General features: G+C 46.2%; 56 protein-coding genes and 1 pseudogene (2 of these 57 only partly in view). 29 read left to right on the top strand and 28 right to left on the bottom strand.

The annotated features are described in order from the left end of the window. The 3 genes from murC to NC996_RS01540 all read left to right on the top strand — a co-directional run. Nucleotides 1-804, top strand: partial view of a UDP-N-acetylmuramate--L-alanine ligase gene (murC, locus tag NC996_RS01530; protein ID WP_190410561.1) — the 3' portion only. Its footprint begins 738 nt before the window's first position; the window shows 804 of its 1,542 coding nt (coding positions 739-1,542); the start codon falls outside the window, past its left edge; the stop codon is at nt 802-804. Nucleotides 805-943: 139 nt separating this feature from the next. After that, nucleotides 944-1,924 (top strand): UDP-N-acetylmuramate dehydrogenase, encoded by a 981-nt coding sequence (gene murB, locus NC996_RS01535; RefSeq protein WP_190429132.1) that lies wholly within the window; start codon nt 944-946, stop codon nt 1,922-1,924. A 73-nt stretch (nt 1,925-1,997) separates the two neighbouring features. After that, nucleotides 1,998-2,336, top strand: a complete 339-nt coding sequence (locus NC996_RS01540; protein ID WP_190530227.1) for a YbaB/EbfC family nucleoid-associated protein — start codon at nt 1,998-2,000, stop codon at nt 2,334-2,336. A gap of 217 nt (nt 2,337-2,553) precedes the next feature. On the opposite strand, the gene NC996_RS01545 is transcribed toward NC996_RS01540, so the two are convergent. Further along, nucleotides 2,554-3,924 carry an SGNH/GDSL hydrolase family protein gene (locus NC996_RS01545; RefSeq protein WP_190685556.1) on the bottom strand — a complete coding sequence of 457 codons (1,371 nt, stop codon included), beginning with the start codon at nt 3,922-3,924 and terminating at the stop codon, nt 2,554-2,556. Nucleotides 3,925-4,255: 331 nt separating this feature from the next. Here NC996_RS01545 and NC996_RS01550 point away from each other — a divergent pair, with 331 nt between their 5' ends. After that, on the top strand, nt 4,256-4,732 hold the full coding sequence (locus NC996_RS01550; protein WP_190685559.1) for a low molecular weight protein-tyrosine-phosphatase: 477 nt from the start codon (nt 4,256-4,258) through the stop codon (nt 4,730-4,732). A gap of 39 nt (nt 4,733-4,771) precedes the next feature. Here the strand turns inward: NC996_RS01550 and NC996_RS01555 are convergent, their stop codons facing one another. Continuing rightward, nucleotides 4,772-5,437 (bottom strand): response regulator transcription factor, encoded by a 666-nt coding sequence (locus tag NC996_RS01555; RefSeq protein ID WP_190410902.1) that lies wholly within the window; start codon nt 5,435-5,437, stop codon nt 4,772-4,774. A 95-nt stretch (nt 5,438-5,532) separates the two neighbouring features. Here NC996_RS01555 and NC996_RS01560 point away from each other — a divergent pair, with 95 nt between their 5' ends. Continuing rightward, on the top strand, nt 5,533-6,294 hold the full coding sequence (locus tag NC996_RS01560) for an aldolase/citrate lyase family protein (protein ID WP_190685564.1): 762 nt from the start codon (nt 5,533-5,535) through the stop codon (nt 6,292-6,294). A gap of 220 nt (nt 6,295-6,514) precedes the next feature. Then, nucleotides 6,515-7,186: a 2OG-Fe dioxygenase family protein gene (locus NC996_RS01565; RefSeq protein ID WP_190410567.1), complete on the top strand. Its 672-nt coding sequence runs from the start codon at nt 6,515-6,517 to the stop codon at nt 7,184-7,186. 304 nt (nt 7,187-7,490) lie between these two features. Here the strand turns inward: NC996_RS01565 and NC996_RS01570 are convergent, their stop codons facing one another. From NC996_RS01570 to NC996_RS01580, 3 genes are all read right to left on the bottom strand, one after another. Continuing rightward, on the bottom strand, nt 7,491-9,077 hold the full coding sequence (locus NC996_RS01570; RefSeq protein WP_190685567.1) for a glucose-6-phosphate isomerase: 1,587 nt from the start codon (nt 9,075-9,077) through the stop codon (nt 7,491-7,493). Nucleotides 9,078-9,309: 232 nt separating this feature from the next. Next, nucleotides 9,310-9,567, bottom strand: coding sequence for a cytotoxic translational repressor of toxin-antitoxin stability system (locus NC996_RS01575; protein ID WP_190410569.1), 258 nt, complete (start codon nt 9,565-9,567; stop codon nt 9,310-9,312). A 107-nt stretch (nt 9,568-9,674) separates the two neighbouring features. Next, entirely contained in the window at nt 9,675-9,893 is a 219-nt protein-coding gene (locus tag NC996_RS01580; RefSeq protein ID WP_190410570.1) for a hypothetical protein, read from the bottom strand. Between the two features lie 116 nt (nt 9,894-10,009). Between NC996_RS01580 and NC996_RS01585 the strand changes: the two genes are divergently transcribed. The 6 genes from NC996_RS01585 to NC996_RS01610 all read left to right on the top strand — a co-directional run bounded on the left by NC996_RS01585 (nt 10,010) and on the right by NC996_RS01610 (nt 15,174). Beyond that, nucleotides 10,010-10,903, top strand: coding sequence for a branched-chain amino acid ABC transporter permease (locus NC996_RS01585; protein WP_190410571.1), 894 nt, complete (start codon nt 10,010-10,012; stop codon nt 10,901-10,903). Nucleotides 10,904-11,015: 112 nt separating this feature from the next. Next, entirely contained in the window at nt 11,016-11,771 is a 756-nt protein-coding gene (locus NC996_RS01590; protein ID WP_347276536.1) for an ABC transporter ATP-binding protein, read from the top strand. 10 nt (nt 11,772-11,781) lie between these two features. Further along, nucleotides 11,782-12,975 (top strand): alpha/beta hydrolase, encoded by a 1,194-nt coding sequence (locus tag NC996_RS01595; protein ID WP_339380313.1) that lies wholly within the window; start codon nt 11,782-11,784, stop codon nt 12,973-12,975. Between the two features lie 13 nt (nt 12,976-12,988). Beyond that, nucleotides 12,989-13,861: an alpha/beta hydrolase gene (locus NC996_RS01600; protein WP_190685569.1), complete on the top strand. Its 873-nt coding sequence runs from the start codon at nt 12,989-12,991 to the stop codon at nt 13,859-13,861. Nucleotides 13,862-13,997: 136 nt separating this feature from the next. Next, a complete protein-coding gene (locus tag NC996_RS01605) occupies nt 13,998-14,540 on the top strand; it encodes a CAP domain-containing protein (RefSeq protein WP_190685572.1) in 543 nt (180 codons plus the stop codon). 10 nt (nt 14,541-14,550) lie between these two features. Further along, complete coding sequence (locus tag NC996_RS01610; RefSeq protein WP_190685574.1) at nt 14,551-15,174, top strand: ribonuclease D; 624 nt, start codon at nt 14,551-14,553, stop codon at nt 15,172-15,174. Nucleotides 15,175-15,300: 126 nt separating this feature from the next. Here NC996_RS01610 and NC996_RS01615 read toward each other — a convergent pair whose 3' ends face one another. The 13 genes from NC996_RS01615 to NC996_RS01675 all read right to left on the bottom strand — a co-directional run bounded on the left by NC996_RS01615 (nt 15,301) and on the right by NC996_RS01675 (nt 30,172). Further along, nucleotides 15,301-15,678, bottom strand: coding sequence for a rhodanese-like domain-containing protein (locus NC996_RS01615; protein ID WP_190439339.1), 378 nt, complete (start codon nt 15,676-15,678; stop codon nt 15,301-15,303). Nucleotides 15,679-16,649: 971 nt separating this feature from the next. After that, on the bottom strand, nt 16,650-17,006 hold the full coding sequence (locus NC996_RS01620) for a DUF760 domain-containing protein (protein WP_190410577.1): 357 nt from the start codon (nt 17,004-17,006) through the stop codon (nt 16,650-16,652). A gap of 141 nt (nt 17,007-17,147) precedes the next feature. Further along, nucleotides 17,148-17,636 carry an SMC-Scp complex subunit ScpB gene (gene scpB, locus NC996_RS01625; RefSeq protein ID WP_190672548.1) on the bottom strand — a complete coding sequence of 163 codons (489 nt, stop codon included), beginning with the start codon at nt 17,634-17,636 and terminating at the stop codon, nt 17,148-17,150. Between the two features lie 93 nt (nt 17,637-17,729). Next, nucleotides 17,730-18,578, bottom strand: a complete 849-nt coding sequence (locus NC996_RS01630; RefSeq protein ID WP_190685578.1) for an ABC transporter ATP-binding protein — start codon at nt 18,576-18,578, stop codon at nt 17,730-17,732. 8 nt (nt 18,579-18,586) lie between these two features. Then, nucleotides 18,587-18,871: a TIGR02450 family Trp-rich protein gene (locus tag NC996_RS01635; RefSeq protein ID WP_190410579.1), complete on the bottom strand. Its 285-nt coding sequence runs from the start codon at nt 18,869-18,871 to the stop codon at nt 18,587-18,589. A 229-nt stretch (nt 18,872-19,100) separates the two neighbouring features. Next, on the bottom strand, nt 19,101-19,295 hold the full coding sequence (locus tag NC996_RS01640) for a hypothetical protein (RefSeq protein WP_190430895.1): 195 nt from the start codon (nt 19,293-19,295) through the stop codon (nt 19,101-19,103). 29 nt (nt 19,296-19,324) lie between these two features. After that, nucleotides 19,325-20,293, bottom strand: coding sequence for a transposase (locus NC996_RS01645; RefSeq protein WP_190685581.1), 969 nt, complete (start codon nt 20,291-20,293; stop codon nt 19,325-19,327). After that, a complete protein-coding gene (locus tag NC996_RS01650; protein WP_190685584.1) occupies nt 20,290-22,260 on the bottom strand; it encodes a S9 family peptidase in 1,971 nt (656 codons plus the stop codon). The genes NC996_RS01645 and NC996_RS01650 overlap by 4 nt, the downstream gene beginning before the upstream one ends. A gap of 370 nt (nt 22,261-22,630) precedes the next feature. Then, a complete protein-coding gene (locus NC996_RS01655) occupies nt 22,631-23,413 on the bottom strand; it encodes a hypothetical protein (protein ID WP_348259967.1) in 783 nt (260 codons plus the stop codon). 149 nt (nt 23,414-23,562) lie between these two features. Further along, a complete protein-coding gene (gene truB / locus NC996_RS01660; protein ID WP_190685590.1) occupies nt 23,563-24,474 on the bottom strand; it encodes a tRNA pseudouridine(55) synthase TruB in 912 nt (303 codons plus the stop codon). 20 nt (nt 24,475-24,494) lie between these two features. After that, nucleotides 24,495-25,196 carry a DUF1963 domain-containing protein gene (locus NC996_RS01665; RefSeq protein WP_348259968.1) on the bottom strand — a complete coding sequence of 234 codons (702 nt, stop codon included), beginning with the start codon at nt 25,194-25,196 and terminating at the stop codon, nt 24,495-24,497. 22 nt (nt 25,197-25,218) lie between these two features. Continuing rightward, on the bottom strand, nt 25,219-27,003 hold the full coding sequence (locus NC996_RS01670; RefSeq protein ID WP_190685596.1) for an alpha/beta hydrolase: 1,785 nt from the start codon (nt 27,001-27,003) through the stop codon (nt 25,219-25,221). A gap of 115 nt (nt 27,004-27,118) precedes the next feature. Further along, entirely contained in the window at nt 27,119-30,172 is a 3,054-nt protein-coding gene (locus NC996_RS01675; RefSeq protein ID WP_190439319.1) for a response regulator, read from the bottom strand. A gap of 637 nt (nt 30,173-30,809) precedes the next feature. Here NC996_RS01675 and argF point away from each other — a divergent pair. The 5 genes from argF (at nt 30,810) to NC996_RS01700 (ending at nt 34,850) form a co-directional block, all read left to right on the top strand. Then, nucleotides 30,810-31,730 (top strand): ornithine carbamoyltransferase, encoded by a 921-nt coding sequence (argF, locus tag NC996_RS01680; RefSeq protein WP_190429520.1) that lies wholly within the window; start codon nt 30,810-30,812, stop codon nt 31,728-31,730. Nucleotides 31,731-31,866: 136 nt separating this feature from the next. Further along, the gene (gene lexA / locus NC996_RS01685; protein WP_190685599.1) at nt 31,867-32,505 is read left to right on the top strand and encodes a transcriptional repressor LexA; all 639 of its coding nucleotides are present in this window, start codon (nt 31,867-31,869) and stop codon (nt 32,503-32,505) included. 262 nt (nt 32,506-32,767) lie between these two features. Continuing rightward, nucleotides 32,768-34,027: an AmpG family muropeptide MFS transporter gene (locus NC996_RS01690; RefSeq protein ID WP_190410905.1), complete on the top strand. Its 1,260-nt coding sequence runs from the start codon at nt 32,768-32,770 to the stop codon at nt 34,025-34,027. 57 nt (nt 34,028-34,084) lie between these two features. Further along, complete coding sequence (locus tag NC996_RS01695; protein ID WP_190410932.1) at nt 34,085-34,309, top strand: hypothetical protein; 225 nt, start codon at nt 34,085-34,087, stop codon at nt 34,307-34,309. Nucleotide 34,310: 1 nt separating this feature from the next. After that, on the top strand, nt 34,311-34,850 hold the full coding sequence (locus NC996_RS01700) for a GNAT family N-acetyltransferase (RefSeq protein ID WP_190685603.1): 540 nt from the start codon (nt 34,311-34,313) through the stop codon (nt 34,848-34,850). Between the two features lie 180 nt (nt 34,851-35,030). Here the strand turns inward: NC996_RS01700 and NC996_RS01705 are convergent. Then, nucleotides 35,031-35,129 (bottom strand): annotated as a pseudogene (locus NC996_RS01705) (IS1 family transposase); the annotation flags it as partial. Between the two features lie 1,332 nt (nt 35,130-36,461). On the opposite strand from NC996_RS01705, the gene NC996_RS01710 reads away from it, so the two are divergent. After that, on the top strand, nt 36,462-37,226 hold the full coding sequence (locus NC996_RS01710; protein ID WP_190410906.1) for a HEAT repeat domain-containing protein: 765 nt from the start codon (nt 36,462-36,464) through the stop codon (nt 37,224-37,226). Between the two features lie 10 nt (nt 37,227-37,236). Here NC996_RS01710 and NC996_RS01715 read toward each other — a convergent pair whose 3' ends face one another. Continuing rightward, on the bottom strand, nt 37,237-37,944 hold the full coding sequence (locus NC996_RS01715) for a uracil-DNA glycosylase (RefSeq protein WP_190410592.1): 708 nt from the start codon (nt 37,942-37,944) through the stop codon (nt 37,237-37,239). Nucleotides 37,945-38,206: 262 nt separating this feature from the next. Between NC996_RS01715 and NC996_RS01720 the strand changes: the two genes are divergently transcribed. Both NC996_RS01720 and NC996_RS01725 read left to right on the top strand, forming a co-directional pair. Next, nucleotides 38,207-38,923 carry a phosphoribosyltransferase family protein gene (locus NC996_RS01720; RefSeq protein ID WP_190685610.1) on the top strand — a complete coding sequence of 239 codons (717 nt, stop codon included), beginning with the start codon at nt 38,207-38,209 and terminating at the stop codon, nt 38,921-38,923. Nucleotides 38,924-39,035: 112 nt separating this feature from the next. Then, on the top strand, nt 39,036-39,335 hold the full coding sequence (locus NC996_RS01725; RefSeq protein WP_190410594.1) for a hypothetical protein: 300 nt from the start codon (nt 39,036-39,038) through the stop codon (nt 39,333-39,335). Between the two features lie 114 nt (nt 39,336-39,449). Here the strand turns inward: NC996_RS01725 and NC996_RS01730 are convergent, their stop codons facing one another. Beyond that, entirely contained in the window at nt 39,450-39,827 is a 378-nt protein-coding gene (locus NC996_RS01730) for a VOC family protein (protein WP_190685615.1), read from the bottom strand. Nucleotides 39,828-39,973: 146 nt separating this feature from the next. Here NC996_RS01730 and NC996_RS01735 point away from each other — a divergent pair, with 146 nt between their 5' ends. From NC996_RS01735 to NC996_RS01750, 4 genes are all read left to right on the top strand, one after another. Beyond that, the gene (locus NC996_RS01735) at nt 39,974-41,092 is read left to right on the top strand and encodes an aldo/keto reductase (protein WP_190534885.1); all 1,119 of its coding nucleotides are present in this window, start codon (nt 39,974-39,976) and stop codon (nt 41,090-41,092) included. Nucleotides 41,093-41,297: 205 nt separating this feature from the next. Beyond that, the gene (locus tag NC996_RS01740; RefSeq protein ID WP_190685618.1) at nt 41,298-42,380 is read left to right on the top strand and encodes a class I fructose-bisphosphate aldolase; all 1,083 of its coding nucleotides are present in this window, start codon (nt 41,298-41,300) and stop codon (nt 42,378-42,380) included. 317 nt (nt 42,381-42,697) lie between these two features. Further along, nucleotides 42,698-43,864, top strand: coding sequence for a pyridoxal phosphate-dependent aminotransferase (locus NC996_RS01745; protein ID WP_190672469.1), 1,167 nt, complete (start codon nt 42,698-42,700; stop codon nt 43,862-43,864). Between the two features lie 362 nt (nt 43,865-44,226). Further along, a complete protein-coding gene (locus NC996_RS01750) occupies nt 44,227-44,484 on the top strand; it encodes a hypothetical protein (RefSeq protein WP_190534874.1) in 258 nt (85 codons plus the stop codon). Between the two features lie 95 nt (nt 44,485-44,579). On the opposite strand, the gene NC996_RS01755 is transcribed toward NC996_RS01750, so the two are convergent. Next, a complete protein-coding gene (locus NC996_RS01755) occupies nt 44,580-45,626 on the bottom strand; it encodes a 3-deoxy-7-phosphoheptulonate synthase (RefSeq protein WP_190534871.1) in 1,047 nt (348 codons plus the stop codon). Between the two features lie 599 nt (nt 45,627-46,225). Between NC996_RS01755 and ggt the strand changes: the two genes are divergently transcribed. Continuing rightward, on the top strand, nt 46,226-47,782 hold the full coding sequence (gene ggt / locus NC996_RS01760) for a gamma-glutamyltransferase (protein ID WP_190685623.1): 1,557 nt from the start codon (nt 46,226-46,228) through the stop codon (nt 47,780-47,782). An 8-nt stretch (nt 47,783-47,790) separates the two neighbouring features. Here the strand turns inward: ggt and NC996_RS01765 are convergent, their stop codons facing one another. Both NC996_RS01765 and NC996_RS01770 read right to left on the bottom strand, forming a co-directional pair. Then, nucleotides 47,791-48,087 carry an acylphosphatase gene (locus tag NC996_RS01765; RefSeq protein WP_190685626.1) on the bottom strand — a complete coding sequence of 99 codons (297 nt, stop codon included), beginning with the start codon at nt 48,085-48,087 and terminating at the stop codon, nt 47,791-47,793. A 141-nt stretch (nt 48,088-48,228) separates the two neighbouring features. Further along, nucleotides 48,229-48,573 (bottom strand): hypothetical protein, encoded by a 345-nt coding sequence (locus NC996_RS01770; RefSeq protein WP_190685628.1) that lies wholly within the window; start codon nt 48,571-48,573, stop codon nt 48,229-48,231. A gap of 408 nt (nt 48,574-48,981) precedes the next feature. On the opposite strand from NC996_RS01770, the gene NC996_RS01775 reads away from it, so the two are divergent. After that, nucleotides 48,982-49,587 carry a CPBP family glutamic-type intramembrane protease gene (locus NC996_RS01775; protein ID WP_242037536.1) on the top strand — a complete coding sequence of 202 codons (606 nt, stop codon included), beginning with the start codon at nt 48,982-48,984 and terminating at the stop codon, nt 49,585-49,587. Between the two features lie 513 nt (nt 49,588-50,100). Continuing rightward, nucleotides 50,101-51,606 carry an adenylate/guanylate cyclase domain-containing protein gene (locus NC996_RS01780; RefSeq protein WP_190439279.1) on the top strand — a complete coding sequence of 502 codons (1,506 nt, stop codon included), beginning with the start codon at nt 50,101-50,103 and terminating at the stop codon, nt 51,604-51,606. Here the strand turns inward: NC996_RS01780 and NC996_RS01785 are convergent. Then, nucleotides 51,603-51,893, bottom strand: coding sequence for a DUF3593 domain-containing protein (locus NC996_RS01785; protein ID WP_190685632.1), 291 nt, complete (start codon nt 51,891-51,893; stop codon nt 51,603-51,605). The genes NC996_RS01780 and NC996_RS01785 overlap by 4 nt on opposite strands. Next, on the bottom strand, nt 51,893-52,234 hold the full coding sequence (locus NC996_RS01790) for a DUF2499 domain-containing protein (RefSeq protein WP_190530260.1): 342 nt from the start codon (nt 52,232-52,234) through the stop codon (nt 51,893-51,895). The genes NC996_RS01785 and NC996_RS01790 overlap by 1 nt, the downstream gene beginning before the upstream one ends. A 144-nt stretch (nt 52,235-52,378) precedes the next feature. Here NC996_RS01790 and csaB point away from each other — a divergent pair, with 144 nt between their 5' ends. Continuing rightward, a complete protein-coding gene (gene csaB, locus NC996_RS01795) occupies nt 52,379-53,428 on the top strand; it encodes a polysaccharide pyruvyl transferase CsaB (protein WP_190685636.1) in 1,050 nt (349 codons plus the stop codon). Nucleotides 53,429-53,471: 43 nt separating this feature from the next. Here the strand turns inward: csaB and NC996_RS01800 are convergent, their stop codons facing one another. Then, nucleotides 53,472-54,026, bottom strand: a complete 555-nt coding sequence (locus tag NC996_RS01800; protein ID WP_190685872.1) for a GNAT family N-acetyltransferase — start codon at nt 54,024-54,026, stop codon at nt 53,472-53,474. A 137-nt stretch (nt 54,027-54,163) separates the two neighbouring features. On the opposite strand from NC996_RS01800, the gene NC996_RS01805 reads away from it, so the two are divergent. Then, on the top strand, nt 54,164-55,708 hold the full coding sequence (locus NC996_RS01805) for a hypothetical protein (protein ID WP_190685639.1): 1,545 nt from the start codon (nt 54,164-54,166) through the stop codon (nt 55,706-55,708). 169 nt (nt 55,709-55,877) lie between these two features. On the opposite strand, the gene NC996_RS01810 is transcribed toward NC996_RS01805, so the two are convergent. Beyond that, on the bottom strand, nt 55,878-57,226 hold the 3' portion of the coding sequence (locus NC996_RS01810; protein ID WP_190685643.1) for a flavin-dependent dehydrogenase. It continues 895 nt past the right edge of the window; only the last 1,349 of its 2,244 coding nucleotides appear in the window; its start codon lies beyond the right edge, outside the window; it ends in the stop codon at nt 55,878-55,880.

Consider the following 57,226-nt stretch of genomic DNA (forward strand, 5'->3'; position numbering starts at 1 on the left):
GAAGAGGTGATTAGCACCTTCCAGATATTCGCTAAACGCTGTAAAACCTTGGTGGGGTGCATTGATTGTGCTGTAGTTAGAGATTCTCTGCAACCCGCAATCAGCTATAGCTTGCAGCGAGATTCTGGGGCTGATTATACGGTCGATCGGGTGGATTATCGGGCGGATGGCACAGAGGCACAAGTTTGGGAACGGGGAGAAATTCTGGGGAAGCTCTCCTTAAAGTTGCTAGGCAAGCACAATCTCAGCAATGCCCTAGCAGCCGTGGCTGTGGGTCGTCAGCTGGGGATGGATTTTGAGGTAATTGCAGAGGCGATCGCGACCTTCGAGGGTGCCCGCCGCCGATTTGAGCTGCGGGGCGAGCGTAATGGCATCTACTTTGTGGATGATTATGCCCACCATCCCAGCGAACTTCTGGCAACCCTGTCAGCAGCTCGCTTGCAAGTGTTGCCGCCGCGAAGGCTTGTCGCTATTTTCCAACCACACCGCTACAGCCGGACGCTCGCTTTTTTACCGGAATTTGCTCAATCTTTTAAAGATGCCGATATTGTGATTCTCAGCGATATTTATAGCGCCGGAGAACCTAATTTGGGGCAGATTAGCGGTGAACAAGTCGCGGAATTAGTGGCGGGTAATCATCCGAACGTGCATTACCAACCGTCTCTCCCATCCATCTGTAAGTTACTTACAGATACCCTTCGACCGGGCGATTTGGCTCTGTTTTTGGGGGCGGGGAATCTAAATCAGATTATTCCTGAGGTCATGGCGTTCTATCAAAAAACTGACGAAGCCAGTCTCAAGTAATCGGTGATGACTGAATCCGTTAGCTGCATTGAAGTCGTACTTATGAGTAAAGAAGTTCCCAGCTAACAGATTCACTCAAAATTACTCAAAACTCATGTTGTGGCCTCAGCTGTCTCGGCATTCAAATTTGTGAATTGATATGACTCTCTCTTATGATCCAGCCAGCGTTGTAAACGCTTCTTCCCCCCAGAAAAAATCCACCAAGTCTTCTTCCCCGCTTTACCTACCAGGAACCGATTGTATTGTGCGATCGCAAGCTCCCCTCTCCAGCCTGACCTCTTTTCGAGTGGGAGGACCAGCCGAATGGTATGTAGCTCCTCGCCGTACCGAAGAACTGCAAGCTAGTTTTGAGTGGGCGCGGTATCAAGAATTGTCGATCACCCTCTTGGGAGCCGGTTCAAACTTACTGGTGAGCGATAAAGGTCTTCCCGGTTTAGCCATCTGTACTCGCCATCTCCGCCACACCAGCTTCGACCCCGAAACGGGTCAGGTGAGTGCAGGTGCCGGAGAACCCATCGCCCGCCTCGCATGGCAGGCAGCAGAACGCGGTTGGCAAGGGTTGGAATGGGCTGTTGGCATCCCCGGTACAGTCGGCGGCGCAGTGGTGATGAATGCAGGCGCTCACACCAGCTGTACCGCTGATATTTTAGTCAACGTCCAAGCCCTCTCACCCAGCGGAAAAGCTGAGATTTTGACACCACAACAACTGGGATTTGCCTACCGCACCTCAATTCTGCAAGGAGGCGATCGCTTGGTGACACAGGCAACCTTCCAACTCCAACCGGGAGCCGACCCAGCTCAAGTTATGGCAACAACTGCCAAACATCTAGAGCAACGGCGAACCACTCAACCCTACCATTTGCCAAGTTGCGGCAGCGTTTTCCGCAATCCCGATTCTCACAAAGCTGCCTGGTTGATCGAACAAACCGGACTCAAAGGCTACCAGATTGGCGGTGCCCAAGTCGCCCAACGCCATGCCAACTTTATCCTCAACTGTGGCGGTGCTAAAGCTAGCGATATTTTCCATTTGATTCGCTATGTTCAGCAGCAAGTGGAACAGCATTGGTCTCTGTGCCTAGAACCAGAAGTGAAAATCTTAGGTGAGTTTCAGCCTGCTTAAAGGTGTCGCCAGACGCCAGGGATACTAAGATTGAAATTGGCTTGCAAGTCTATCGCATACGGCATTAATAGTTATGACACAGAAAGGATTTGGCTTTGGCTTAGGCAAAATGAAAGAACTAGCCGAAGCTTTTAAAAAAGCCCAGCAGGTTCAAGAAGGTGCCAAAAGGCTCCAAGAAGAATTGGAGCAAATGGAGATTGGGGGAGAGAGCAGCGGTGGAAGCGTTAAGGTTTTCCTCAGCGGCAATCAAGAACCTCTGCGGGTAGAAATTTCAGCAGACGCCTACAATCAGGGAGCAGATGCTCTAGCTGAACTTGTAACAGCGGCAATGAAAGATGCCTACGAAAAATCCACCGCAACAATGCGACAGCGGATGGAAGACCTCACCAGTGGACTCGACCTGCCACTGTAACCCTTAAGGGATTTCCCAGGCATCAATATCTGCCGCTCTTCTTAGGCAGGCTTCTCGCCTGCCACCTACTTATCGTAGAGAGACGGCTAGCAGGCAAAACTGCGGGAATATTTCCTAGGTTTAGCAATCTTTATAAGATACGCATAATAACTTCAGGGATAGAGGAGAATTTGGCTCTACACTACTTTTTCTCTCCTCTGCTCCCTGGCTCTTCTGCCTATTGCGGCTGCTTTGCTGGCTGTATCTGTAGCCTTGGTAACTCCAAAAATGTTTTGTAGAGCCGATCTGCCAGCACTGTATTGGCTTCATCCGTCAAGTGAATGGCGTCTGAAAAAGCCTGACCTGGGAAATTCCGGTAAAGCTTGTAAAAATTCAGCACTTTCACATTTTCCGGAAAACTTCTCTGTAACTGCCCAGTCTTTGTGTCTATTTGTCCATAACCGGCTTGTACTCGCTGGGTGTAGGTTGAACCGAGTTCGCTTAAAAGCTCCCGTTCTCTGAGAGAAAGATTATTCGCTGAACGCCCGGTGATTTCTGGCTGAACTACCAAAACCAATGGAATCTGCGCCGCTGCTGTCAGACGAACCATCTGTGTCTGGTGATTTTGATAACGCTTAACCCGACGCTCCAACTCAGTGGTGTTAGCTGGCAGACGTTGTGCTAAAGGGACGCTTTCCTCACTCACTGCCATCGTCAGCTGGTCCACAGATGGTTGTGGTTTTAACACCCAATACTGTGTTGCTTTCACTAAATAGGTCTGATTGAGCCAGCGATTCATGTCCTGAGTCAGCTCAAACCACAGATGCCCTGCTGCATTGTTCAGAAAGTTTTCTATATAAGGGATATCCGTTTCATTTTCAGTGCTGGGTAGCATTAAATCTGCATACCCGTTCAAAACCACAATCGCATCAGGCTGGTAAGGCAAAATCTGGAGGGCAAGCCCAGCCAGTTCGTTCCCCGAAGTATAACCAGGAACCGCCGCGTTAATGACACGATAGTTGCCTTCCCGAATCCGTAGCGGCAAGGCGAGTGCTTTCACCCGTTCTGGCTTGTAGTAGGGCAAGAAATCCGGGCGAAATTTCTCTGGAGAAGCTTTCTGCTGCTTTACCCGTATATTCAGACTACCTTCGAGCTTATGGGCAAACGTGGTTGCGTTATTGGAACTCATTTGACCAAAAGCTGTAGAACCGCCCAAAATGAAAATCCGAATTTCATCTTTGGGTTTCGCTTGAGAAACCGGCTGGTCATCACGAAAACCCTGTTCGTTAATGCGCCAGAATTTGCTTTGCTGTTTTCCTGCCAGCTGATATCCCACTGATAAACGCCGTTTGGCAACCAGACGCCCAGAATTCGGTAAACCCCCGTAGGTTTGCTGGTTTTGATCGAGGAATTTAAGGCGGTAAGCGGTAACTTCTGTCGGTTCACCTTCATAGGCTGCCAATTCAGCATTTTTGCCCGCAACGCTCACAGCAACCCGTGCAAGCAGTTCCAAGAGAATCAAAATGAGGAGCAAAGCTAGGAGTAAGATGAGGGGCGAAGGCGGCTGGCGGCGTTTTTGGTAAGGTTTGTAGCGGGACTTTTTAAACATCAAGTAATGAACCTCAAATGACCAACGAACAAAGGAAGTAAAAGGCAAAAAAGGGATGATTAAATGCTTGCCTTTCGCTTTCATGAGTTGCCGGTGGAGTCAGGCAGAATAACAAAAGTAAAGATTAACTCAATCCCGGCATTCGTTATCCCACTGCGATCCCAGTATGCAGCAATTTCGTTGCTAAACTTAACACCGGGGTAGATGACCACTTATGATTAATGAGTTATACCGATTGGCTTTCCTCTAATGCTGGCACGGAATTAGAGACTTTGTGAATGGGGAAGTGTATCAATCATTAAACGTACAAAACTAGACATCTTAGCATCAAATGTCCTACAAGTTATTATTCGTTTGCCTGGGTAATATTTGCCGGTCGCCTGCGGCAGAAAACATCATGAACCATTTAATTGAGCAAGCAAACTTAGGGGAACGGATCATCTGCGATTCTGCCGGTACAGCTGGTTATCACATTGGTCGTTCCCCGGACCGACGCATGGGAGTAGCCGCAGGACACAAAGGAATTAAACTCCAAGGTCAAGCGCGGCAGTTTCAAAGGTCTGATTTTGAGGACTTTGACCTAATTCTGGCAATGGATCGGGAGAATTACCGCGATATCCTCTCCCTTGACCCATCAGGGCACTATCGGGACAAGGTGCGGCTGATGTGTGACTTTTGCACCCGCCATACTGCGACTGAGGTTCCTGACCCCTACTACGGTGGCCCGGAGGGGTTTAACCAAGTCATCGATTTACTTTTAGATGCCTGTGAGGGTCTGCTACAACACGTTAGTCAGGCTAATCGCTAATGGGCTAATTCGATTCAATAATTAGCCATTAGCAATTGACTATTCCACTAGATGATGCTCTAAGGCAAAACGCACCAGTTCGGCTCGGTTGCTAGTTTCCGTTTTTCTCAGCAGGTTGCTGACGTGCTTTTCCACCGTCCGAGGACTGAGGTGCAACTCGTTGCCGATGTCGGCGTTAGATAAACCCTTAGTGAGTAAATCGAGAACTTCCTGTTCTCGCTGAGTTAGGTTGAATGAGTTTGAAGGAGTATGTTGGGGAAGCCCAGGAGCTTCCACTTCCTTCTCTGGTGTGGCAACAGCATGAATCAGCGATCGCCATTCGACTTGAATCATCTGCGATCGCTCTAAAAGATTGCGAATCACTGCCCCTAACTCATCCAACTCAAACGGCTTGGGCAGATACAGATCGCAGCCTAATTGGTAGCCCCGAATCCGTTCTGAGGTCGTTGCACGCTCCGTTAAGAAAATTACTGGTAATAGACGAAACGCTGGGCGTTGACGGAGACGCCGCACCAGTTCATAGCCATCCATCCGGGGCATCATAATGTCTGTTACCAGCAAATGAGGATGATATGACTCAACTAAACTGAGAGCTGCTTGACCATCCTCAGCTGTAATAACTGAGTAGCCAGACATTTCCAGATAATCGCATATAGAAAGCCGAATTCCTGGATCGTCATCGGCAACCACGATGAGCAAAGGCATGGGCACAGAGGAAGAGCGTACATAACCCCTAGAATAGGTCAAGTCCATCCTAAAAGTGGGAACACTGTTCTGCCTCTTAAGGTGAAAACTGACCAATGCGTGAAAATCAACTGAAACGGAAACTCAAGCGAGGTGAGGTTGTCCTCGGCCCGTTCATCAACTGCGCCTATCCGGCATTTATAGAAATCTGCGGACACGCAGGATTTGACTTTGCCGTGATTGACATGGAACACGGTGCCCTCAACACACTGGTTGCCGAAGACCTGTGCCGTGCAGCCGACTGCGTGGGATTGGCACCAATTATACGCATCCGCAAGAACGACGCACCGCAAATTCAACGGGCACTGGACATCGGCAGTGCCGGTGTCCAAGTGCCTCAAATAGAAACTCAGTCCGACGCAGCGGATGTTGTGCGTGGTGCCAAATATAGCCCTCTTGGTTCGCGCGGACTTTCATTTTACACCCGTGCTGGCGTGTACGCAGCAGCAGGGACGCAAATTACAAATCAGCTCAACGAAGAATCTCTGATTGTCGTTCACGTCGAAGGGATTCGCGGCGTCGAAAATATTGAAGAAATTGTCAGCGTGCCCCACATTGATGTCATTTTCCTCGGCCCTTATGACTTGTCGCAGTCTTTGGGCATTCCGGGGCAAGTGCAAGACTCGCGGGTAATTGAGCTGATGCAAAAATGCGTTACCACGATTCGCAAGGCTGGGAAATCTGCGGGCACATTTGCCGATAATCCTGAAACAGCGAAGCAGTGGATTGATGCCGGAGTTCAGTACATAACTCTCGGTGTGGATGTCGGTATTTTCCTGCGAGCGTGCGAGGCTTTGGTAAAAGCAGTGCGAACTTAAGGCTGCCAGTTCAGTAAAATCCCAGAGAAGGAAGAAATATGTAAAACTATATCTAAATTTTTACATTTCACTGAGTCATTGGGAGGGAATCTTTATCAAAAATTTGTATTATTTTTGTATCATAAACAACCAAATTAAAAATTCTAAGTTTATGCTTAAAGAATAGCCTTCCTAAAGTAGGAAGGAAAACTGGGGATCGAAGCGTACTGGAGAAAAAGCGATGCAAACGCTACCGGGATCGACGGATTTGGCTTATGCCATGATGTTTACCTTACACAAAGTCCATTCCGTAAAGATAGAAGGTTTTAAGCCATTCTTTAGCGATCTTCCTGTTGACCCTTACATCAAGAATAATTATCGTTTCAGAAGATTATCTCGGTTCAAAGTATTTGGAAATGACTTAGTCAAACTACCGCATGGTTACTTGTTTCAAAGCAAGCAATACAATCCATTAGTCGGCGATATCAAGCGAGAGTATGCCGAACTAGATGATGCCATTACGAAGCTTGAAGATTTCAAAAAACTTGTTTTGGCATTTATTGATTACTGCCAACTCGACCCAGAAGCTGTTGAAATAGGAGTTCATCAAATTAGAACGACCTGTTCGCCAGATAATTATGGAAACCCTGCCCCTGAAGGGATTCATCGGGATGGGACTGATTTTGTCGGCATATTTTCTGTAGGGCGGGAAAATATTCAAGGTGGAGAAACCCATCTCTACAAATCCAAAAAGCATGACCCGGTTTTTTCTAAAGTTCTTCATCCGGGCGAACTGCTATTAGTCAACGATCGGGAATTTTTTCACTATACAACTCCCATTCAGCCACTATTTCACGGTGAAGGAACAAGGGACGTATTTGTTCTGACTTGCCCCAGCTTATTGACAAATTAAGAAGGAGAAGGATTGAATTTCTCAGTTTTAGCTGTGCCTTTTTAGTTACTGTTTTGAGCAGCTTGCACGAGCGTCTCGGCATTGAGAGGTAGAGTCTCTAAACTTTCGTATTAGCCATAGGGGCACGGCAACGCTGTGCCCCTACTTAAACTTAAACTGAGGGGATGTAAAACTTAGCCACTCCCCTATTTGCAGAAGCTAGCGGACAGACCTCAATTTCCTCGATTAGAGCCATATTCAGCATCCTTCGAGTTGAAGCTTTGTCTTCGCTCTAGAATGCCAAATTTATGATAATTAGAGCCATTTAAATGGCGGAAACCCTCAAACTGCTGGGTTCGCCCAAATTGCCTTGTAAAACAACGCTCCGCTGATTGGCATCAAGGTGGCGCAGAATTTTGTAGATTGCCTCAATTTGATCGGAGGCACCCGCTTTCTGAGCCAACTCAGTCAAAGAAAGGGGAGCGCCTTCCTCTTGTACTGCCTGCAAAACTCGTCTTTGCAAGTCGAGAATGGCGGCGGCAGCCTTTTTCCCCGCTTCTACCCCTGGCTGGTGATAAGCATTGATATTGGCCAGGAACCCATAAAGTCCAACAGCCCGGTCATACAAAGCAATTAAGGCACCTACCATGCGGGGATTTACCTGAGGAATCGTCACGGTGACAGAATCCCGCTGGTTTTCATACAAAGCTTGTCGGGTTCCCTGGAGTAAACCAGAGAGATAGTCGCCGGATGTGACTTCCGGCTCGACGAAGGGGGAGTTACCCTGCCGGTCTTTTAAGACTTCAATGAAAGTCAGAAAGAAATTCGGGACGCCCTCTCGCAACTGCTGCACGTAAGCGTGTTGGTCGGTTGAGCCTTTGTTGCCATAAACAGCAATCCCTTGGTAGACGATATTTCCGTCAAGGTCTTTTTCTTTGCCCAAAGATTCCATGACTAACTGTTGCAAATAGCGGCTGAATAGCAGCAGGCTGTCTTTGTAGGGCAACACCACCATATCTTTTTCGCCCTTGCCATTTCCGGCGAAGTACCAGCTCATCGCCAGTAGTGCGGCTGGATTTTTCTTGACTTGGGGCAGGCGAGTGGCAGTGTCCATTTCTTTGGCACCGGCAAGCATGGCGCGGATATCGATTCCCTGCAAGGCGGCTGGGAGCAATCCTACGGCTGACAGCTCCGAGGTACGTCCTCCCACCCAATCTTCCATTGGGAAGGTTGCCAACCAGCCTTCTGAGTTTGCCTGCCGATCTAATTTGCTGCTTTCCCCGGTAATGGCAACAGCTTGAGGGGAAAAATTCAGATTCTGCTCAGCGAAGGCTTTTTGCACTTCTACCATGCCATTGCGGGGTTCTGGCGTCCCCCCTGATTTGGAGATGACTAAGACGAGGGTGCTGTTCAGCCGATCTTTGAGCTGGGAGAGGATACGGTCAATGCCCGCCGGATCGGTGTTGTCAATGAAGTGGATGGCGAGGGGCGGGAAGTCTGGGGCGATCGCTTGGGCGACAAATTGGGGACCGAGTGCCGATCCGCCGATACCGATGGAAACAATATCGGTAAACTTAGGAGCGTTGGGTGGATGAATTTCGCCGCTGTGGATTTTTTGGGCAAATGCTTCAATCTGCTCTAAAGTTTGGACAATCTGTTGTTTGATTTCCGGAGTGGGCGCTAAATCCGGGTCGCGCAGCCAGTAGTGACCTACCATGCGGTTTTCATCAGGGTTTGCGATCGCGCCTCCCTCCAGTGCCTCCATCGCCTGAAACGCCTTCTCAAACCTCGGCTGCATCGCCTCGACAAACTCACTATCAAACCGCATCCGGCTGACATCGAGGTAAAAGTCTAACCCCTCATGGTAGTAGAGCCATTCTTGGTAACGTTGCCAAAGTGCAGCAGCATCCATAAGTAAATCTCAATAAGCGTGTTTCCAGTCAACACAAGTTTAAGGTAAGCTTCAGCATCACTTTTGACGAATTAGCCTGTCAATTCGTTAATTGGGTAATTCTCCCACCCCAAATTGAGATTCAGAATTGCTTTAGAGTCCTGTACAGCTAGATTTATCTGAGATAGCCAGGAAAATTCATTAGACCGCTCTATTCGGTCTTACAACGACCGGCTTTCAACTCGAAAACCTCTTAAAGACGCGGTTTGGGCAGAACCCGCAGAAATTTAACAAGATGCCCGGTCACTTCAATCGCAATCAGATAGTCATCTATCGTAAAGCGGTAGAAGATACTATCAGACCCGATTCCCCGGAGTTCCGGCAAATCGGTAATTCGCTCGATCCGCATGAACTCCTCAAAGACGAATTCATATATCCGCTCTCTAGCTGCGTATTCTAAGTTCTTCAGGTCTCGCAGAAAAGACCGGGCATAGCGCACTTCTAGTTTCACAGGGCAACTGGCTCTTACTCCAAATGGCAGATACTTTTTCTTTTTACTGCGAAATTTGGCTAAAAGCGATTTTTACCCCTTGATTCAGCCGACGAACAGGGGAAAACTTAGGGGAAGTGCAACATCCGGAGAGCTTCTTCGCGGGTTAGGGTTTCCCCCGGCTGTACGGTATGCTTCGATTCCTGGATGGCTTTGAGCATATACAGGTCATAATAAATCTGTTGTAGAACTTTCCAGGCGTCATCCAAGTTGTCATCAGCGAGTTGATCGATTAAATCGGGTAGCTGAGCAGTTAAGCGTTGTAATCGACCTCTGAGAAAATTCATAATTAAACACTGGCGAACAACGTAACATTCCCTAGAGCCTTCTTGTTAGAGGGATCTTGGACAATCTAAAGCTTAGAGCTTAGAGTTTATAGTTTATTGAGTCTCACAAGCGTGGCATGGTTGGCTATCTCATCTTTTTGACAATTTCTACGACAATTTTTGCCCTGTTTAGCTTGGGTTTAAATTTACAGTGGGGCTTCACCGGACTGATAAATTTTGGGCATATTGCCTTTATGACAGTCGGTGCATACACCACAGTGTTGTTGAGCTTGCAGGGGGTTCCCCTAATTTTCGGGGTGGCTATCGGTGCTGTTTTAGCAGCGCTGCTAGGACTGTTAATCGGATTATCAACTCTACGGTTGCGCGAGGATTACTTAGCAATCGTGACCATCGGCGTTTCCGAATTGCTCCGTTTAGTTGTCAATAATCAGCCATTGCCAATGGGCAAAGAATTCCGGCAAGGATCGTTTGGGGTATATGGATATGCCTTGCCACCAGGAGATAAGCTTGGTTTGATGGTGTTGTCGCTGCTGGTATTGGGGTTGACGTTTTGGCTGCTGGAGACGTTGGTGCGATCGCCTTGGGGTCGAGTGCTAAAAGCGATTCGAGAAGATGAGCAAATTCCTAAAGCATTAGGAAAAAATGTCTTTTGGTACAAATTACAATCTTTCATGCTGGGAGGCGCGATCGCCGGAGTCGCTGGGGCTTTTTTGGCATGGCAGACGACAACGGTTTACCCGAATAACTTTGAGCCACTGACGACTTTCTACGCTTGGACGATTGTTGTCTTGGGCGGTGCGGGTAACAACGTGGGCACAATCCTGGGGGCGGTGATTTTCTGGGGTTACGATAGTTTGACTCGCTTTTACTTACCTCAGTTGGTGCAACTGGATGCCTCGCGGGAAGGGGCATTTAGAATCATGGTGATTGGTTTAATCCTGATGGTGCTGATGGTTTGGCGTCCACAAGGTATCTTAGGGAAAAAAGAGGAACTGACCCTTGGCAAATAACTCGCACATTCCGCCCAATCGGTTGTCTGAGGGGTCTTTAAATGGGGGCGGCAAGCATCTCGAAGAAAGCCCCGATTTAGTCGAAGCAGACCCAAAACCCCCACTCTCAGAAATCGCTTTACTCGCTGCCAGCGGACTCTGTAAAAGCTTCGGCGGAGTTCGGGCTGTCGATAATGTCGAGATTACGGTACCGCAAGGCAGTATCACGGGACTGATTGGCCCGAATGGTGCTGGCAAAACGACGCTATTTAATCTCCTATCAAACTTCATTCATCCAGACAAAGGGCGGGTGATTTTTGACGGCGAACCGATTCATTCGTTGCAGCCGTATCAAATTGCTCAGATGGGAATGGTTCGTACATTTCAGGTAGCGCGGGTGCTATCGCGGCTTTCGGTCATGGAAAATATGCTGCTGGCAGCTCAAAAACAGACGGGGGAAAACTTTTGGAAAGTTTGGTTTCAACCCCATCTGGTGGCGAAGGAAGAACGGCAGCAGCGAGAAAGAGCGATGATGTTGCTGGAATCAGTGGGGTTGGCAGCGAAGGCGCAGGATTACGCCGGGGCGCTCTCTGGAGGGCAACGCAAGCTGCTGGAAATGGCACGGGCGCTGATGACGCAGCCAAAGCTGATCTTATTGGATGAACCGGCGGCTGGTGTGAATCCGACGCTAATTAGACAAATCTGTGACTACATCACCCAATGGAATCAGGAGGGTATGACCTTTTTGATTATTGAACACAATATGGACGTAATCATGTCTTTGTGCGATCGCGTCTGGGTTGTCGCTGAAGGTCGCAATCTTGCTGTGGGGACTCCGATTGAAATTCAGCGCAATCCACAAGTCTTAGAAGCTTACCTGGGGCAATAGAGCAGCGATTGTGTCTCATTGGTTAGCAGTAATTACCCAGACGTTAGTTTTGCTCTTGAGTGGCGCGGCACTTTTCTTGAGTTCCTGGATTGTGGTTCCAGCGCCCACGATGTCCCTACTGCCATTAGGGGTAGGGGCACCAGAAGTCAGTCCTTGGTTGGTGGTGCTAAACGCGATCGCAAGTCTGTTGGTGCTGGTAACGATCCGTCGCACTCCGTGGCAATTTTTAGCTTTGGCTGCTAGTTTGCTAGCACTGCTTTTGAGTGTTTTGCCACTGTTACAGATGCCAGCGACACAACAGCATCTAGCCGTGGCAATGCAAGAGGGTCTCGGAGACTATAGGGGAATTTTGCCTAATCGTCAGCAAACAGGGATGCGCGAACAACCGTTCGTCCTAGCTGATGTGTTTCGAGGCATCAATCCGGGTGAAAGTCGCTATACCTCTGGCATCGTCTTTTCAAACCCAGATGGTGTCCCGTTGAGCATGGATCTCTACCGACCGCCGCAAGTCGGCAATTATCCAGCGCTAATTATCATCTACGCTGGGGCATGGCGGAGCGGCGACCCAACCCAAAACGCTGATTTCAGCCGTTATATGGCAGCGAGGGGCTATAGTGTCTTTGCCATCGATTACCGACACACGCCGCGCTACCGTTTTCCCGCGCAGCTAGATGACGTGCGTGCCGCCTTAGCCTTCATCCACCAACACGCAGCCGAGTACGAGGCTGACCCAGAACGGATTGCATTCGTTGGACGTTCCGCAGGCGGACATTTAGCAATGCTGGCGGCTTATGAGCCGGATGCACTGCCTGTAAAAGCAGTGGTTAGCTATTATGGCCCAGTGGATCTGTCTGGAGGCTATGCCAACCCGCCACGCCCCGATCCCATCGATACGCGAGCGGTTTTAAAAACATTTATGGGTGGAACGCCTGCGACCATGCCCGATCGGTATCGTCTAGCTTCACCGATTAGCTATGTTAGGCGATCGCTACCGCCAACTTTATTGGTGCATGGAAGCCGCGATAATTTAGTGCAATTAAAATTTATCCAGCAAATGCATCAACGTCTGCGTGCAGATGGAAATATATCTGTTTTGCTGGAAATTCCTTGGGCTGAACACGCTTTTGATGCTGTCTTTCAGGGGCTGAGCAACCAGTTAGCGCTCTATCATACTGAGCGATTTTTAGATTGGGCACTGCGTTAATTCAAAAATGACTATGTTCGCTAATTTTGATGTGACTAAAATTGATACCCCTGAAGCAAGAATCAATTTAGTCAAGGCGGGATCTGGCCCTGCACTACTGTTGCTGCACGGCTATCCTCAAACCCACGTCATGTGGCATAAAATAGCACCTCGTCTCGCCGAGAATTTTACAGTAGTGGCACCGGATTTGAGAGGCTACGGCGACAGCTCTAAGCCGGAAGGCGAACCGGATCATCGGAATTATTCAAAACGAGCGATCGCGCAAGATCAAGTCGAGGTGATGTCAAAATTAGGTTATGAAGAATTTTATGTAGTCGGTCATGACAGGGGCGCACGAGTCGCTCATCGCATGGCTCTCGATCATCCTAATCGAGTTAAGAAACTAGCATTATTAGATATCGCGCCCACGCATAAAATGTACGCGACGACCGATCGAGATTTTGCCACGGCTTACTACCACTGGTTTTTTCTCATTCAACCCGATGGCTTACCCGAAACCTTGATTGGCGCTAATCCTGAATATTACCTCCGTACCTGTTTAGAAAGATGGAGTCAAGATTTTTCTGCGTTTGTTCCGGAAGCCTTGGCTGAGTATATTCGGTGCTTTAGCGATCGCGCTGCGATTCATGCCACCTGCGAAGATTATCGCGCCGCTGCTACCATCGATTTAGAACACGATACCCTAGATATGGAGAAAAAAATTCTCTGTCCGGTGCTAGTTCTTTGGGGCGGAAAAGGAATTATTGGGCGCAAATATGATGTTTTAGAAACCTGGCGCGATCGCGCAATTGATGTACGCGGTAAGGCTATCAATTGCGGTCACTTTCTACCCGAAGAAGCGCCAGAAGAAACTTATCTTGCCCTGTCTGAATTCTTGGCAACGTGAAGGTGAGATCCCGGACTTTTTAAAGGAGGCGGGGAGCTGAAGAGATGGCTGACAAAAAATAGAATTGCTACAGTGAAAATTTATATTCTCATCCTAAAAAAATTGCCAAATTGATTCTCAAATATATCCAGAACTCATGCAAAAATTAGCTGCGGGGCTTGTTTTCGGAATGCTTGTCCTGGCTGTTGGCGCTGGAGGCTGCGATTTGATCCCTAGCCCTGATGGTGAAATTTCGCCAGATGAAACATCACCAACCGCCCTAAGCCCCACGCCTAGTTCCTCTAGTAATTTCCTAACCTTGGAAGAGTATACTCACGAACTCATCAACCAATATCGAAAGTCCCAAAATTTGCCACCTCTGACGCTAGATCCTCGAATTAGCAAAGAGGCAAGGGCACACAGTCAGGCAATGGCAAATGGTGCGGTTCCTTTCAGCCATAATGGATTTGAGCAGCGAGCGAAGGCAATTGGTAAATCAATTTCTTATGGCGGTGCATCTGAAAATGTGGCATACAATCAAGGCTTTAGCGATCCAGCCAAGCAAGCAGTAGAAGGTTGGATAAAAAGCCCCGGTCATCTGAAAAATATTCAAGGTCAGTATGATTTAACTGGGGTAGGTGTTGCCAAGAACGCAAAGGGCGAGTATTACTTAACCCAAATATTCATTAAACGCCGATAAGGAGAGAAAATTGGAAGATTTTCAGGTATGCGATCGCGACCTTTCCGAGGAGATATTGTCTCAGTATCTGCAAGAGTCAGCGATCGCAGTGGATACGGAAACAATGGGATTGATACCCCAACGCGATCGCTTATGCTTGGTGCAGCTGTGCGACTCCCAAAACCGCGTTACAGTCGTGCGAATTGCCAAAGGACAGATAGACGCTCCCAATTTAAAACAACTGATGGAAGCCCCCAATGTCCTAAAACTATTTCACTTTGCCCGTTTCGATGTTGCCCAACTACGGCAAAATTTAGGCATCCATGTAACTCCAATTTTTTGTACTAAAATTGCCAGCAAGCTTGCTCGCACCTATACTTCCCGCCACGGTTTGAAGGAGTTGGTGCAAGAGTTAGAGAAGGTAGAACTCGACAAAACGGCTCAAAGTTCAGACTGGGGAAATGCTGCAAACTTATCCGAAGAACAACTCCGCTATGCAGCGAATGATGTTCGTTATCTACTCAGCGTGCGACAAAAACTAATTGCAATGCTGCAACGCGAAGGGCGGTGGGAAGTTGCCCAGCAATGTTTTGAATGTTTGCCCACGATTGTGACTTTGGATTTGCTGCAATATAAGGATATTTTTGAACACTAAAAACGTGGATACAATAACTTATAAAATTCACGTCCTCTAGGGGCATGGTAATGCCATACCCCTACACAAGAAATAGCGGTTAAATCTACGTTTCTCATCTATTAGCGATTACTGGTTCACAATTCATTAACAGCTAGCAGTCAGAATCGTCTCAACTGGAAAACCTACTGCTTTCCACGCCGCTACCCCCCCTCTGATTTCAGACACTTGTTGATAGCCAGCCGCACGCAGTTTTGTAGCACCAACTGCGGTTTCTTCATCGGTTTCACCGTAAATGTAAATATCACGGGTGAGTTCCAATTTGGTGAGGGCGCGATCAACTAATTCGTTCATCGGCATGGGGATAGCTCCCATGATGTGGCTAATATTAAATTGGCTGCGATCGCTTACATCAATAATCGTCAAAGCCGGTTCACCCCAGTCTAGCCGCGCTTTCAGGTCATAAACACGAGATTGGGCTTGCAGCGTTGGCGGTGACGGAATAATCCAAAAGAACTTATTCATCGCTGGGTATCATTCTTCTATGGCGTTCCCTGAAATTTAACAATAATTTTTAACATTTGCAAATTTTTATAGATAAAGTATTTACACTTGGGGGAATTTATGCCTATTTGTATAGGTGAAATTACTTAGAAAGTATAATCATTAGCTTTGACGATAAATGGTAGAAAAAATCTAAGATTTTGTTTTCCTGTATTGGCTGATTACTAAGTATTTTTTAAAATTTATTTTCTGAGAACTTTCAATCGTATTAAACGCAAAATAACCTTTACCAAAGGCATTTTGACAAAACTATAGGAAATTTTTTTCAATGAACTGAAAGCTTTAACTGCAAATCAGGCAAAAATGCTTGATAGAAAATGGCTGTAATAAGATTTAAAATATAAGGTGTTTCAGGACTGGCATTAAGTAAAAATGTTCCCTGTCAAATCCGTCTCATCATAAAGTAATCCAACCAGGCTTGGGGAGCCGGGTTAGGTTTCGGGAATTGCAGGAAGAGAATGTAATGAATTAGCTAGATTAAATTTCAAATATTTAATCTAGCTAATTCATTACATTTTGAAATCATAATTCATTCTGCTTATTGCTTCTGAAGAAACGATTGCCGTGTTAGAATCGCTATCGATTAGATGAGCTTTAGTAGTGGTGCAAGAAAATGGAATTCAATGAACTGTTAACCTTAGCGCTGATGCTTAGTCCGGGTCTTTTACTGTCAATTTTGATATTGGCTGCTTTTGCGGCTGGCGGCTAAGACTATTTTTAGGTTCAAATGGGAAATTCCCTGAAACAGGAAGCCAATTGGCTAGTTGCCAACTATGCGATCGCAAGTTGGTAATGGAACGAGCAACTTTAACCGAAGCGATCGCCTAAAATGCCAAAAATAGGCGATAACTTCTCATCGAAACAATATCCTCTCTTGAGCTAGAGACAGAATTGCGATCGCAGATGACATATCGCTGAGAATTTGACTAAATTTAATCAGCGAATTTTTCGCTGTTAGAAGGTTTGTGAGACAGGGAAGAACCAGTCAACGATTCATCCAGCTGCATCCGTTGTTCAAGCTGGCGTAAGAAATAGCCAGTCATCATGGCTGATGCCAATAGACCTGCTAAATTTTCTCTGTCGGTCGTAATTTGAACGTTAAAATTCTCTGAGGGAAGCATTCCCACCAGTCCCTGAACGTTCTGCGAGACGATTTGCTTAATGTCCGGCGTGACAGATTTGGCAACTCGCGCTAAAACTTCTGGAGATTGGTGCTGAATATATTGGAGGAGCTGATTGACTTGTGCATCTTCAGGCTCGCGGTCGAACAATTCAGGGTTAAACACCATTGGAATAAAAAGATTTGAGTAGCTTTCCTTCTACTGTAAACGATTGTGTTGTTTGGCTACTCCATACTCTTGGTTATCAAATGTAAGCCGATAGAGAGATTTTTTGAAAAAGATGCTCTGTGAAACACCAAATGGCTGATTTTACGGTGCATCCTGCTGAGTCAGTTGGGGGAGTTGTTCGACTTCAAAATATTGATGAAATTTTTCCGTAACCTGTAACCAGTAGGAACGACCATCGGCTTGTCGGCGCTTGCGGATAAAACCCAGTTCGACAAGTTCCTGGACGTGCTGATAAGCTCCCGAACCGCGCAAATCGACCAACTCAGATTGGGTAATGGGGCCTTTGAGGGCGATCGCTGCCAGCGTCCTCAAGGCTCCTACCCCTAAGTCTAGCGGCACTAACGCCTCTACCAAACCTTGAAAGGGCGAGCGCAATTGTAAGGTAAAGCCTTCAGGCGTTTCCACCACTTCTAGGGCGCTATCCCGGTGGGCATAGTCAGTCATGAGTTCAATCAGGGCATCTTCGGCGTTATCGCGATCGCATTCAGCATATTCGGCAATTTCGCTAACCGAGATCGGCTTACCCTTGAGATAAAGAATGGCTTCAATTTTCGAGGCGAGGCGAGGCATCATTACTCATTCGTCATTAGTCAGTCATTGGTCATTCGTCATTAGTCAGTCATTGGTAAGAGACTCTGAACAAAAGACGAATGACTAAATGGGTTAGTCTAGCTGGCGTCCGGTGAGTTCAACGAAAATATCTTCTAGATTGGACGGGCGAACCATCATACCAGTTTTATCTGGTGCAGCGTCAAGATAAGCGTTGGCTTTTTCCAGATTGGGGAAGAATTTGTATTCCCAGCGATCTCCTTGTTGTTTCATCACCAACCCTTCGCCGTGTTTAGAGCGCAACTGTTGCAAGGTGCCAAGCTCAATCAACTGACCGGCATCCATGATACCAATGCGATCGCACAAATATTCCACCTCATCCATATAATGAGTCGTCAGCAGCATCGTCATCCCTTGCTTATTCAAATCTCGGATAATTTCCCAGAGACGGCGGCGCGTTTGCGGGTCTAATCCCACCGTTGGCTCATCCAAAAAAAGAATAGAAGGTTGATGCAATAAGGCTCTGGCAATCTGCAATCGGCGCTTCATGCCACCTGAAAGGGTTTTTACCAGGCTATCTCGCCTGTCTACCAGTTCCACGTATTCCAGCCATCGATCGATGTCCTGCTGTCGCTGGTGCTGGGGAATATGGTGCATCCGCCCATGCAGTTCCATATTTTCCCAAACCGTCAAATCGGCATCCACGCTGATTTGTTGCAATACCACCCCAATATTTTGTTTTACCTGCAAAGGTTGTCGTACCACATCATATCCAGCGACCTCAATTTGACCTTCACTGGGTTTTGTCAATGTGGTTAGCATCCGAATTGTCGTAGATTTCCCTGCACCGTTAGGGCCAAGGAGTCCAAACATCTCTCCAGATTTAATCGTAAAGCAGAGGTCGTTGACGACAGGGATTTTGTTGTAGAGTTTGCGGACGTTCTCAAGGGAAACAGCAGTCATAGGAATTATTAAAAATTAGAAATGATTGGACTTTCAATATTTAATTCGCTATTTTCCTTTTCCTCCATTTCTTGCAAAGATTGCCAGCCTGCTTGCCACTGGGAGGGATTTTTTAGCAGCTTGGCGTTAATCCAGAAACGCACATTTGGGTCACAGGAAGCAACCATTTCTGCAAAAACAAACTTACCTTGGTTTTTGCGATTCACTACCTGAAAATGTCGCCATCCCCACGTTTTTTGCTGGGCTGTCCATTTGGAACCAACTAAGTAGGGAAATTTTTGTTTTTTCTGCATTTTCTACTTAATAAAATATTTTTCAACAAAAAATACTAAATCATGTTGCTAGATTTTTGGCACTTCTGAATTAGATTTATTGCACGGCATCATCAGGACAATTTGCTCTTGATTTTACGCACGCAACAGACGAGACGAATGAAGAAGTGAAGGATGCGATAGCGAAGCGCCGACCTGTCGGTTCGCTCTTCCCATCCCTCACAAGCGCGATCGCATCCTACTACTGGCTTTACTCAAGAGGGTGTTTTGAATCACTCTCAGCCAAGTAAACATTTTCAAGAGATTCTCTAGCCGTGTCGAGATTCTCTTGTTCTTGTGTGGTTTCCGCTGGTGATTCGACTTCGCCTGCTTCAATTTGCTGCTGAAATTCTAACAGCGTCTCATACATTTCTTCGTTAATGTTGAATATGGGTTCTTCAGTCATGAATTAATCTCCGTTTAAAAATTGTGACTTTAAGCTGTTTCCGATTCTTCCTGAGAGGTAAGCTGGGCGATCGCTTGTTGGAATTCTTCCACCGAGCTGATGGTAATTGCCCGTCTATGAAGCTGTTTTAGCAAAGCTGGATCTTCTATGCTAGTGACGCTCTCGACAATTGAGCTAGGTACCGTTTCAAACCGCGTCTCCAGAACTTCAATGATATTCTCTCTAGAATTCTGTAAGATTCCCTTGCGGATGCCTCTCCGCTCAATTGGCGTGATAAAGGGCATTCTTCTTTCCTCCTCGTAACGACTTAGTGTTTCTTCAAACCCAAACTGTAATTCCTCTGGTAACACCATCATCCATTCAATTAACCGGAACAACTCTAGGATGTTTTCTCGGCTGTAGCCTCGTTCATATAGCCCTCGAACTAGGCTCAATTTCCACTCTAACCGTCCTTCGGGATTGCGGCGCGTTGCCTGTGCTTTCAGATGAGCCATGATGATGACAGCAAAAGGATTAGTGCTTTGCTCTAAACTTTGCCACTGCGCTTCATAGTCCAATAGTTTGACAGTGGGAAACCGCAAACTAACTCTTGCGCCCCAAATTTCATAGCCATAACTCTGCGGACGCCAAGACACTTGCTCGTCTGCTAAAACTGCTAAGCTGGCAACTTGCCGCCGGTATCGGTCAAAAAGGCGGTAATTATAGACATACATCCGCTCAGCAAAATTAGCATCGACTTTGCTTTGAACTTCGATGTGAATCAGTACCCAAGTTTCTTCGCCGTTTTGTCGCCAGACTTTTACCAGTTTATCGACTCGACGCCTCCCCAGTTCTGCATCGCGGACGACTTGTTGAAGTTCGGTGTCGAGAAATTCGTAGCCCTGCGACCAGTTGATGTCAGCATAAGCTTGCGGGAAGAAGAAAGCCATGAAGTCAGTAAAATAAATCTCCAAAGCTTCCTTCCAAGGGCTATCGTAATCAGCCTGAGGGTTGGTCATGATTCAGGAAGATTCGCGATCGCAACTGGCTCCACTGGATCGGCAAGCTCAAACCGGAAGACGCGAGAATAAAAGTAAAATTCCCCATCAATGGCGCGTTTAATATTCTCCGAACGGCGAAAACCGTGTTGTTCGCCCTCAAAAGGAACATAAGCAACCGGCAACCCTTTGGCACGTAAGGCCTCTACCATCATTTCTGCTTGGTTGGGTGGGACAACTTTGTCTTCTAGCCCTTGAAAGAAAATGACCGGACAAGAGAGATTCTCCGTAAAGTAAATAGGCGATCGCTCTTGATAAATATCTTGCCGTTCTGGGTAAGGGCCAATCAGCCGATCCAGATAGCGCGCCTCAAATTTGTGGGTATCTCTGACCAGCGCCTCTAAGTCGCTGACGCCGTAGTAACTCGCACCTGCCTTGAAGACATCGCGGAAAGTCAGGGCGCACAGCGTCGTGTAGCCACCCGCACTACCACCAGCGATCGCCATCCGGTTTCCATCCACCAAGCCTTGCTGGGCAAGATATCGCGCCCCATTCACGCAATCATCGACATCCACAATGCCCCACTGCCCATCCAGCCGTTGATGGTAGGCACGTCCATAGCCGGTGCTGCCGCCATAATTCACATCTAGATAAGCAAATCCGCGACTTGTCCAGTATTGAATCCGCAAGTTCAACTGGCTAGAGGTGGCTGCTGTCGGTCCTCCGTGGCTTTTGACGACCAAGGGCGGCAACTCACCATCGGGTGCCCTATAGTCGCGGTTTTGGGGCGGGTAGAAGAAGGCGTGAGCGGTTAATCCGTTCTCGGTAGGAAATTCAATCGGTTGTGGGACAGACAAATACCCAGCGTCAATTTCTAACTTACTGGAACGCTGTAACACTTCTATCTGCCGCGTAGCCATATCCATTTGGATAATCGAGCTAAATTTGGTCGGCGAACCAGCAATGAACGCTACACGACCCGCAGATGCTTTGAGGGACGAAATCTCAGTGTAGTCTGTCTCAATTTGCTTCAGTCCTGTCTCCGTGTCGAGACTTGCCAGATGCCAAATGCCTTGCTGAGTGTAGGTGCAGATAATCCGTTCTTCAGATTCAAAAGCATAGGTGGACATCCCAAAAATCCACTGTGGAAGCCCAAATTCAGCCTCCATTTCGCATAGCGGTTCGATCTCTTTTTCCCCTTTTTCGAGGGGGATTAAGGAGGAGCGAGATTGCCATCTGTAGAGATTCCACCACCCACTGCGATCGCTAACAAAGTGTAAAATGCCATCCGGCGACCATTCTGGCTGAAAAATAGACTCATCAACGCCACCAGCAACCCGTTGGCTTTCACCCAAGGAACCATCCGCTTTAATCTGTGCAACCCATAATTCGGTTCCATCCCACGGCAGATTCGGATGATTCCAAGTTAACCAAGCCAGCTGAGAACCGTCAGGACTGAGACGTGGAGATGAGTAAAAGTCGTTTCCAGACACTAACACCCGAATATCATCACCATCTTCCAAGTTGATGCTAACCAAGGTATTGATTGGTTCGCGATCGCCTGTGGTGTGGTCTTCGCGCACAACATACAACCGCCGCTGTTTCCGGTCAATTATTCCATCCGCATAGCAGAAGCTTCCTTCTGGTGTCAGCGGTTGCGATTCTGCACCTGGAGTCTGCCGATAAAGGCGCTGATCCGCAAAATTAGAAAAATAAATAGTGCCATCAGCGACGCAGAAGGCACCGCCGCCGTATTCATTGACGCGGGTTCGGACGTTAAAGGGAGGTGGAGTGACATCAATCGTTTTCCCCTCTGGGGTTCGTCGCACAATTACATTCCGTCCGGCTTCTGCGGGTCGCCCTTCAATCCAGTAAACATCCTCGCCATCAAAGGCAATCTGCCCCACTCCAATCGTTTCAGAAACAATTAAGTCAGAGGTGATGGGCGATTTCCAGGAACCATAAGGTGCTACTTGTGCTTGGGTCATGTTTTTACTTTTACAATCAAATATTGATGAATGTATCCACTTTAGGGCTAAATTACTATCTTCCGAGTATTAGATTACTGGAGTTTTGTCAGTTAGTTTTCGTTCTTTAACCCAGCAGAAGGGTTGGGTTTCAGTATCTTTGAATCCAAGCTAAGGATTCAGTAATTTTGGGGCAGACAGAAACTTTTTGAAAATGCGAAATGTTGCATATTTATCGCAATTATATTTAAGTTTTGAGATGCCAGGGTTTCAGATCCCCGACTTCTTAGAGAAGTCGGGGATCTCGCCTTCACGAATTATTGATGTCTGCTATACAAACTCTATAGCACTAAAAAACTCTAGTAAGATTTTAGATCCAAGGGCTTAACTTCTATTGAGGAGGAAACTGCTGCTCGTTGACGATGGTAAATCCTGAAGAAACTGAGCCGTAAGAACGAACTTTGTCAAAAATTTTTACTAATTCCCTTGAAGGTTTCCGGGTAGAAATCTTCTGTCGCGACCTTTTTTGGAAATTAAAGACCTCTATAGGGCCTGGTTCGCTAGGATTCTCGCAGGCAAAAACTATCTCAGAAAATGAAATAAATCCTAAATAGGAATTGCTTTCAAATCCTTCACAATTAGAAAAAGCCAATATTTTATAGCGATTAAGAGTGTCTAAAACTAAATGATTAACCCAAGAATTATTTAATCCATCAAAAACATCTAATCTTAACACTAAATATCTATCATCCGGGGAAAAAGAGACTGGATTAGCAATAACGTAGTTATGAATATTGTTACTTAAGCCCAGAATATCTCCCAGCCTTGTTGTACTTGATAGTCCATCCTTTTCAATCACTAATTCTCCAAGAATTTTATCAGCAGTATTGGGATTACATTTTATAAACAAGTTATTGTTTGCCCGACTGTTGGCTTGACCAACTCTCCGAATATTCATATTCAGATAAATTGAATTGATCCCATTCGGTGAGGTTAGTTTCTGGGATTGATAGCTAACTTGCGTAGAACCCTGACAATTGCCATTCAGTCTGCTAATAATTTCTCGACTTAAAGTGGCGAAATCGGAATCTTGAGCCGATGATTTGTTCGCGTAGCTCGAAATAAATCCAAGAATAATTGCAATATAAATTAACGTTGATTTTAGCGATCGCATCCAAAATTCTCTCCAAAAGCAGCTAAGTCGCTCGCAGACAGCTATCATGCTGCCAGTTCTAACTCTAAAACGATTATCCTGACAATCGGATGGCAGAGGCATCGGTGCGATCGCGCACGCGAGAAAGCGGGTGTTCCTCTAAATATGGCTCAAAGTGGCTCAAATACCATCACAGGAACGAGTAGATAGCCAGTTTCTGAGGCAAGCAGGCAGCCTATGCCCAAAAAACGACCCTCTTCATCGTTCAGCCGCAACTTTCCCTCTTCAGCGTCCGTCAAGGCAGGAAAGGAAAGGGGGCGAAAAGGAATGCGCTGACCTTGGCACCAGGCTTTAGCGTCTGTTGCTTGTAAGGTGACAGCTGGGAGATGCCCCAAAGCTGCCGACGCTAGAATTGGGTGGAACGTTCCTTGTTTGAGCTGTTCTTCCAATTCTTCAAAAGTCAGACTATCGGCTATCTGGAAACCGCTACTCTCAGTGCGAGTCAAGGCGGCAAGGGTGCCGCCGGTTGCACACGCCGAACCTAAATCGCGGGCGATCGCTCTAATATAAGTTCCAGGGCCACAAGCGATCGCTACATCTAATTCGGGAAAATCTCCTTCTCTCCACTCCAATATTTCTAGCTTATAAACTTCCACCTCTCGCGCTGGAACTTCAATAATTTCCCCCGCCCGTGCTCTATCGTACAGGCGTTTTCCCTCAACTTGAATGGCACTATAATTTGGCGGCACTTGCTGAATTTTGCCCTCAAATTTCTTTAAGGCTGCTTGCACTTGTTCTAAGGTTAATCCTGGTACTGGATGGGCGCTGATAATTTCTCCTTCCAAGTCATCAGTCGTTGTCCTTACCCCCAGCTGAATCGTCCCTCGATAAGCTTTATCCTGCCGCAGATATTGCAACAGTCGCGTCGCCTTGCCCAGCGCAATTGGTAACACGCCAGTCGCAGCCGGATCTAAAGTTCCTGCGTGTCCCACGCGCTTGAGGCGCAAGAGTTTTCGCACCTTGGCGACACAATCGTGAGAAGTGAATCCAACTGGTTTGTTTAAGTTAAGAAATCCTTGCATTTAATCCTATAAGTTTTTAATTAGTGGCACTGCCACACCAAAGCAACTTGTTCCTTATGTTCTGGGCATTGTAGGAGATATGCTGCTCCCATATCACCCCAGTTATAAGGAATATTAATAGTGTCATCTCCTGAATCAATTTGAAAAATGAATTGATTCATTTCGTGGTTACAAGTTGGACAATTTGGATATTCAGGATCTTGTACCCAACTAGGCCAACCAGCCAACTTGTCTTCTCTTGGAGGGCGCTGATAGACAATATCAAAAGCTTTATTATCTATTGTATAGTTATCTAGCTTTATCTCTTGCCTGTCAGGGTACTCATCCCTTTCTTCCCATTCCACAATTAACTTAGCAGGAAATAAATCTTCTATTTCTGGTATGTCCATCTCTGATGGTGTGCTGTTTGGTTGAATAATTCTCACAACCTCACAATCAACCTCGCAAAGAGGCTCGTTGTAGCTAGTACAATAAAAAAATTGTAATAAACCACTACCAAACTTTCCATTCAAGCTTTCAGGCAACTGCTCAAGATTCAGTTGCAGGAAAAACTGCATTGGCTTTTGACAATTAGGACAAGTAGGCCAAGTCTCATCGGCACTCAGCCAAGGTTTTCCTGCAAACTTTGATGCAGTTAAATCTCCATCACCTTCTTGAACGATAGGTTTCCAAGCCGAACGCCTAACACCACTTAGTTTTTGTTTCAGTTGAGCTAATTTCAAATCATCCGATTGCATATTCTAGTTAAGGTGTAGGAGCAATATTTTTCGGGTAAGGCACACCTAACGCCTCTACCCTATCTCCTGGCAGAGAAGGGGAAGAATTCCTCTCGTCCCCTTGCAGGGGAAGGGCTGGGGGAGAGGTTAACTGAAAAGTATTGGGTGTAGGAGATGGGATTGGCTGAGCAGTAGAAGTATTGCTGATTCCCTGCAATTGTTCCTCTGTTAAAGACTGAATCAAAACTAAAGGAATCTCATCTCGACTGATATATTGAGCGTAAGAAGCATTCAGGTAGCCTTGATATTCTGGCTCGTTAGAAACATAGGTTTTAAAAAAAGCTAGGCTCAGGGCTTTCACATATCCAAAAGCAGTCACGGGATTTGGTCCCGCAACTTGCGGCGGAATCTTGACTACGCCAGTGCCTTCAAACGCTTCTCCCAAAGTGGAAAAATGCGTTGCCTTTTTCATTAAAACCAGATATTTGTTGGGAGTTGTCAGCCAGGTGAAGGGTTTAATTTGTTCTGATAAAGCAGGTGCAGCAGTATCGTTACTGCTGGCAAATAACATTATCGGAACTTTGATGCCGCTCATCTCAGTTTTTCCGAAAATACTACTATCAACTGGATTGATCGCGATCGCTGCCTTAATTCGGTCATCCCCTAACTGATAATCAATTTGCGGCAACAGCAACGCCCGACATTGGAGCAACAGCGACAGATTCAACGAACTATTGATGGCAGTGCAATCTTTTTCCAGGTTCTCAAAATTAATTTCTGCACCCGCCAGCGCCAACGCTGTGTAGCCGCCAAACGATTGACCAAGGACGCCGACGTTTTGCATATCTAGTCGTCCTCTATAAGTAGCTGCTAGTTGATCTAGCAAATACTTCATATCCAGAGGACGGTCAACTGCCTCGCTGGGAGGAGCCGCATCGCTCGTCAGACCGCTAATTAGAGCCTGCAATTGCTGGGAATTACTGCCTGGATGCTCTGGTAGAGCTACTGCAAATCCATGAGAAGCTAGGTGTCTCGCCAGGTAAGCATAGGACAAGCGATCGCTTCCCAGCCCGTGAGAAATTACAATTACGGGTGCGGCTCGTCCGCTCAACTGCGGCAGATAAACATCGACTGGGAAGGTACGGCTGCGGCTGAGGTCATTGAGCGTCAGGGTCTGCATTTCCCAGCTTAGCGGCCCTGGTTGCTGTAAATCTCGCCCTGCGGGAATATTAGACGATGTTGCCATTTGTGATGGCTGAAAGGGCATCTGAGTGGATGACTGAGCTGAGATTTCAGCCAAAGCTGCCTGTTCAACGGCAGCGATCGCTCCTTGGGTTTTCCCGATTAGGTTGCTCAGCTCATCAATAATCTCAAAGCCCCGATCCGAATTAATCCGAATTGCGTAAGTCGGAAACTTTCGCAGTACATTCAGTGGCGTCAATCCTTGTGGATCGGCAGCAGCTTGAATTAAAGCAGCTCGAATTGCATAAAAACCCGGTTGAAACGCTTTTGTTTGAATAATTTCGCCAACCCGCCGCAGCAGAATTTCCCCCTGCGGCGTGTAGAGAAATTGAGCTACTGCCACCGGACTCACATTCGCACGAGTTTGCAAAATCCTCCGTAACTGCTCTAGCTGTTCCGGCTTAAAAAATTGAGCATAAAACCCTAAATCCTGATTGATTTTGCCTTCCCTGGCATATTCTTCCAGTGCCGAAACCGGAAGGGATAACTGTATCGGTCCATAGGAAATAAATATTTTTTCCGCAGCCAAAACCCGACTCGGCATCAAAGCCGTTATAGAAGGTAAAACCATTCCTAGACAGAGACATGGAAGGCTTAAAAGCAAGCGTTTAATCGCAGAATTGATAATCGGCGATGTAGGTTGCCTTTGCAACCCACTCTTTAAACATCCCTCCCTGTTGTTTTGCCTAAAAGGCTTCCTCAAAAGACTCAATTTCGTCCCATCTTTCATCGGTTCCCTGTTTTTGCAATCTCTGGCAACGTTTAACATAGAGGCTAGCCGCTTTATCTTGATTATTTTGCTCTAAGACGTTCTTAAAAATTTCCTCCGCAAAGGCATATTTTTTGCTGTAATAAAGATGAATTCCCCATTCAAAAGAGCTTCTGGTTTTGCTTTTTAGCTCTAAAGCCTCTAAGATAACACCATCAAAAACTTCAAAAATAGGCGATAAATCTTTACGACCTTTAATATGAACTTTATCCAAGAATCTATAATTATATCGAGTGGGATCTTCTAAACCCAGCAACGTCTTTTCACTAATAATAATAGAAGCTCCGTAGGCTTTGGTCAAATCTTCCAGACGAGACGCCAGATTCACTGCATCTGAAATCACTGTCCCTTCCATACGCTGTTCATCTCCAATCGTGCCTAGCATCAAACTGCCGCTATGGATGCCAATGCCGATAGCGATAGGAGGTAAATTGCTTCTTCGGCGTTCCATATTGTACTGCGAAACTTGTTTTTGCATTTCAATCGCTGCCCGCAAAGCATCTTCAGCGCTTTCCGGGAAAAGCGCCATCACCGCATCTCCAATATATTTATCTATAAAACCATTATTATTCCGGATAACGGGACTCACCCGACTCAAGTAGGAATTAATAAAATTAAAATTCTCTTTGGGTGACATCGCCTCTGAAAGGCTCGTAAAGTTGCGAATGTCAGAAAAGAGGATTGTCATGTCTTTCTGCACTTGATCGCCTAGCTTTACATTAACAATGCTTTCTTCTCCCAGCAAACTAATAAATTGACGGGGCACAAATCGACCATAAGCAATATTTATTTTGGAAAGCTCAAGATGAGTCTCTATTCGTGCTATCAATTCGTGTCTTGAAATAGGTTTAGTTAGATAATCATTGGCTCCCGACCCAAAGGTTTCTAATAAATTAGCAACGCTATGCGCTTCTGTCACAATCACAATTGGTAATTCATTGGCAGGGAAAGTTTGGCGAATTTTTTTGCAAACTTCATAGCCTGACATTTTTGGCATCATTACATCAAGTAAAATTAAATCAGGCTTTAGACCTTGCTCAATGGCTTCTAAAGCAGCGATTCCATTCCTCGCTTGATAAACCGTATAATTTTCCAAATAGAGATAATTGTTAAGGATCTGAAGATTAACCGGATCGTCATCTACAATTAAAATTTTAAATTTTCCTTCTTGGGGTGCAGGTTGTAGGTAATCTTGTAACCTTTCAAACTGAAAGTTTTGAATTTCAACCTCTTTTGAACTGAGTTCTTTGGAAAGCGTTTGTTGTATACTTTCCAATTTTCCTGCCAGCGGTAGCGTAAAAGTAAACCGCGAACCTTTTTTTAGAATGGATTCTACGTAAATTTTGCCGCCATGCAATTCCACCAGTTGTTTAGTAACTGCAAGGCGGATGCCCGTCCCTACGTAAGGTCTAGAAATAGATTCTTCGGTAAGTTCAAAAGCATCAAAAATGGTATTTATTCTATTGATTGGAATGCCAATTCCGGTATCTGCAACCGTAATTTCCATGTAATTATCCGCAACTGAAGAAACAACTTGTATACTACCTGTATCAGTAAATTTAATCGCATTACTAACTAAATTATGCAGGATTTGTTGAACTCTATTTTCATCAGCACATACCATTGGTACAGTAGGTTCAATTCGATTAACCAAGCGCAAACCTTTGATATCTGCGAAAGGTTTAGCAAGAGTTAAAACTACATCGGCAATTTCTTGCATTCCTACTGGTCTGAGTTTTAACCCCAGTGTTTTATGCTTAAGTTTTTCTAAATCAACAATATCGTTAACCATATTTGCTAGCCGTTGACCGCTTTGCAAAATCATTAACAAATTTTGCTTTTGAATTTCCGACAGTTGTCCAGCAGCTCCCTCTAAAAGAGAGTCAGTGATACCGATTATTTCATTTAAAGGAGTTTGTAGCTCTTGGGAAGTATTAGCTAAAAATTCATCTTTTAGTTGATTGATTTGTAATAAATCTTTATTTTTGGATTCTAGGTTTTGGGCATAGTCTCGTATTTCCGCTACCATCGAATTAAAGGCATCTGCCAACAGTCCCAACTCATCTTTGCTTTTAACATCTATAAAGATGTCAAAGTTGCGATCGCATACTTTTTGGGCACCTTCTAATAATTTTTCGATAGGGTTTCCCAACCAACGCGCCAGCAAAAATGCGACGAGCAGCGATAGGAATAAACTAATACTAATAATACTGATGCAAATGTATTGTAATTTATGAATTTGGTTGATTTCGTTGGTGCCGTCGTACTCTAAAACTAAAACAGCAATGACATTATCTTTTTCATCTTTAATGGGAATGGCTGCTTTGAGAAAAGTGCCAATTTTATCTGTATAAAATTTCTTGCCAGCTTGTGCTTCCCCCTCAAAAGCTTGCTGTAGTTCATTTTGCTCAGTTGCGTATAAATCCCCAATCAATTTTTCTTTCTGAGCTAGTATTTTTTGAGAATCGTCATGAGCCAGAAACTTGACAATTCGATATCTCGGCGATTCTGGAATGCTGACAATAAGATAGGTTGAGCGAATGAGGGGAATCTTGTCTTTTGCTTCCGAGGTTTGCCTCAAAAATCTCACAGGAAATACTTTTCTCCGGCTGCTATTTCTAATTTTTATCAAAATTTTTACAAGAGCTTGATACTCCGGGGATTTTATATATTCTTGAGCAATTTTAGGTGGTAAAGAAGCCGTGATTTCTCCAGGTTCTAGGGTTTTAATTTTTTCGCTGACAGGCAGAGAATTTTTTTCAAGAGACTGACGAAGCTGCTGAATTGTTTGTTTTTCGTCTTGCTCTAACGAAGATGCTCCTTGACGACCTACATCTTTAAGCCGCTCTGACATCTGGTTTAAAACAATTTGATTTGTTTTTGAGTAGAAAAAATAAACGCTAGTGCTGGTGACTCCAACTGAAAGAAGCGAGATAGCCAGCCCTATTTTCACCGCGAAGGGAAATTTCATATTCGGGATTCTGGAAAAGTTATATTTCTGTGATATTTCTAATTATTTTTATGAATCAATGATTATCTTAGTAAATATCCTTAAATGGCTTAAAGTTATACTAAAAATTTTAAGTCTAACCCCCCTAAGCGGTATACATCAGTTTGTTAATTCTTGCAACCTATTTTCTAGGTAGGGGAAACAGGCTGAGCTTTTGCTTACTTTTTTTGCTGAAAGGATACAAAAGGAACTTTTACCATATCAATACCTTTTTTAAGGTTTATTTTGACTTTATAGTGGTTTATTTCTCGGTTGAAAAGATATTTTCGAGGACTAGGGTTGAAAGAGACTGGAGAAGCCTAAATTTGGGATGAATAACTCTCTATTAAGCTGCTGGAACAGAAAAAATATTTTCCCTTCAAACCCGTTAAATTCTGCAAAAATGGGTTGCTATCCCGAAAGTTTTACCCTGGATGTACCTGGAAACACTTCTGGTTACTCATGAACTTGTCCTTACAATTCTCTGCCACAGCTAAGTTGATAAAAATCTGGTAGGGTTTTAAAACGGTATAACAAGAGCCAAGTAGAGTCTAAACGACGCGCTCCGTTAAGACTCACGCTGCGGGAACGCATTTTACTTCACTCATCGGGGATAAAAATGGAAGCATTGAAAGGACGAGATCTCCTAAGTCTGGCAGACCTCAGTGCTGAGGAAATGAAAGAACTTTTGGATTTGGCAGCTCAGCTGAAGACGCATCAGCTAAATTTGCGCTGCAATAAGGTGTTAGGGCTGTTGTTTTATAAAGCGTCTACACGGACTCGCGTCAGCTTTTCAGTGGCAATGTACCAACTAGGCGGTCAGGTGATAGACCTTAATCCTAATGTTACCCAGGTGAGCCGGGGAGAACCGTTAGCCGATACAGCACGAGTGTTGGATCGCTATCTAGACATCTTAGCGATTCGGACATTTGAGCAGGAGGATCTGCAAACTTTTGCGAACTATGCCAAGATTCCGATTATCAATGCGCTGTCGGATTTAGAACATCCCTGTCAGGTTTTAGCTGATTTATTAACTGTTCAAGAATGCTTTGGAACGCTAGATGGGCTAACTTTGACTTATCTGGGAGATGGTAATAATATGGCAAACTCCCTGCTTTTGGGCTGCGCGTTGATGGGGATGAATGTGAGAATTGCTACACCTACGGAGTATCAACCCGATGCGGCAATTGTCGAGCAAGCGAAAAAGATTGCACAGACTAACTCTGAGGTAACAATTACTAACGACCCTGAAGCTGCCGCTAAAGGTGCCCATGTGCTTTATACCGACGTTTGGGCAAGTATGGGTCAAGAGGAACAAGCAGATGCCAGAATTCCAATTTTTCAACCTTACCAAGTGAATGAGCAGCTGTTGAGTATTGCCGATCCTGATGCAATTGTGCTGCATTGTTTACCTGCTCATCGAGAGGAAGAAATTACCGATGCTGTTATCGAAGGTTCTCAGTCGCGGGTTTGGGATCAGGCAGAAAACCGAATGCACGCGCAGAAGGCTTTGTTGGTGAGTCTTTTGGGAGCAGATTGATAATTTGCTAATCCCTAATCGCCAATGGCAAATGGCTAATTGTTTAAAAAACATTAGCCATTAACCACTGGACAGACGTGGATTTTAGTAGTACGAATGTTCTATAGGACGTAGATTTGTATTCCCCTATTGTTTTATGGAACCCCTAACTGATGCTCAGCAGCAACTTTATAATTGGCTGGTGGAATATATCAGTCAATATCAACACGCGCCTTCAATTCGGCAGATGATGCGGGCAATGGAACTGAAGTCGCCTGCGCCGGTTCAGAGCCGCCTGGAACACTTGCGTGCGAAAGGCTATATTGACTGGACGGAAGGAAAAGCCCGCACGATTAGGATTGTGCGCTCTGGTGTGGGTGGAGTGCCGGTTTTAGGAGCGATCGCTGCCGGTGGTCTTGTCGAACCTTTCACCGATACGGTCGAACAGCTGGATTTGGCTGCCCTGTTTCGTCAGCCGGATTATTATGCCCTTCGGGTGGTCGGAGACAGCATGATTGATGACCAAATTGCTGAAGGCGATATGGTCATCATGCGACCCGTACCCGAACCGGATCGCGTGAAAAATGGCACGATTGTGGCAGCACGAGTCGAAGGACACGGAACGACCTTGAAACGCTATCACCGGCAGGGAGAGCAAATTACGCTCAAACCAGCCAATACCAAATACGACCCCATTAAGGTAAAGGCGAACCAAGTGGAGGTGCAAGGTGTGTTGGTCGGCGTCTGGCGCGGCTATGAATTTGCTTCCATGAAATCGGGATCTCGAAGGCGATAGCATTCTTCGCGTTCCTCTTATCAAAGTCTCCGGGAAAAGGTTTCTCTCTATGGGATGATATCTCAAGACCAAAAGAGCCATTCTCCTGAGTCATTAGGAATTGGAGAAACGGTAATTGGTAATTGGTAATTCATACAAGGCATTACCGATTACCGATTACCCACTACCAAGGACAGCAAACTAATGACTCAAAGTTCGTAAGGAGCCTTTGTCAGTCGTGAAAGCAACCCAATCTTTTTTTCAAGTTTTTCAAAGCCGCAAGATGGCGGCTCTTTTGTTTCTGGGCTTTGCGTCAGGTTTGCCCTTGTTCTTGACGAGTAAGACGTTGCAAGCCTGGATGACAGTCGAGAACGTGAATTTAAGTGCGATTGGGTTGTTCAGCTTGGTAGGTTTGCCCTACTCGCTCAAGTTTATTTGGTCGCCCTTACTCGACCGCTTTGTGCCGCCGTTTCTGGGGCGTCGTCGTGGCTGGCTAGTTCTGACGCAAGCGGCATTGTTGTTAGCGATCGCAGCAATGGCGCTCCAAAAGCCCTCCCAAGCTTTGCAACTGTTAGCCGTCAATGCTTTATTCATTGCCTTTTTCAGCGCGACTCAAGACATCGCCGTTGACGCCTATCGCACAGATGTCCTGGAAGAACGGGAAATGGGAGCCGGGGCAGCGATTTTTGTTTTAGGATATCGCGTTGCCTTGCTGATTACGGGTGGTTTGGCGCTGATTTTAGCGGAAAAATTGTCTTGGCCTACAGTTTACTTGTTGATGTCGCTGTTGATGGCAATTGGGTTCGTGAGTTCAATTTGGGCACCGGAACCCATACAGCGCGATCGCCCACCCGATTCCCTATCAGAAGCGGTGTCTTTGCCATTTATTGAATTCTTTCAACGCAATGGTCAGAGCCAAGGATTTTTGATTCTAGTTTTCATTGTTCTCTACAAACTGGGTGACGCGCTTGTTAATAATATGTCTACGCCCTTTTTGTTGGAGAAGACCGGCTTAAACTTCTCTTCCGCAGAAGTTGGTGCAATTCAGGGCGGCATGGGATTATTGGCAAGCATTGTTGGCGCTCTTTCAGGCGGTGCAATTCTCAGCAAAATCGGTATTAATCGCTCACTTTGGGTATTTGGTGCTTTGCAAGCAGTGAGTAATTTTGCTTATTTTCTCCTTGCACAAGTCGGGAAAAACTATCAGTTACTTGTACTGACTATTAATATTGAAAACTTTTGTGCTGGACTCGGAAATGCCGCTTTTGTAGCCTTTTTGATGAGTCTTTGTAACCAGCGCTTCTCGGCAACACAGTATGCGTTACTCTCCAGCTTGATGGCAGTCAGCCGCGATATTTTAGTTGCCCCAGCGGGTCGAATCGCAGAAGCCACTGGTTGGCCTTCCTTTTTCCTAATTAGCATCGCCGCTGCCTTGCCTGGATTACTGCTGCTGCCTATTTTTGCTCCCTGGAATTCGCGTTCCGTGCCAGAAATGCCTAGAGAGGTACTAGATGATGAAGACGATGACTCTCAACAGTTGTAGGATAGAAACAGAGAGCTTAACAAATCTTAAACACAATTCTTAGAAAAGTCTTTCTCTATGGCTATCTTTCGTCAGTACATTGTTCCATTGATCGTGGTGTTGATCTTTTTTGTGGCGCTGGTGGCAGTTAGCGCCCGCATCTTTTTACCCTCTGACATGGCAGCACCCGCACCTATTGAGGAAGTCAATCCTCCTGGGGAACACGCTCAGGCACCGGCATCTGATTTTGGCTTAGAAATGATGGATTTAGGATTGACCTCCAACCTAAAATCGATAGTCTAAAATGCCTTGTCTGTTATTGCCGGGGTATCAGCTGCGCGAAGGATCGAGTCTGAATCGAGCAAGTCTCGTGAAATTCATGCAGCTGACTTACCAGGAGCTTTTTCCAGAACAAAAAGATTTTTCTCATCTAGCGGAAACGGTTGAGCAATACTTTTCTAAAAAAACGCCTTTGTGGTGGGTCGAACTAAAGGAAGAAGGAAGAAAAAAGGAAGAAACAGATTCTTCAATTCCCGGCTCATCCGTTCATCATCCTTCCCAAGTAGCTTGTCTTTGGTTGGGGAATGCCGTGGATCAGGTAACAGGCGATCGCCATGCCCACATTTTTTTACTCTATGTCTTGCCAGAACACCGCGGACGTGGTATAGGAAAAGCTTTGGTCAATCATGCCGAAGACTGGGCGCGGGCAAGAGGCGATCGCCAAATGGGTCTGCAAGTCTTTCAAACCAATCAACCCGCGTTGAATCTTTACCGCAGCCTCGGCTACCAAACCCAGTCTTTGTGGATGCTGAAACCGCTGTTTCCTGAGACACCGCAGCCATAAGGAAGACCAAGCAAGCTATTTTGTTTTGGGTCGTCCAAAACCTTTTGCCTGTTTCTTCCCTTTGCCCTTAGAAGTTTTTTCCGGTACGGCAGGAATGCTGTGCGTCTTTGGCAATGCCTGAGCTTCAGATGTTACAGCAGGCTTTGTCTGCGTTTGTGGCTCGGCTTCTTCACCAGCATCAGCGGCAACAAACTGTTTCCCACAGTCTTTACAAACATATCTTTGCTTGTTTTTATAGTGCCCATTTTTCCGAACCTCAGTAGCGCCGCATTTTGGACAGTTAATCTGAGGTGTTTCTATTGCTTGGGCTTCTGGGACGGCTGCGGGTGCTGATTCTACCGCGGGTTCGTTCTGGTCGTCTGCTTCTGGTTGCTGGTTGAAAACAGATACCACTGCTTCAAGCGCTGATGCAGCTCTATCTAATAAAGTTGGTTGAGGGGCGTCTGGTTCATCATTGGGAGCGATCGCTTCCTCCGAAGACTCAGCAGCCGTCTCCTCGTCTGGTTGAACTGACACTGGAGCTTCGGCGGTTGGTGTTTCGGTTTCGACTTCCGATTTGCTGGGGATCTCTTCGACTGGAACGGATGTAGCCGCTGATATTTCGGCTTCGACTGGAGGTCCTGGTTCTACAGCAGGCTCTTTTTGGTCGGCATCTGGCTTGTCGAAAACAGATACCACTGCCTGAAGCGCCGCCGCCGCCCTGTCTAATAAAGAGGGTTGTTGGGTATCTTTTGGTTCCTCTATCGGAGCGATCGCCTCTGGCGACTCAGCCTCAGCAGCAGTCGTCTCCTCAGTCGGTTGAACTGACACTTCCGGTGCCGCCGTTGGAGTTTCAGATATTGCTTCTGGAAGGGCGCTGGGCGTCTCCTTGACGGGTTCGGGAATGGGTGCTGCTTCCGTCTCTGGCACTGAACTGGATGATGACTCTACTTCCGGTGCCGAGACTGGAGTTTGGGCTTCTGTCTGTGGCACTGAGCTGGATGGTGACTCAACTTCCGGTGCCGCGACATCTGAGGGAGCCGTAGAACTCGCGTCTACTGGCTGCTCCCAACCAGGTACTGGAGGGGCAGGCTTCCAGTTAGGGTCAGGCTGGGGAATTTTGAATGCTATAATTTCCGGCGGTTGCGATCGCGTTGGTTTGGCAGCAGTCAGTCGGCTGATGCGATCGCCGAGATTTTCCGCGATCGCATAGGTCACGGGAAGCACCGTCGGTTTCGAGACTGCCTCTCGCACCAAGCCGCTAACGTGTTCGGACGGATCGAGGGCAGGTTGAGGGGCAGGTTGAGGGGTAGATGGCACTGACGGTGATAAATTGACCTGCGGCAATGGCATCACCGGCTGCTGAGATTGGTGGGTAGGTCCCAAGGCGGGAACGAATCGAATGGAACGAACCATCCGGCGATATGGCTCTAGGTGGTCTGTCACATTACTCCCCCTGTTATCAAGGATCACAATAGAAGGCTCTTGGTGTCGTGTACTATACCAAATTCAACTTTTTGATCGGGTCTAGCAACTCATAATGTTAGTTTTCTTAACTTTCGTGCCTCTCTCAAGCAGGCATTGCCGGTAGAGACTAGAGGAATGGGAGCGGTAGTGGTACTTTATTCAAATATGTATGACGACGATGACGATTTGAGCTTACTCGATCCAGAGATAGAGCTAGAAAGCCCTCTGGATCAAATAGAGCCGCTTGATGCCGACGCAGAGAGCCAGCCTAAACCAGATCCAGATGCGATGCTGGCACTGTTAACGGCTCCTGGAACACAGCAACGGATGCTAGCAGCACGAGCTTTCTGCGAACTCCAGGATGAACGGGCGATTCCTCATTTAATTCACTTACTGAGTGACCCCTGCCCGTTGCTACGGGTGAGTGCTGCTTATGGGCTGGGGCGCAATCCCAGTTCTACCGCCGTAGTGCCGTTGATAACCCAGCTCAACAACGATTGGAATGGCTACGTCCGCAAAGGTGTTGTTTGGGCTTTGGGAAACTGCCGCGATCGCCGCTCGCTAGAACCTCTCACCGACGCCTTAAAAACCGATATTTCTGCCGTGCGTCTGTGGGCAGCCAGTGGGTTAGCTCAAATGGCTGAACTGGGCTACGAAGCCATTGTGGCATCAATTCCACCCCTGATTGAAGCTCTAAGGCAAGACCCGATCGCCGCAGTCCGTAGCAACTGTGCTTGGTCGTTAGGACAACTCTGCCGCGAAATGCCTTCTAATGCCGTCTACGCCGGTGCCATTGATGGATTAATTGAAGCATTCGCAGAAGATGAAGAGATGGGTGTCCGAGAAGATGCAAAAGCTGCGCTTTTGAGAGTCGGCGATCCTAGAGGTCTTCAGTTGATTGAAACCTTAGAACAGGAAGGACTCGTGTAAACTGACAACATTACGCTGGAGAACTGCGGATTTCATCCAACTTTGCCCGCACCGCTTGAATATCCTGCCACATTAACCATTTGGGGCTGCCCGCTTCACGGGCAGGATTCCGCAGCAGGTAGGCTGGATGGAGAATCGGCATACATAGGCGTCCTTCCCACTCGATCCAAGTGCCGCGAATCTTAGTAATGCCTCTTTTATCGCCAGTCAATCCTTTCACTGCTGTAGCGCCCGTCAATAGGATAATTTTCGGGTCTACCATGCGGATCTGTTCTAATAGATACGGTTTGCAAGCAGCGATTTCATCGGGGGTGGGAACCCGATTGGCGGGGGGACGGCACTTATTAATATTGGCAATGTAGACGTCCTGTTCGGTATCTAGCTGCACCGACGCGAGTATTTTATCTAGCAACTGACCCGATTTACCGACAAATGGTTTGCCTTGTTCGTCTTCATTTTGACCGGGCGCTTCCCCCACAATCATGATGGGTGCCTGGAGATTGCCGCGTCCAACTACAGCGTTTGTGCGGGTTTCGCCCAATTGACAGCGATAGCATTGGTTGCAATGCTCAGCCATCTGAGCCATTGTTTGATAGGTGCCAGCAGGAATAGGAATTTTGGCACTTGTCGGAATCAGTTCTAGTGCTTGAGGCTGGGCTGTGGTAGATTCGCTAATCCCTGAGGTGTCAAAAAGGCTGAGTTGGTCTTCGCTTGGCATGAATTTGGCGGATAGTCTATGGTTTTTCCGAAATAATCCTAACAATATTGACACTCCGCTGACCTAAGCCGGAAGCTCACTCTTCCGACTTAGGTCAGCGTGGGGCTTAGGTTCTCTGGGCTTCCGGTTACTCTTAGGCTGAAAGTGGGTTCACACTTGCCCTTTGATAGTTCATACTTTGGATGGACTCTCGATTTCTGCCTTATCTGGCGAAAATCAGCCATTATAGAGGCGAGCGCACTGCCAACTTCTGGAGGGTGCCATGTCATCAGCCCCAATTTTCCGCGATCGCATTACTGCTGGCGAGCAGCTAGCTCAGCCTATTCTGGCAGAGATTAAGCAGCTCCAGGCTCAAGGCTTGAGCGTTCAGCCGATCGTTTATGCACTGCCTCGCGGCGGCATTCCGGTGGCTGTGCCGGTAGCACGCTGTCTGGGTTGCCCGGTGGATATCGTTGTCGCTAAAAAAATTACCCGTCCTGAAAATCCAGAACTGGCGATTGGTGCCGTCACGTCAGATGGGCACGTTATCTGGTACCAGGCAAAGCGATCGCGGAAAGATCCCGAAAATAATCAGCTACGGGAAGCGGCGTTGCACCAAGCCCAAGAAAAAGCTGCGGCGCTATACAGTCAGCTTTCTCCTAGCTGCTTGTCCGTGAATCCTCGCGGTGCGATCGCTATTTTAATTGACGATGGCATTGCTACCGGCATGACAATGGCAGCCGCCGCTTACGCTTTGAAAGCCCAAGAACCTGCTGCGGTTTGGGTTTGTAGTCCGGTGGCACCGATAGGATTAGGCGATTGGCTATTATCTTGGAGCGATCGCGTGATTATCCTCCAAACACCCGATCCTTTCCTCAGTGTCAGTCGCTTCTATGAGGCATTTCCCCAAGTTGAGACACAAGAAGCGATCGCTGACTTACAACAGCACAATCAGCAGATTTTTCCCGAAATTCCTCCAGATGCACCTCTAAGCAGATAGCCAAACTGTTTAATTTTGATTATCTTAGCTAGTAGTCCTAGATTGATTTTTTTATTAACGATTAACCGTTAGTTAATCGTTAATGGCTCTTTTAAAAAATAACAACCGATCGATGAGACCTATACAATTTTGGTGGCGCACTTTAGTTTTTTCTAGCCAGTACAATCCACCTTGGTTCGTTGAGTTGCTGATGACCGGGTTAGCTATCGGCTTACTGATGAGCTGGGAAATTACCAAAGACTGGCCTTATCTGCTTTTAAGTTCAAGCTATGCCATTGGAGCTGCGATGTCAATGTGGGTACGCGAAACTCTCATGCCCTCGCCCCATTTGCGCGTGATGCAGATTCTCGCCATCCTGTTACTAATCTATAGTTTTTGTAGCTTTTCTGACTTAGCCGTTTACCTCAAGTAATCCTGTTTGAAATTTAGATTCCAAAATCTAATTTTACACACTATTGGATAATTTTAAATCATGAAAATTTAAAATTATCAAGCGATAACTTTTCTTCAAAAATAAGTAAAAATTTTAACAAATAGCAAAGGCTTGGTGAAGAATTAACCGATTTCCTATGGGATCGTAAGCATAGATTTCTCTGCCATGAGAAGCAATAAAAATTTCTCCTAGGGGTGGGTATCCGAGGGCAGTTAGGTGAGAAATTGCCCCTTCTAAGTCAGTCACTTCTAAACACAAGCTCATTCCACTTTTAGCTGATTCAAACTCTGATAAGTGCGTTTCTTTAGGTCTGAAAATTCCTAAGCGAAATCCAGGCAACTGAAATTCAGCGTAAATATTCGGGATGTAGGGATTTGGGTTTTGGTTGAGCAGATTGGTATAGAAAAGCACTAGAACTTCAAGGTCAACGGTTGCTAAAGTGACGAGTGCGGCGGTGCATTGGAAAAGCATATTTGTTAGGAATCACCTGAAAAAAGGTTAAGCCTTAATAAATTGGATTTTTAAGAGAAGTGAATAACCTATCTAGAGACGGGTGAAATACACTAACAAAACTATTAATTCTAGGAAGAAATAAAAGAAATCAGCAGGGTCAGTTCATGCCAGATGCACATGATGATACCGCAGCCCAGAATCGTCGCCAAGAAATTCTGAACTGGAAGCGCAGGCAGTTTCTGCAACGACTCGGCGTTTTGGGAGCTGGAGTCGCGATCGCCGATCGGATTTTGCTACACCCACACCAACAAGTCAATGCTGAAACTAATCTATCGCCAACTTCCCAGGCGACGCCCATCAAAGCAGGCGAGATTCCCCGCCGAAAACTCGGACGCACTGGCGTAGAAGTTTCCGCGCTGACACTCGGCGGCTTTCACTTGGGAGTTCCAAACGAACCCGAAGCGATTCGGATTGTTCAAGAAGCGCTGGATGCGGGTGTCACCTTTATGGACAACGCCTGGGAATATAACGAAGGTGTCAGCGAACAACGGCTGGGGAAGGCGCTGCAAGGGCGGCGGGATAAAGCTTTTGTGATGACCAAAGTTTGTACCCACGGACGCGATCGCAAAGTCGCCATGCAGCAACTAGAGCAATCTTTGCGGCGTCTGAAGACGGATTATATCGACTTATGGCAAGTTCACGAAGTTGTTTACGACAACGACCCGGAAAGGCATTTCGCCAAAGGGGGTGTTATCGAGGCTTTAGATGAAGCCAAGCAGCAGGGTAAAGTTCGGTTTGTTGGCTTTACAGGTCACAAAGATCCGGCAATTCACCTGAAAATGCTTTCCTATGATTACCCCTTTGATACGGTGCAACTGCCGCTAAATTGTTTTGATGCCAGCTTTCGCAGCTTTGAGAAACAAGTTCTCCCAGAACTCAACAAGCGCGGGATTGCCGCCATTGGCATGAAAAGTCTCGGCGGTGAGGGCGAACCGATTAAAGCAGGCGTTGTCACCGTTCAAGAAGCGTTACGCTATGCCATGAGTCTTCCCGTGGCGACGACAGTGAGTGGGATTGACTCGCTACAAGTGCTGCGCCAGAACTTGAATATTGCCAGGGGTTTCACGCCGATGACTCCAGAGGAAATGCAAGCCGTGCGATCGCGTTATGCAACCTATGCTGCTGATGGGCGCTTTGAACTTTACAAAACATCAAAGAAGTACGACGGGCCACCGGGTAGAGAACAGCACGGATTTCCACCAAAAGAGCAAGTTGAAACTTGAAGCGGTACGCTAGCTTTTAAGGATACTTCTCTCGTTGATTAAAGACGGGTGGTAATTGGAATTGGAGTGATGAGTTTTGAATAAAGCATTTTAAACTCAAAACTCAGAATTAAACACGCGCTACTCTAACAAAACTTTTGATTGATTACCCCTCTTCCCTGCATCAGTACTGCCCACCAAAACTCAAGTTTTTAGGAAAACGGCTATGACTACTACGCTATCTATGCCCAGTTTTCTAGAGTCGAATCTTGGTCAAGAAGCAGAAGACCTTCTGACTCACAAAGCGAAGATTTCTAAAGATTTACTGCATCTGCCAGGGCCTGATTTTGTAGACCGAATTTTTGCTGCTAGCGATCGCAACCCGCAAGTGCTGCGGAGTCTCCAGCAACTGTATTCAACCGGGCGTTTAGCCAATACTGGATATCTTTCCATCCTGCCAGTAGACCAAGGCATCGAACACTCAGCGGGTGCTTCTTTTGCACCCAACCCGATGTATTTCGATCCTGAGAATATCGTCAAACTCGCGATCGCTGCCGGTTGCAATGCCGTTGCTACCACGCTGGGCGTTTTGGGCATGGTTTCTCGCAAGTATGCCCACAAAATCCCCTTCATTCTCAAGATTAACCACAACGAACTGCTCACTTACCCCAATCAATTCGACCAGATAATGTTTGCCTCTATCGAGCAAGCATGGAATTTGGGGGCAACTGCGGTCGGGGCAACGATTTACTTTGGTTCAGATCAATCTACCCGCCAAATTCAGGAAGTCAGCCAAGCTTTTGAACTTGCCCACGAATATGGGATGACAACCATCCTTTGGTGCTATCTCCGGAATAACGCTTTTAAGCAAGACAAAGACTATCACCTGGCAGGGGATCTCACGGCTCAGGCAAATCACTTGGGCGTGACCATTCAAGCAGACATCATTAAACAAAAGCTGCCTGAATGTAACAACGGATATGCTGCGGTTGCCAAAGCCACAGGTCAAAGTTACGGCAAAACCCACGACCGGATTTACACTGACTTGACGACCGACCACCCGATCGATCTCACCCGCTACCAGGTGCTAAATTGCTACTCTGGTCGCGCTGGATTGATTAATTCCGGAGGTGCGTCAGGTAAAAACGACTTTGCCGAAGCAATCCGCACCGCCGTCATTAACAAACGGGCTGGGGGTACTGGATTGATTTCCGGTCGTAAAACCTTCCAGCGTCCGTTTGAGGAAGGAGTGAAGCTATTTAACGCCATCCAAGATGTTTATCTCTCACCAGATGTAACCATTGCTTGAGGGCGGGGTCTGTTTATCCAGATCCATAAGCGCCAAAGCGTGTTTTCAAAGAACCTCTAAGGTACAACGACACTAAAATGGAAAACTTTGTGTTTCCTGAGTGTCTTTGTGCCTTAGTGGTTAATTGTCAGGATGCAGGTAAAAACAAGGAATTCGTTTAAAAAGTAAAAAAAATGCCAACCTGGAGCCTGATTGCAGGCTACTCTGAAAGACTAGAGAGTTACCAAGAGCGAACTGGCAAGTCAGCGCAACGCGATCGCACAAGCTAAGTTACTTTGGCAACGGCTCTCTAAGTTAGTCTCAAGAGTGGGGTAAGGATGAAGCTGGCAGCACGAGTGGAGCAAGTACAGCCTTCTTTAACATTGGCGATCGCAGCTAAAGCCAAGGCGATGAAGGCAGAAGGAATGGATGTTTGTAGTTTGAGTGCTGGGGAACCGGATTTCGATACCCCGACGCATATCAAAGTCGCTGCCCAAAAAGCGCTAGACGAGGGCAAGACCAAGTACGGGCCAGCGGCGGGGGAACCGAAGTTAAGGCAAGCGATCGCTCACAAGCTACAAACTGATAATGGACTCAGCTACATGGCTGAAAATGTCATCGTTACCAACGGTGGCAAACATTCCCTCTATAACCTGCACATGGCGCTGATTGAGGCGGGGGATGAGGTGATTATCCCCGCTCCCTACTGGCTCAGTTATCCGGATATGGTGGTTCTAGCGGGTGGGACTCCGGTGATTGTGCAGACAGATGCCTCCACCGGCTATAAAATTACGCCGGAGCAACTCCGCTCATCTTGTACCGAACGGACGAAGCTCTTTGTCCTCAATTCCCCTTCTAATCCCACCGGCATCGTCTATACGCCAGCAGAGTTGGCAGCATTGGCAGAGGTGGTGGTAGAGAAAGATATTCTGGTTGTCTCCGATGAGATTTACGAAAAGATTATCTATGATGGAGTGCAACAGATTAGTATTGGTTCGCTGGGACAAGAGATTTTTGAGCGCACCCTCATTAGCAATGGGTTTGCAAAAGCCTACTCAATGACGGGTTGGCGAATTGGTTATCTCGCGGGTCCCGTAAAATTGATTAAAACAATGAGTACCATCCAAGGGCACAGCACCTCGAATGTGTGTACTTTTGCACAATTTGGCGCGATCGCTGCCTTGGAAAGTTCTCAAGAGTGCGTGGAACAAATGCGCCTCGCCTTTGCCGAACGGCGACAGGTAATGTTAGAGCGTCTCAACGCCATTTCTGGACTCAGTTGTGCCAAGCCTGACGGTGCTTTCTATTTGTTCATTAATATCGGCAAGACGGGTTTAACTTCTCTAGAATTCTGTGATGCTTTACTAGAATCTCAGCAAGTTGCTGCCATTCCAGGGATTGCTTTTGGTGCCGATGACCACATCCGTTTATCTTACGCGACGGATATGACCTCGATTGAGAAAGGCATGGACAGATTAGATAAGTTTGTGCGATCGCTAGTTTAGTCCAGAGCTGGGGAAAACGATCTCGTCACTCACTAACTGAACAAAATTGGTAAAGTAGCACCCGCGATTCTGAGGGTTTCTGGGATGCTACTTTGCGATCGCTTTGTCTAAAATTTGCCACGAGCAAAATACAAAGAAGCTGCTTTTTGTGATTTGCATCACATAAGTGGAAGATAGCGATCGCATTTATTAAGATTGCTGTCACTCAATCGAGTGCGACTTTAACTCTTATTGATTAGTTTCATCACTCATAAGGTTGATATGCGTCACTTTTTTTGTAGACAGCTATCACTTATCCCAACAGAGATTGCAGTGCATAGTAAGAATTAAGATACAGAATTTCACAAGCGGAGATAAATAAAATGTTAGTAACTTCCAATTTTATATATTCTCACAGCCGTTACTATGGCGATGTAAAACCAGAAAATTTAGTTTTTAATGCAAATCTACAAGAATTTGCTCAAAAAGCAACTTATATCAGTTGTCTGGCAAGCAATGGCAAAATTCCTCTAGAGAAAGCTTTCCAAGACCTTGAAATGCTTTGGAAACAGTTAGAAGATTCAAAAAAGCAGCTAGGTGTAGGGGAACATCCATTCCAAGTAGAAGGAGAAAACACTTAGTTTTAGTATCGGTGAAACTACCTTCACCGATACTACAAGCACAGGCGAGAGCGTTGCGCTGACTTGTCAGTTCTCACTCTTAAAAAACTGCTTTTTTACTTTAGCTTCTCGTAGGCAGCTAAAATAATTCTTTCTGTTTCCTCCCAATTAATACATTTATCTGTTACCGAAACACCGTATTTTAATTCTTCTAATTGGCTAGGAATAGGTTGATTGCCTTCGTACAAATTTGATTCCAGCATCATGCCAACGATAGAAGCATTTCCCTCCAATATTTGTTGAATAACATTTTCAAAAACTGCTGACTGTTTTTTATAGTCTTTATTTGAATTTCCGTGACTACAGTCAATGACAATTTTTGGAGGTAAATTAGCTGCTTTTAATTTTTCCTCCGCAATTTTTACATTTGCAGCATCAAAGTTAGGCTGTTTGGCACCGCCCCGTAAAATAATATGACCGTAAGCATTTCCTTTCGTTTTAAAAATGCTCACCTGTCCCGTTGCATTAATCCCTAGAAAATGGTGAGGTTTTCTAGCTGACTCCAGAGCATTTAAAGCGACTTGAACGCTACCATCAGTACCATTTTTAAAACCTACAGGCATTGAAAGTCCGCTTGCCATTTCGCGGTGAGTTTGCGATTCGGTTGTGCGTGCCCCAATTGCAGACCATGCAATCAATTCGCCAATATATTGTGGGACTATAGGATCGAGAGCTTCTGTAGCAGCAGGTAATCCCAATTCAGTTATTTTGATTAATAAACTCCGTGCAGTTAATAAACCCTTTTCTATGTGGAAAGAATCATCCATATCCGGATCGTTAATTAATCCTTTCCATCCCACAGTAGTCCTTGGTTTTTCAAAATACACTCTCATGATCAGCAGCAGCTTATCGTTCACTCGATCGGAGAGATTTTTTAGCCTATAGGCGTATTCTTCAGCCGACTTTATATCATGGATAGAACAAGGGCCAACTACAATAAATTTTCGACTATCTTTCCCATCTAGGATATCCTCTATTTCATTCCTAAAGTTTAAAACGGTTTTTTCTGCCTCATCTGTTAAAGGTAATTTTGATTTAACTTCATTTGGAGTTAAGAGAATATGCGAATCTTCAATATGAGTGTTGAATAATTGAGTTTCCATCGGGTATAATTCCTGATTTTTGTATACGTTAGGGATTGAAGTCCAAATGTAATGTTATAGACAGGGTGAAAAAATTCATCTAACTTAGATAAAAAAATTAATAAAAACGCTAAACCCTAGCTGCAAGGATTCCCCGAAGCACATCTTAGGGAAGCGATCGCTACCTGGATGCACCCTCACCAAGCTGAGAGCGATCGCTTCCCTGAATCTCTCCGGGTTGCTAAACCATCTATTTCAGCAACGGCAACTCCTCATCGATTTCCGCGATTTTTGCTGAGATGCTTGGAGTGCTAGCCCTCTCAGGTAGTTTTTCATGTGTTTTAAATCAACGAGTTTATCTTGTGTAGATTTCCTGTTTTGCCCTTACCAAGGGATACCTTTCAGCAACCACTGTTGTTTTTCGAGGCATAAGGCACAGATAGAATCCTCGATCTCTAGTAAAGTCGGTAATATCATTTCGTTTGTCCTGCCAATTTTATTATATTCAATCGCGCTCCGGCGCTCGTGGCACTCTCATCATGCAAATATAAGAAAGCGCGATCGCCCTACATACTGATAACCTAGCTTCTATTCCCTCTAGTTTTTCGTACTCAATATTTATGTATAAAAAAACTCACGGTGTTATTGCTGCTGGACATCAAAAAACAGCCGAAGCTGGAATTGAGATGCTCCAATTAGGGGGGAACGCATTTGATGCGGCGGCGGCTGCAATCCTAGCCTCTTGCGTTACCGAAACTGCGCTGACATCTGCGGGGGGTGGTGGGTTTCTTTTAGCCCATACTCAGGATAATCAAAATATTTTGTTCGACTTCTTTTCTCAAACGCCACAACAGAAAAAAAGTCAGGAACAGCTTAATTTTTATCCAGTTGCAATTAATTTTGGCGATGCAGTCCAAGAGTTCCATATTGGGCTTGGTTCAATGGCTGTTCCTGGAAACCTCAAGGGCGTTTTTCACGTTCATCAGAAATTAGGGAGATTACCTTTTAATGTGGTTGCTGAACCGGCAATCCGTTATGCAAAAACGGGTGTCGAACTAAACGATTTTACTTATTACTGTTTGACAATCCTCAGCCCTATGCTGCTTGGCTCTAAAGAGATGCAGCAGGTTTTTGCCCCAGAGGGGAAACTTGTTCAGCCTGGAGGAACAGTCTTGATGAGTGATTTTGCTGATACGTTAACTTATTTATCTGAAAGTGGAATTAGAGAATTTTACGAGGGTGACATTGCCCAACGCTTAGTCAACGATTGCCAAGATTATGGAGGTTACTTAACCTTAGAAGACCTTAAGAATTATCGAGTAATTGAGAGAAAGCCGCTGGTGATGAATTACCGGGGGAACACCTTCTTAACAAATCCTCCACCCAGTTCTGGAGGCATTCTGATTGCTTTTGCTTTAGAACTGCTTTCAAAAGTTGATTTAACTAATATAGAGTTTGGCAGTTCTCGCCATTTAGAAATATTAGCTCATGTGATGCGCCTAACCAATGAAGCCAGAACGGATAGATATGACGCTTATACTCATACAGAAGAGATTGCCCAAACTTTTTTATCATCTGAACATTTGGCTATTTATGAAGGTCAATTACCTGAAGTTGTCAATAAATGGGGAAGCACTACTCATATCAGTGTGGTTGATAGCGAAGGTAATGCGGCGAGTGTTACCACTTCCAACGGAGAGGGTTCTTCTTATGTGATTCCGGGAACTGGGATTATGCTGAATAATATGCTAGGAGAAGCTGATTTAAATCCGCATGGATTTCATAACTGGGAAGAAAATACGCGGATTTCTTCAATGATGGCTCCGACTATTGTACTTAAGAATAATCAACCAGAGATTGTTTTAGGTTCTGGTGGCTCGAATCGAATTAGAACTGCAATTTTACAAGTTATTTCTAATATTATTGATTTTAAAATGGACGTTGATGCAGCAGTAAATCATCCTCGCGTTCATTGGGAAAGTGATATTTTTAATCTTGAACCCGGCTTTAGCGAAGAAGAACTTAAAAATCTGATGCTTCCAGGTAGTAATGAATTGATTTTTTGGAAACAGAAGAATATGTTTTTTGGTGGCGTTCATAGTGTCATGGAAAATTCGGAAGGATTAATAACCGGCGCTGGCGATCGCCGTAGAAGTGGAGTCATCGCCACCTGCTAAAATTGCCTCTATCGCCACATTTCAAACCCGTGCAATCCTTCTGGCGTTTCGTACTCAACCGCTACCGCTTTCACCACAGCAGCGGGTGGCCCTTTGTGACACCATTGAATTACCTCTTCAACATCTGCCTCGCTTCCTTCAAAAACAGCTTCTACACGCCCATCGGGGAGATTCCGTACCCAACCGTTGACGCCTAACTGGATCGCTTCATCCAACGTTGAGAACCGAAAACCAACTCCCTGAACGGTTCCTGAAACGATTACGTAGGCGCGGATTTGCCCCGTCGGGGGTGATGAATTCTGCATCTATTTTTTCCTGTCTACGACAGCTTTTTAGCTCGAAAGTATTGCCTGGGTTCATTTTAAGCAGGAATGGCGTCAGCTATTGAGCTAACGCCATTTAATTCTTTAGCAGATTGTGTGGATGGTTAATCTAACCCGACCATTTTAATCGTCGTCATCATCGTCATGGTGTTTGCGGCGATGGCTGTGCTTATGTTCGTCATCATCGTCGTCATCATCATCGCGATGTTCACTACGATATCTATCTTTGCGATCGTCATCATCGTCATCATCATTTCCGTCACGATACCTATCGCGATCGCGGTATTCCCGATCTTCATTGCGATCGCGGTACTCCCGATCTTCATTGCGATCGCTATACTCCCGATCTTCATTGCGATCGCTATATTCCCGCTCTCGATCGCGGTACTCTCGATCTTCATTGCGATCGCGGTACTCCTGATCTCGATCGCCTCCTTCCCTATTCAAACCCGGTATGTTTCTGAACATATCGCCGATTCCCATAATGTCCCTCCAAAGTTAAGTTGAGAATTTCATTTATTAAAGCTGTCGTAATTCTAGAAGTTTGTCACAGGAATTTGGTCAATATCTCTTCCAACAGGTAGAGCTTCTCATCCAGAAGAAGCTTCGCAAACTTGCTTAACAATATGTTTTTCAACACCAAGGGTGCAAAGGTTTACGCAGACATACCCAGAGTTTAAACTTTCCTGTATGTACTTCTTGTGCTACCTTTTTTCTTTAGATGATTTTTTATTGTATTGGCAATTTTTGCCCTTTATAAGAAAGCTTTATAAAGTCTTATCGTCAATGACACTGAAACATTACTGAACTTAACGAAAAAGCTATCGGTAGTATAATTTTATCTTCAAAAAATATCTATCTGAGGAAATATTTTTAATGGTTAACGTATATATGAGTAATGTGCCAGTTATCGCAGGGCTATTTGAGCTTTCCGTAGATGCGATCGCGCTTACGCCCAGCCTGGGAATTGTCTCTCGCTTAATTACAGCCGCCTCTACAACTCCTGATGCCAAAGCGTGCCTATATTCTGCTGCTTTGGTACTGATATATACCTTAATTTCACTACCTATTGGATTCAAATTTGGTTTTTTAAAACTTGATGTAGAAACATCCTGGGAAATTATTATCGGTGTAATGGCGCGTTGTCTGTTGTCTCCCGCCATATCTGAAGAGTTATTTTTTCGGATCTTACTACTTCCTCACCCTACAGAAAAAGCTACCCCTACTACTCTATGGCTTTGGGGAGGTATTAGTTTAGCAATGTTTATCATCTACCATCCGCTAAATGCCGTAACTTTCTATCCCGATGGACTCCGAACTTTTTTTAATCCAGTTTTTCTATTCTTGGCAGCACTTCTAGGTGTTATTTGTACTCTTGCCTATTTTCAAAGTGGCTCTCTATGGATGCCCGTGGCAATTCATTGGCTAATTGTGGTGGTTTGGCTACTTCTATTGGGAGGATATAAAACCTTAAACTCGTAACATTTTTGTCTTGAATGTTTATCAAAATTCTTCAAGCAGTATGTAGATTTGATGGGCGATTGTTTATAATAATGCTCGTTAATATTGGCTAATTTATCCGAAATTTTAAAATTGTTTATTCCTGGCAATCTTTAAATTATTATTGCTAGTATCTAGATTGTAATAAGGTTTTTGTGGCATAATAAAACTGATAGGGAAGAACTGGTTATTAATAATAGTATTGAAAATTTATATTACTTAAGTCAATCTAAAGCGTGCCAACGTTTATTCAGTAAAATCTAATCCTAATTTAGATAAAGTATAGATAAAAAAATGGGTATAAAACCTTGACATAAGGCATTTTTTCAGCGTGGCGCTAGAACAAGCCTCAAACTTTTGCTCTTTTGCACAGTCTCCGGAAATTTAGCCTGACTGCGGTAGTCTAGTTAGGCTTGTCGTAGCTTAAAACAGAAGCTAAAGGGTGTTCTGCTTGGAATATAAGGTATCGCTATATGAAACAGTAGGAGAGATTCGATGACGCTGCAAGGCTCCCGTGTAGATAGGCGTACAATTCGCCAGTCAATTGCGAAAAGTCTAGCAAAAATCATTCAACTGCTAAATAAACAGACAATTCTGGTCTTGACACTCCTATTGTGTGCTGGAGTAGCGGGAGCTTTGTGGAATATGTCCCATCTCTCGTCAAACCTAATTCAATCACAAGCACTTCAGAATGCAGCCTTGTATGCCCAAGCGATAGAGGAAGCACGCACTCTCTACAGCTCCGAGATCCTGAAGCGGATAGAAGCAGTTCCTGAAATCACCATTACCGACAACTACACTGCTCTAGAAAAGGCAATTCCCGTACCAGCGACATTCTTGATAGAACTCAGTCACCGCCTCGTTCAAAAAAACCCTGGGATGTCAGTCCGACTTTATAGTGAGTATCCCTTTCGCCAGCGGCAAGCGACAGGTGGCCCCAAAGACAATTTTGAGTGGGAAGCGCTTCGCGCCTTGAGGCAACATCCCGATCGACCCTTTGTTCGCTTGGAGAAGTTTCAAGGGCGTTTGTCATTGCGATATGCACAAGCCGATCTCATGAAGGCTAGCTGCGTTGCTTGCCACAATACTCACCCGGATAGCCCTAAAAAAGACTGGAAAGTAGGGGATGTTCGAGGGATTTTGGAAATCTCCAGTCCTCTGGATGAGTTCATGGCAAAAACTCATGCAGGACTGCGAGGAACTTTCGTAATGTTAGCGCTCCTATCTCTATTGGGGCTGTTAGGAATTGCTCTGGTGATCGGCAGGCTGCGCCAAACTTCCAAGGAGCTAGAGTTGCGCGTCATCGAACGCACGGCGCAATTGCGAGAGTCAAATCAGCAACTGACGGTAGAACAGGAGAAGTCTGACAACTTGTTACTTAATATCTTGCCAGAGCCGATTGCCAGACAACTCAAAGACGGGCAAAGTAACATTGCCGATGGATTTGCTGAAGTGACGATTTTATTTGCCGATCTGGTTAACTTTACTCAGCTTTCAGAAAAGATATCACCGAAAGAACTTGTCTGGTTGCTGAACGAAATTTTCTCCGGGTTCGATCGCCTCACCGAACGGCATAACTTGGAGAAAATCAAGACAATTGGCGATGCCTACATGGTGGTAGGAGGTCTTCCCGAACCCCGACCCGATCATGCAGAAGCGATCGCCCAAATGGCAATCGATATGCAAAAAGAAATTGACCAATTCAACGCCAAACATCACCAAACACTCAGTATCCGCATTGGCATTAATACTGGCCCGGTAGTTGCTGGAGTTATCGGCACTAAAAAGTTCATCTATGACCTGTGGGGGGATACCGTGAACATCGCCAGCCGGATGGAATCCCACGGATTGCCAGGTGAAATTCAAGTAACGGCTACAACTTACGAATACTTACAGAATCGATATGCGTTGGAGCAGAGAGGCTCGATTCATGTCAAAGGCAAAGGAGAAATGGAAACTTACCTTCTAAAAGGGAGAAAGCGTGAGGTTTCCCTTACTTAAAGACTTGCCTTTTTTTGAATCACCGCTTGCCGAAATCCCAGCACAATCAAAATATTAGAAAGCGTCAGAAAAACCTCTGCCCCACCGTGCAGCAAATCGACATTCGCTAAGGACTCACCATAGGTAACTTTGGCATAAATTCCAATCGGAATCGTGACGCCGACAAAAACCAAGGTCATGTAGAAACCAATCAAGGCTAAACGCGGCATCTGCCCGCTTCGCGTCAGAAACCAGAGAAAGCCTAAATAGGGGAATAGAGAGAGTGCAAAAAGGGTTTCTTTAGACATTACCGTGATTTTGGAGAGATAATTGGCGCATCGTCTTTTTGATTAGCCACGGGTGATGAACGCCAAATCCACCAAGCAGCCGCCAAAAGGGTGAAGTTACCCAGCAAAGTCATCGCCGCCTGAAGCGTCACCAGCCATTCTAAGGATTTTGGGTTGTCAAAATAGTGCCAAGTGCAGGCACACATGGCACTGACTAATGCCGGTAGCATGGCAAAGGATAATCCCCACCAAGCCCGATTGCGAGTCACTTCGCCGTAGATCCAGATCAACCAAATGGCGGCAATCCACTCGATGACGCTGGAAACGTGAATAATCCAGGTAGGAATTGAGAGTGCGTGCATAAAGAAGTTTTTGAGGGTTGAGGTTGAAGTTTTGAATTAGAAGTCTTAACTCAACCCGTGCTAAGCACCGCTTCGCTAACATCATTCAAAACTCATCACTCTTTTTCTTATAGTACCGCTCAGTTTTGCTGGTAAAGTTTGAGCATGGGAATTCGAGCGGTTTTGTGCGGATATTATGGGCAGGGCAATGCAGGCGATGAGGCATTGCTGGCATCGCTGCTGCAAATGTTACCGCCTTATGTGACGCCGATCGTGCTTTCTGCGAACCCTAAAAAGACGCGCGATCGCTATGGCGTAGAAAGTTGCTCGCGCAAAGCTTTTTTCCCAGTGCAGCAAGCACTCCGTAAATCGGATGTTTTCATCTGGGGCGGTGGGAGTCTGATGCAAGACGCCACCAGTGCCCTAAGTCCCCTCTACTACGCGGGATTGATGGGATTAGCCCAGAAGCGGGGCTTAAAAACCATTGCTTGGGCGCAGGGAATTGGCCCTTTGAACCGCAATTCGACTCGCTGGATAACGCGAAAAGCGATCGCGGGTTGCCATGCCGTCAGCGTGCGCGATCGCGCCTCTGCTGCCCTGCTGATGGATTGGAAAATCCCCTATATCCAAGCCCCAGACCCGGTTTGGGCGTTAGACGCGAAGCCGGTGAAGGGACTGTGGGATTTACCAGCACCCAGAGTCGCCGTCACCTTGCGATCGCATCCCCAACTGACTCCCGCCCGACTTGATAACTTAACTCGCGCCTTGATTGACTTTCAAAAAGCTACTCAGACCTGCATTTTACTGGTGCCATTTCAAGCAAGTCAGGATCTAGCGATCGCTCAGTCAATTCAACCGCAATTACCCGGTGCCAGTCATATTTTTTCTCTCAAAGACCCTAGAGAATTGAAAGGATTATTCCAAGGCGTCGAAATGGCAATCGGGATGCGCTACCACAGCTTAATTATGGCGGCGGCACAAGAATGTCGCTGTTTTGCCCTCAGCTACGACCCCAAAGTTAGCTTGCTGATGGAAGAACTCAATATGCCAGGGTGGGACTTAACTCAATTGCCTGACGACCCCAACTTAATTAGTCAAACTTGGTTAGAACACTACGTCAACGGCGACCCACTCTCACCCCATCAAATACAATCTTTAGTCGATCGGGCACTGATGCATCGGGATTTGTTGAGTGATGCTTTAGGGGCAAAATAGTCCTGTCGGAGCGCAACGCCTTCTGCCCTAAGTTTGAAAAGTATTATTGTGGGGCTAACCTTTGCCAATCGCGTGCCAACATCCCGTAAACAACCAAATCTACAAAATGGTCGTATAACCAACAAGCTTGGCGAAGCGTTCCTTCATTGGTAAATCCTAGTTTCTCTGGAATCGCTCGACTTTTAGAGTTCTCCACGGCAGCGCGAATTTCAACTCGGTTCAGCTTCAACTCAACCAGAGTATGATTTACCAAAGTGCGACACGATTTAATCATTATCCCGCGTCCTTGGAAATTCTCGCCCAGCCAATACCCAATGCTAGTGGCCCGATTTTCCCAATCAATTTCGTGACATCCAATTGCTCCTGCCATTTTGCCCTGATACCAAATGCCAGCATGAAATCCATTATTGGCGGCAAATTGTTTCAATGCAGCCTCAATGAAAAACTTGTTATCTTCAGGACTTTTCGAGCCATCAACCCAGGGAAGCCATTCCCGTAGGGAGGTGCGACAAGAATCAACCAAAGCATAAACTTCTTGTGAGTGTCGCACCTCAAGCAATTTGAGTTCGATTTCCTCGGCGATGCGAAATTTGAAAATGGTAGAGTGACTCCGAGAGCGTCGTGGAATAATCTTAATTAGAATTATTGCAATCTAGGCGCTTTCTAAAGCTGTGAATTGATCGAGCGACAGCCAGTCCATTTCAAGCACCCATGACCTTCTCTTAAATCAGAGCAATGAGTGAAGCTGACACCCCCCAAGAAGCTAACCAGTCCCAGTCCTTCCCCGAATCAACCGATCCTCCCATAGACGAGCCTGTACAGAATGAAACAGATTCTAACCTCCATCTTGTACAGGAGACAGCACCAGCACAAGACGAGATCCTAGAAGTAATAGAAGTCGTCAGCTTAGTTCATCGCCCACCCGCGCTAGTGGACGATGAGGTGGGTGCCGCAAAGACAACTGATGATGGGGATGGGGTGCATCGGGAAAAGTCTGAGCCGCAGTCATCGCCAGCAGAGGCGGGAAATTTGTTTCCACTGTTGGCGGAGATGCGTCAGCGCAATCGGGACTTAGTCAGCCGAGTGAATCACCTAGAGAAGGCACTGGGGGATTGTCAGGAGGCGTTGCAATTGCAAAGACAGCGATCGCAAGCTCAAGAAAATATCCTCACCTCTACAACCCAGGAACTCAACGGGACACAAGAACAAGTCACCCGGATGTTCCGAGAACTAGAATCGTCTCATCAAGCTGCCCAGCGCCAACAAATCTTAATTGAAACCGTAACAGAACAGCTGGAAAACAGCCAAGAACGCATCGCCCAGCTAGAACGGGAATGTGCCTTCACCCAGCAACGCTATAACGAACAATCTCACGCGCTGTTGCAAAGCGAAAATACAATCCGCGAACTCCGTACCCGTTTGCAACGCCAGCAGCGCCAAACCCTGCAATTCAAGTCGGCGCTAGAAAAGTGTCTGGAAATGCCTCCCCCCACCCAAATCGAACCAGATACCAGAGCTTCTCCCACTTGGGCGCATCGCCATCTTAAAAACGCCCACGATTCTCAATCTCTCCTCCCCAAAGCGCCGCCGATTCAACCTTGGTCAGCGCAACCGGCATTCCAGGAAGACCCCGCCCAGAATGAGGAAGATTGGGAGATTTCAGTACCATCTCCGGCTTATGCACCGATTACAGAGGCAACTGCCTTCGTTTCGAGGGAATGGGAACCGTTAGAAGAAATACCCGCCTCTGAGAGCCTCGAAGCCACCGATGAAGAGGAGATATGGCAATGGGGAATGCTAGGCTCAGACTCCGATCCGCTCATGGATGATTTTCTCATGCCCCCTGAGCTGGAAATTTCTGATAACGACGATTTCAGCGATGAATTAGCGATCGCTTCTACCCAGGAAAGTATCGCGATTGAGAACGAACTGGAAGACCTGCTGCTGGCTGTCAGTTTCGAGCCAGATGAGAACGATGAAGCTGGAACGATCTATGCCCTAGAAAATACCGAATCAGCTTCTCCTTCCTCGTACATCTTTGAGCCTTCTGAACCAGAGGCAATCTGGTCAGAAGATGCGAGTGGAGACAATGCTGAGCAAGAAGAGGAGGTAATATCCCGCAGAGAATTTCCGGCTGCTGTGCCCACCCAGCGCCCTGATGCCATCCCCTCCCAACCAAACTGGCCTTCCCCTCTGCTTTATCCGACACGTCCCCCGAAAGGGCGGAAATCCTTGGCGTCGATAGAATTGCCAACGTTTCCCAGAAAAACTGGCGCGTAGAAATTAAAAATCAGGACTTACGCATTGAAAGCTTGAAATCTAGATCCCCCTAGCCCCCTTAAAAAAGGGGGCTTTTCCGGTTCCCCCTTTTTAAGGGAGTGGCAAGGGGGATCTCGGCGTAAGTCCTAAAAATACAAAATTAAACATTGTTCTTTTTAATTTTGCATTTTTAATTTTTAATCGCGACCCGCTCTGATGACGTTTGCCTCTGCTCTTTCCGCGTAGAAAGCTGATGGTTCTTTTGAGGACGCCCCATCCCAGCAGTGAGGGCATAGCTCTGAGCCAGCAGCCATAACCACAAAGCAGGATAGTGTTCTTCTAGTGAAGGTTGTAGACGCCGGAGGGCACCCGGAAACCAACCCCCCAGCAACCAAACAACTAGGGCATGAAGTGTAAAGCTGAAATAGCTGCCCAGCCAGCGGAAGATATCTTTAGCACCGGCGAGTTGCCAAATCCATAACAGCAAAGCTGGATTGATCCAAGCGGCTTTTAGCGCCAGTCGATTGAAGGTTAGCCAATTCACTCGGTCTTTAATAAACGTGTCTGCCACCTCTGGGGGTTCTGTCGCCAAAAGCCCGAAAAAGGTATTCAGCATCGAGTTAATTCGCTGCGGCGGTAAGTAGGTGCCGGTGGGAACCATCATGCCTTTAGAAAATAACCAGGTAACGGAGACGTTGCTTTGATAAGCGCGAATCTGATTTAAGTGATGGGCTTGGAGCAAGTCATGTTTGAGGGCGGTATCGAGAAGGTTGGTTAAACGGGAGAGATTGCGAACCAGGGAACCAAAGCCGGTAAAAACGAGGGGAGATTGGAGAGAGGCGGCATCGCCAATGCTAATAAGCCGATCGAAAGCAACCGTGCGATCGCGACTTCCAACACTAAAGTGACCCGGAATATACCCAAATGTCGGTTTTTTCCACACCAGCTTCTCCATATCGCAGCGGCGATACTCCGGCAAAATGTTGAAAAAATCTTCATACATTTCTAATAACGAGCCGGGGTTATCGGGATGCACTTGATGATAGTGGAATAAGTAGAAGGTCACTTCTTCACCTTCAGCGGGGAATAACTCCCAAATCAGCTGCCGTCCCCGCGAAATATCGCCGTGACTGTTCAGCACATCCCCGTATTGGGCATCCCACACCCCCGGCTCAAACCCGCTGGCAATCACAGCCCCAACGGTTGGGCAAACACTATCAAAAGTGCGACCCCCATTCAACTGCCACGCAATCGGCGAAGCAGTGCCCATCGCATCTACTAGCAGGCGTCCGCTAGCTTGGCGCTGAGCTTGGCTGGGCAGATGTTTCGCTTGCACGGTAACTTGCGATCGCTCAATATCCGCTCGGATAAACTCCGTCTCATCCCAAATTTCCCCGCCCGCTTTGGTGAGTTTTTCCCCACACAGACGCAGTAGTTTCTCGGCGTCCAATCCCACATTCAGCACCGTTGGGGTATGCAATACCTGTGCTTTTAGCTTGGGTGGATTATTGGCATCAAAGAATTTGTGAAACCCATCTA

Source organism: Trichocoleus sp. ST-U2 (assembly GCF_039961875.1).
Classification (GTDB): domain Bacteria; phylum Cyanobacteriota; class Cyanobacteriia; order Cyanobacteriales; family FACHB-T130; genus FACHB-T130.

What these genes read in the sequence shown, in the direction of transcription:
- NC996_RS01550 (WP_190685559.1), top strand. Translation starts at nt 4,256, where the DNA reads ATGTCCTACAAGTTATTATTCGTTTGCCTGGGTAATATTTGCCGGTCG.
- NC996_RS01565 (WP_190410567.1), top strand. Translation starts at nt 6,515, where the DNA reads ATGCAAACGCTACCGGGATCGACGGATTTGGCTTATGCCATGATGTTT.
- NC996_RS01605 (WP_190685572.1), top strand. Translation starts at nt 13,998, where the DNA reads ATGCAAAAATTAGCTGCGGGGCTTGTTTTCGGAATGCTTGTCCTGGCT.
- NC996_RS01615 (WP_190439339.1), bottom strand. Translation starts at nt 15,678, where the DNA reads ATGAATAAGTTCTTTTGGATTATTCCGTCACCGCCAACGCTGCAAGCC.
- NC996_RS01620 (WP_190410577.1), bottom strand. Translation starts at nt 17,006, where the DNA reads ATGGTGTTTAACCCTGAATTGTTCGACCGCGAGCCTGAAGATGCACAA.
- NC996_RS01720 (WP_190685610.1), top strand. Translation starts at nt 38,207, where the DNA reads ATGTCATCAGCCCCAATTTTCCGCGATCGCATTACTGCTGGCGAGCAG.
- NC996_RS01585 (WP_190410571.1), top strand. Translation starts at nt 10,010, where the DNA reads ATGGTTGGCTATCTCATCTTTTTGACAATTTCTACGACAATTTTTGCC.
- NC996_RS01645 (WP_190685581.1), bottom strand. Translation starts at nt 20,293, where the DNA reads ATGACCAACCCTCAGGCTGATTACGATAGCCCTTGGAAGGAAGCTTTG.
- NC996_RS01655 (WP_348259967.1), bottom strand. Translation starts at nt 23,413, where the DNA reads ATGCGATCGCTAAAATCAACGTTAATTTATATTGCAATTATTCTTGGA.
- NC996_RS01735 (WP_190534885.1), top strand. Translation starts at nt 39,974, where the DNA reads ATGCCAGATGCACATGATGATACCGCAGCCCAGAATCGTCGCCAAGAA.
- NC996_RS01755 (WP_190534871.1), bottom strand. Translation starts at nt 45,626, where the DNA reads ATGGAAACTCAATTATTCAACACTCATATTGAAGATTCGCATATTCTC.
- argF (WP_190429520.1), top strand. Translation starts at nt 30,810, where the DNA reads ATGGAAGCATTGAAAGGACGAGATCTCCTAAGTCTGGCAGACCTCAGT.
- scpB (WP_190672548.1), bottom strand. Translation starts at nt 17,636, where the DNA reads ATGCCTCGCCTCGCCTCGAAAATTGAAGCCATTCTTTATCTCAAGGGT.
- NC996_RS01700 (WP_190685603.1), top strand. Translation starts at nt 34,311, where the DNA reads ATGCCTTGTCTGTTATTGCCGGGGTATCAGCTGCGCGAAGGATCGAGT.
- NC996_RS01730 (WP_190685615.1), bottom strand. Translation starts at nt 39,827, where the DNA reads ATGCTTTTCCAATGCACCGCCGCACTCGTCACTTTAGCAACCGTTGAC.
- NC996_RS01745 (WP_190672469.1), top strand. Translation starts at nt 42,698, where the DNA reads ATGAAGCTGGCAGCACGAGTGGAGCAAGTACAGCCTTCTTTAACATTG.
- NC996_RS01560 (WP_190685564.1), top strand. Translation starts at nt 5,533, where the DNA reads ATGCGTGAAAATCAACTGAAACGGAAACTCAAGCGAGGTGAGGTTGTC.
- NC996_RS01765 (WP_190685626.1), bottom strand. Translation starts at nt 48,087, where the DNA reads ATGCAGAATTCATCACCCCCGACGGGGCAAATCCGCGCCTACGTAATC.
- NC996_RS01650 (WP_190685584.1), bottom strand. Translation starts at nt 22,260, where the DNA reads ATGACCCAAGCACAAGTAGCACCTTATGGTTCCTGGAAATCGCCCATC.
- NC996_RS01740 (WP_190685618.1), top strand. Translation starts at nt 41,298, where the DNA reads ATGACTACTACGCTATCTATGCCCAGTTTTCTAGAGTCGAATCTTGGT.
- NC996_RS01580 (WP_190410570.1), bottom strand. Translation starts at nt 9,893, where the DNA reads ATGAATTTTCTCAGAGGTCGATTACAACGCTTAACTGCTCAGCTACCC.
- NC996_RS01785 (WP_190685632.1), bottom strand. Translation starts at nt 51,893, where the DNA reads ATGTCTAAAGAAACCCTTTTTGCACTCTCTCTATTCCCCTATTTAGGC.
- NC996_RS01790 (WP_190530260.1), bottom strand. Translation starts at nt 52,234, where the DNA reads ATGCACGCACTCTCAATTCCTACCTGGATTATTCACGTTTCCAGCGTC.
- NC996_RS01695 (WP_190410932.1), top strand. Translation starts at nt 34,085, where the DNA reads ATGGCTATCTTTCGTCAGTACATTGTTCCATTGATCGTGGTGTTGATC.
- NC996_RS01770 (WP_190685628.1), bottom strand. Translation starts at nt 48,573, where the DNA reads ATGTTCAGAAACATACCGGGTTTGAATAGGGAAGGAGGCGATCGAGAT.
- NC996_RS01570 (WP_190685567.1), bottom strand. Translation starts at nt 9,077, where the DNA reads ATGGATGCTGCTGCACTTTGGCAACGTTACCAAGAATGGCTCTACTAC.
- NC996_RS01545 (WP_190685556.1), bottom strand. Translation starts at nt 3,924, where the DNA reads ATGTTTAAAAAGTCCCGCTACAAACCTTACCAAAAACGCCGCCAGCCG.
- ggt (WP_190685623.1), top strand. Translation starts at nt 46,226, where the DNA reads ATGTATAAAAAAACTCACGGTGTTATTGCTGCTGGACATCAAAAAACA.
- NC996_RS01750 (WP_190534874.1), top strand. Translation starts at nt 44,227, where the DNA reads ATGTTAGTAACTTCCAATTTTATATATTCTCACAGCCGTTACTATGGC.
- NC996_RS01675 (WP_190439319.1), bottom strand. Translation starts at nt 30,172, where the DNA reads ATGAAATTTCCCTTCGCGGTGAAAATAGGGCTGGCTATCTCGCTTCTT.
- NC996_RS01715 (WP_190410592.1), bottom strand. Translation starts at nt 37,944, where the DNA reads ATGCCAAGCGAAGACCAACTCAGCCTTTTTGACACCTCAGGGATTAGC.
- csaB (WP_190685636.1), top strand. Translation starts at nt 52,379, where the DNA reads ATGGGAATTCGAGCGGTTTTGTGCGGATATTATGGGCAGGGCAATGCA.
- NC996_RS01690 (WP_190410905.1), top strand. Translation starts at nt 32,768, where the DNA reads ATGGCGGCTCTTTTGTTTCTGGGCTTTGCGTCAGGTTTGCCCTTGTTC.
- NC996_RS01780 (WP_190439279.1), top strand. Translation starts at nt 50,101, where the DNA reads ATGACGCTGCAAGGCTCCCGTGTAGATAGGCGTACAATTCGCCAGTCA.
- NC996_RS01710 (WP_190410906.1), top strand. Translation starts at nt 36,462, where the DNA reads ATGTATGACGACGATGACGATTTGAGCTTACTCGATCCAGAGATAGAG.
- NC996_RS01640 (WP_190430895.1), bottom strand. Translation starts at nt 19,295, where the DNA reads ATGACTGAAGAACCCATATTCAACATTAACGAAGAAATGTATGAGACG.
- murB (WP_190429132.1), top strand. Translation starts at nt 944, where the DNA reads ATGACTCTCTCTTATGATCCAGCCAGCGTTGTAAACGCTTCTTCCCCC.
- NC996_RS01635 (WP_190410579.1), bottom strand. Translation starts at nt 18,871, where the DNA reads ATGCAGAAAAAACAAAAATTTCCCTACTTAGTTGGTTCCAAATGGACA.
- NC996_RS01600 (WP_190685569.1), top strand. Translation starts at nt 12,989, where the DNA reads ATGTTCGCTAATTTTGATGTGACTAAAATTGATACCCCTGAAGCAAGA.
- NC996_RS01630 (WP_190685578.1), bottom strand. Translation starts at nt 18,578, where the DNA reads ATGACTGCTGTTTCCCTTGAGAACGTCCGCAAACTCTACAACAAAATC.
- NC996_RS01725 (WP_190410594.1), top strand. Translation starts at nt 39,036, where the DNA reads ATGAGACCTATACAATTTTGGTGGCGCACTTTAGTTTTTTCTAGCCAG.
- NC996_RS01670 (WP_190685596.1), bottom strand. Translation starts at nt 27,003, where the DNA reads ATGGTTTTACCTTCTATAACGGCTTTGATGCCGAGTCGGGTTTTGGCT.
- NC996_RS01805 (WP_190685639.1), top strand. Translation starts at nt 54,164, where the DNA reads ATGAGTGAAGCTGACACCCCCCAAGAAGCTAACCAGTCCCAGTCCTTC.
- truB (WP_190685590.1), bottom strand. Translation starts at nt 24,474, where the DNA reads ATGCAAGGATTTCTTAACTTAAACAAACCAGTTGGATTCACTTCTCAC.
- NC996_RS01775 (WP_242037536.1), top strand. Translation starts at nt 48,982, where the DNA reads ATGGTTAACGTATATATGAGTAATGTGCCAGTTATCGCAGGGCTATTT.
- NC996_RS01555 (WP_190410902.1), bottom strand. Translation starts at nt 5,437, where the DNA reads ATGCCTTTGCTCATCGTGGTTGCCGATGACGATCCAGGAATTCGGCTT.
- lexA (WP_190685599.1), top strand. Translation starts at nt 31,867, where the DNA reads ATGGAACCCCTAACTGATGCTCAGCAGCAACTTTATAATTGGCTGGTG.
- NC996_RS01540 (WP_190530227.1), top strand. Translation starts at nt 1,998, where the DNA reads ATGACACAGAAAGGATTTGGCTTTGGCTTAGGCAAAATGAAAGAACTA.